Raw genomic sequence first — 55,341 nt, forward strand, 5'->3', positions numbered from 1 at the left:
GGTAGTCGGTGCGGGGCCGGCGGTCACCATCCCAGTCGAAGAAGGGATTAATGACCACGGCCTTCATCATGTGGGGTGCGGAGTCCTCGTCATTGCGGGAGTCTTCGTCACCGAAGTTGTAGCCGAACAGGGACTGGTTCCAGTCGATCTGGCCGGAGACCGCCTTGGCATATGGATCCAGGAGCAGCTTGCTCGGGTTGCAGCGGTTGCCCTGTTCGGGGTCGTTGGGTCCGTCCACCCGGTAGCCGTACTTCTGCCCGGGCACCACGTGCGGGAGGTAGCAGTGCCAGACATAGCCGTCTACTTCCGTGAGCGGAACGCACGACTCCGTGCCGTCGTCGTCGAACAGGCAGAGCGTGACCGAATCCGCCACCTCGCTGTAGAGGGCGAAATTCGTGCCGTTGCCGTCGTACGTGGCTCCCAGCGGGTATGCATCTCCGGGCCAGACTTCCATTCACAAGCTCCTGACTGCTGTAGCTGGTGCAGGCATTACTACGCCTACTTACTTTTACAGTATGTCAGCACGCTGAGCATCTGCGAGTCAGCCGTGCAGCAGGTCTGCCATGACCGATCGGACGCCCTCCGGCAGTTTGGAAACTTCCACCGGACCGCTTTCAGCGGCGAGCCTCCCGGCCTGTCCGTGGATGCTGGCGGCGGCTGCCGCCAGGCGGGCATAGTGTCCCGGACCGCGGGTCCCGGTCCGATCGGTGGACAGCAGTGCTCCGAGGATGCCGGAAAGGGTATCGCCGCTGCCGGCGGCTGCCAGCCAGGGCGTTGCCTCCGCCTGGCTGTATACGGGCCCGCCGGGAGCCGCGACCAGGGTTGCCCAGCCCTTCAGCAGGACGGTTGCCCCGGTGAGGTCCGCGGCTCTGCGCACCCAGGTCAGCGGGTCAGCTTCAACACCGGGCCGGTCGATACGCTCCCCCAGGGAGTTCAGCAACCCGGTCATCTCCCCGGCGTGCGGAGTAAGAATGACCTGCGGCCCCAGGCCTGGTTCCACGGCCTGGATCGCATCGGCGTCAATCACGGCGGGGAGCCCGGAAGCCATGGCCTCCACCGCCCTGCGCCGCTGGTCTTCATCGACTCCGGCGCCCGGACCGGCAACCCAGGCCTGCACATGGGTCAGGGGCACCGTGCTGTCCGCGCAGACAGCTTCCGGGTGCGCCGCGTGGATCAGCCCGGAGACCGGCTCCGGCCCGAGGTAGCGCACCATCCCCGTTCCCGTGGCGAGTGCCGCACCCGTCGCCAGGACGGCCGCGCCCGGATATGTTTCCGACCCAGCCGCGATGCCGAGGACTCCCCTGCTGTACTTGTGGTCTCCCGGAACCGGTTCCGTCAACAGGGCTGCTATGTCCCGGTTCTCCAGGCGCTGCACGGCCGGGGCGTCGAGATACCCTGCGATTCCGATGTCCACGAGTTCGATCTCGCCCGCAGCCTCTGCACCGGGGCCGGCCATCAGCCCGGTCTTGACGGCACCGAAAGTCACCGTGAGGTCCGCACGAAGATGGGGTCCCGCTGCTTGCCCGGTATCGGCATCTATTCCGCTGGGGAGATCGCAGGCGATGACCGCCGGTGACTCTCCCCGCCGCAGGCGTGCCGGTGCAAGCACTGCCAGCTGCGCGGCCTGGGACCGGAGTCCCCCCTTGCCGCCGGTGCCGAGAACGCCGTCAAGGACGACGTCAGACTCCCGGCACAGTGCCAGTGCGGCGGAAACGGTCTCATCGCGCAGCTGAAGAACCCTGCCGCCGTTGCTGCGGAACGCAGCGAGTGCCTCCGGATGGGCCTGCTCCGAGGTCAGTACCGCTGTGGCGCCGGCACCGCGGGCCAGCAGCCGGGAGGCAGCATAGAGGGCATCTCCGCCGTTGTTGCCTGCTCCCGCCAAGACGACGACGGCGGCTCCGTAGATCCGGCCGCGGCGTTGGGCGAGGAGCGCAGCAGCACTGCGGTACAGTCCGTAGGCGGCCTTCTGCATCAGCTCCGGACCGGCACCGGCTTCAAGGAGCGGGCGCTCCGCTGCACGGACCGCTGACCCCGGATACGCACTGATCATGCGTACCAGACTAGCCCTCTGCGACCACCATGGCAGTGGCTACATCGCCGTCGTGGCTCAGGGAGAGGTGCCAGGTCCGCACACCCTTGGCTTCGGCGGCCGCAGCCACCGTTCCATCGACGCGGATCCTCGGTGCACCGGCCGGGTCCAGTTCCACCTGGCAGTGCTGCCAGTTCATTCCCGCGGGCGCCCCCAGGGCTTTGGCTACGGCTTCCTTGGCTGCGAACCGTGCTGCCAGGGAACGCAGGCTCAGCTCCCGTTCGGCCGGAACGAAGAGCCTCGCGCGGAGGCCGGGCGTGCGTTCAAGCTGGCGTCCAAAGCGCGGGACGTCCACCACGTCCACGCCAATCCCCACGATCATGCGTTCCCCCTTGGCTGCCCGTTGCCGGGACTGTTATTCGACGGTGACGGACTTTGCGAGGTTCCGCGGCTGGTCGACGTCGTATCCCTTGGCTGTGGCCAGGGCGCAGGCGAAGATCTGGAGCGGGACAGTGGTCAGCAGCGGTGCCAGCAGGGTCGGCGTCTCCGGCACGTAGAAGACGTGCTCGGCGTAGGCCTTGACGGCGTCGTCGCCCTCTTCGGCGATGACAATGGTCTTCGCTCCGCGGGCGCGGATCTCCTGGATGTTGGAGACTACCTTGGCATGCAGCGAATCCCTGCCCCGCGGTGAGGGGACGACGACGAAGACCGGCTGGCCTTCCTCGATGAGCGCGATCGGGCCGTGCTTCAGTTCACCGGCGGCGAAGCCCTCGGCATGGATATAGGCCAGCTCTTTGAGCTTCAGGGCACCTTCCATGGCCACGGGGAATCCGACGTGCCGTCCGAGGAAGAGCACGGAAGACGTTCCGGCCATCAGGTTGCCGAGTTCCTTGATGGAATCCGAGCTGTCCAGGACCTGCTGGATCTTGGCGGGGACCTTGGCCAGGTCTGCCAGGATGTCCTTGATCTCGCCCTGGAACTTGTTTCCCCGGATCTGCGCCAGGTAGAGGCCCAGCAGGTAGGTCGCGGTGATCTGTGCCAGGAAGGCCTTCGTCGAGGCGACGGCGATTTCCGGGCCGGCGTGCGTGTACAGCACCGCGTCCGCTTCCCGCGGGATCGTGGAACCGTTGGTATTGCAGATCGCCAGGACCTTCGCGCCCTGCTCCTTGGCATACCGGACAGCCATGAGGGTGTCCATGGTTTCGCCGGACTGCGAGATGGCAACGATCAGAGTGTTCGAATCAACGATCGGATCCCGGTAGCGGAACTCATGGCTGAGTTCGACCTCTACGGGGATGCGGCACCAGTGCTCAATCGCGTACTTGGCAACCTGGCCCGCGTACGCCGAGGTACCGCAGGCGAGGACCATGATCTTGTTGACGTTCTTGAGTTCCTCCGGGCTGACACGAAGTTCATCAAGCGTCAGGCGGCCGTCAGCATCGGAGCGGCCCAGCAGGGTATCAGCCACAGCCTGGGGCTGGTCGTTGATCTCCTTTTCCATGAAGGAGTCGTACCCGCCCTTTTCGGCTGCAGCAGCGTCCCAGTTGACCTCGAACTCGGTGCCCTCAGCGGGCTGGCCGTGGAAATCGGTGATGGTGACGGCCTCCGGGGTGATGGTGACAATCTGGTCCTGGCCCAGTTCCACGGCGCGGCGGGTGAAGTCGATGAACCCGGAAACGTCGGAACCGAGGAAGTTCTCGCCGTCGCCCAGCCCCACAACCAGCGGGGAGTTCCGGCGGGCCGCGACAACGGTGTCCGGGGAATCCGCGTGGACGGCCAGCAGCGTGAAGGCACCTTCGAGCCGCTGGCAGGCGAGCTGCATGCTGCGGGCCAGGTCCTGGCCGCCTTCCGACGCGTAAATGCGGCCCAGCAGGGCAGCAGCAACTTCGGTGTCAGTCTCCGAGCGGAAAACGGCTCCGCCGGCGAGCAGTTCTGCCTTAAGCTCAGCGAAGTTCTCGATGATGCCGTTGTGGATCACGGCGAGGCGGTCATTGTCCGCCAGGTGCGGATGGGCGTTGCCGTCCGTCGGACCGCCGTGGGTGGCCCAGCGGGTGTGGCCAATGCCTGTGGTCGCCACCGGCAGCGGAGCTGCCTCGAGCTCTGCCACGAGGTTGGCGAGCTTGCCCGACTTCTTCCGTGACTCAACGCCGTTCCCGGTCAGCACAGCCACACCGGCGGAGTCGTACCCGCGGTACTCAAGGCGGCGAAGGCCTTCCATGACGACGTCCAGGGCGCTGTGCCCAATTGCAGCGGCAGCTTCGGGCCGGCCAGCGTATCCAACGATTCCACACATAGTGCTAAGAGTACCGGCAGGATAAGGCAGGCGACGAAACGCCCGGCGCAAGCGGCCTCTGCACGTTTGGATTGACCGGCGAGGCAGTGCACAATTCCTAGGGTGACCGAACCAACTCCGCGGGCCTCGTCCGGTAACGGCCAAGAGACCAACTTCACCCCATTCGTTGAGCTGGACCGGCAGACCTGGTCACGCCTGTCCCACGAAATCGAGTCCCCGCTCAACCAGGACGACATCACCCGCCTGCGCGGCCTGGGTGACCAGCTGAACCTCGATGAGGTCCGCGAGGTCTATCTGCCGCTCTCCCGCCTGCTGAACCTCTACGTCGCGGCTGCCGGCAAGCTGCACAGCGCCACCACGACCTTCCTCGGAGAGAAGACCACGCGGACACCATTCGTGATCGGGGTCGCCGGGTCGGTTGCCGTCGGAAAATCCACCACCGCCCGCGTGCTGCGCGAAATGCTGCGGCGCTGGCCGGACACCCCCAATGTGGAACTCATAACCACGGACGGTTTCCTCTATCCCAACGCCGAACTCAAGCGGCGCGGCCTGATGCAGCGCAAGGGCTTTCCGGAGAGCTATGACCGGCGCCGGCTGCTGCGCTTCGTCAGCGCAGTGAAAAGCGGCGCCGAAGAAGTGCGCGCTCCGCGCTATTCGCACCTGACCTACGACATTGTTCCCGGCTCGGAAATCGTGGTTCGGCGTCCCGATGTGCTGATCGTCGAGGGACTGAACGTCCTGGCCCCCGCCCGGACCAGGCCGGACGGCCGCTCCGGACTGGCGCTGAGCGATTTCTTCGACTTCTCGATCTATGTGGACGCCCGGACTTCCTATATCGAAGAGTGGTATGTCCAGCGCTTCCAGTCGCTCCGCAGCGGTGCCTTCGCCAATCCGGCGTCGTACTTCCACCGCTATGCGGACCTCACTGACGCCGAGGCGCGTGAAACTGCACTGGACATCTGGAAGCGGATCAACGAGCCCAACCTCGTGACCAACGTCCTGCCGACCCGCGGGCGCGCGCAGCTGGTGCTCACCAAGGACGCCGACCATTCGGTCCGGCGGATGCTCCTGCGCAAGACCTGAGCAGCAGCACGTCATCTCCGGCGCCGGACACCGGGCAGCCGATAGTCTTGGCCGATGCTTAAGGGTTTCAAAGACTTCATCATGAAGGGCAACGTGCTCGACCTTGCCGTTGCCGTCATCATCGGCACGGCGTTCACCGCAGTAGTCAACGCCATGGTTTCAGCAGTGCTGATGCCGTTCATTTCCGGTCTGGTCGGTTCACCGAATTTCGACAGTTTCGCTGTGGTGAACCTGAACGGAAACGCTATCCAGTTCGGGGTGCTGCTGACCGCAGTGGTCAATTTCCTGTTGGTAGCTGCCACGGTGTACTTCGTGATCGTACTGCCCATGAACAAGATGATTGAACGCCGCAACCGGCGCATGGGAATTACACCGGCACAGTCGGTGGATCCGCAGATTGCGCTGCTTACCGAAATCCGGGACGCGCTGGCTTCCCAGCGCCCCTCCGCCTAGACGCTGGCGCCCTCGGACGGCGTGAGGGAGAGGTTCGCTTCCACCGTGGCGGCCAGTTTCTCAGCCACTGCCTGGGCAGTTTCCATATCTTCCGCTTCGACCATCACACGCACCAGCGGCTCGGTGCCGGACGGACGCAGCAGGACGCGCCCGGTTTCGCCCAGCTTTTCCTGGGCGTCGATTACGGCCTGGCGAACCGTCTCGTGCGTGGACGCGGCTGATTTGTCCACATCTTTGACGTTGATGAGGACCTGGGGCATTTTCGTCATGATGCTGGCCAGCTGCTTCAGGCTGCGTCCGGTCTTGGCGACCTGGGCAGCGAGCTGCAGGCCGGTCAGGACGCCGTCGCCCGTCGTGGCGTACTGCGAGAAGATCACATGCCCGGACTGCTCGCCGCCGAGGCTGTAGCCGCCTTGACGCATGGCTTCGAGCACGTACCTGTCCCCCACTCCGGTCTCCCGGATGCTGATGCCTGCTTCGCGCAGTGCCAGCTTGAGGCCAAGGTTGCTCATGACCGTGGCTACGAGGGCGTCATCCTTGAGTTCTCCCGACGCCTTCATGGCAACGGCCATGATCGCCATGATCTGATCGCCGTCGACGACGTTGCCTTCCGCGTCCACTGCGAGGCATCGATCCGCGTCGCCGTCATGGGCGATACCGAGGTCGGCCGCATGCTCCAGCACGGCAGCCTGAAGCGGCTGCAGGTGGGTGGAACCGTAGCCGTCATTGATGTTGATGCCGTCCGGCTCGGCTCCGATGACGATCACTTCTGCACCGGCGTCGGCAAAGACCTGCGGTGAGCAGCCGCTGGCCGCTCCGTGGGCACAGTCAAGGACTACCTTTAGCCCGTCCAGCCGGTGCGGCAGCGTCTGCAGCAGGTGCACGATGTAGCGGTCTTCAGCGTCCGCAAAGCGTTTGATGCGGCCCACGGCGGCACCGGTGGGCCGGGGACTGGGCACATCCATCTCGGCTTCGATCGCATCTTCCAGCGCGTCGTCGAGTTTCTGCCCGCCGCGGGCCAGGAATTTGATGCCGTTGTCGGGGGCAGCGTTGTGGGAGGCGGAAATCATGACGCCGAAGTCGGCTTCGAGGTCGGCAACGAGGTACGCGGCCGCGGGGGTGGGCAGGACTCCGGCATCGAAGACGTCAATACCTGAGCTGGCGAGGCCTGCTTCAATGGCGGCCGAAATGAAGTCGCCGCTGATGCGGGGATCCCGCGCCACCACAGCTACTGGCCGCTTGCCTGCAGGAACCTGGCGGTGCCCCAGAACCACTGCTGCCGCCTGCGCGAGCCCCAGCGCCACTTCGGCCGTAATCAGGCCGTTGGCCAGCCCGCGTACCCCGTCAGTGCCAAACAGTCGTGTCATGTTCCAGAATCCTTAAAGCATGTAATAGCCACCCGTGCGGCTGCCCGGAAAAGGGCGCCGTGCTGCGACCCCGGGGCCTATTCTGCCACTTAGCGAAGTCAGCGGGCGAAATACCCGCAGGCCTTAGGAGAGAAAAAGGTGGCTTTAGGAGGTTTTCCGAGCCCAAAAGAGTGTGTTTTGCGTCCCTTTCAAGGGCCAAAAACAGAGAACCCCCGGCCGTGGCCAGGGGTTCTCTGTAGTGCCCCGTGGGGGCAGGCGCTCCAGCGCCTGGTTCCAAGCACTGGATGAGCGCTTGTGGAGCCAAGCGCTAAAAAGCGCCGAGGGCCCCCTCTTGCTGACGCTCCAGCGGCAGCAAGAGGGGAAGGCGCCTTTTTAGCGCTTGGAGTACTGAGGTGCCTTGCGGGCCTTCTTGAGACCGGCCTTCTTGCGCTCGATGACGCGGGCGTCACGAGTCAGGAAGCCAGCCTTCTTCAGGGCCGGGCGGTTGTTCTCGCGGTCGATCTCGTTCAGCGAGCGAGCCACGCCGAGACGCAGTGCGCCGGCCTGGCCGGAGGCGCCGCCGCCGTGGATGCGGGCGATGACGTCGTAGGCGCCGTCGAGGTCGAGGAGCTTGAACGGCTCGTTGACTTCCTGCTGGTGCAGCTTGTTCGGGAAGTAGTCAGCCAGCTCGCGGCCGTTGACGATCCACTTGCCGGTACCGGGAACAACGCGCACGCGGGCGATTGCTTCCTTGCGGCGGCCAACAGCGGAACCGGCGACGGTCAGCGCCGGGCGTTCCTTGACGGCTGCCTCGGCAGCGTCAGGGGATTCCGAGGTGTAGCTGGTGAGCTCCTCGGTGTTTTCATTCAGCTCTTCAGTGTTCTGAGCCACGATTCTCCTTGAATTAATTTCTTAGTTGGCGGGCCAGAACTACTGGGCGACCTGGGTGATTTCGAAGGTCTTGGGCTGCTGGGCGGCGTGGGGGTGCTCGGCACCCTTGTATACCTTGAGCTTGCCCATCTGCTGTGCAGCGAGGGAGTTCTTGGGCAGCATGCCGCGGATGGCCTTCTCAACTGCACGCACCGGGTTCTTTTCCAGCAGTTCGGCATAGTTGACGGAGGACAGGCCGCCCGGGAAACCGGAGTGGCGGTAGGCACGCTTCTGTTCGAGCTTGGCGCCGGTCAGGGCAACCTTCTCAGCGTTGATGATGATGACGAAATCGCCCATGTCCATATGGGGAGCAAAGGTCGGCTTGTGCTTTCCGCGCAGCAGTGTTGCGGTCTGGCTGGCAAGACGGCCTAGGACAACGTCGGTGGCGTCAATGACGTGCCACTGGCGGTTGATGTCGCCGGGCTTCGGGGTGTACGTACGCACGGTGTTTGCCTTCGTTTCTTCTTCTTAGGTGGCGCGCCGCGTATGGATGCCATACGCCGCGCAGCTTCTCTATGCGTTACCGGATGGTCAGGTGAGGACTGATGTAACCAGTGGTCCTGAGATCTCGGCTATCTCCCCGGGGCCAGGTGGCTCTGCAACTGAGCCGCTCCCGTGGGCATAGACCTATCGAGGTAGGACACGCACAACGACTATAAACAATAGCCTGCTTGCGGGGTCAGGTCAAAAGCCCTCATGCATGCAGTTGTTCACACCCTGAATTCTATTCCCTCCGCGCCCTGGTCGCTTCCGCCCGGGCCAGCAGCTGGCCCGGCTCGGGGTACCTGACTTCTTCCAGGACCAGCGGGTGCGGCGGTGCCAGCTTGGATTTCGAATCCCGGACACGCGCGAACATGCGCTCTGCCAGCCACTGCGGCCTGCGCTCCCCCGCCCCGACGAGCAGCGCCCCGCCGATCAGTGAACGGACCATGTTGTGGCAGAACGCATCTGCCTGCAGGTGGGCCAGCAGGATGCCGTCCGGTCCGCGGGTGAAGGAAAACTCCTGAAGCTCGCGGATGGTGGTGGCACCCTGCCGCGGCTTGCAGAAGGAAAGGAAGTCCTGGACCCCCAGGACGCCGGCTGCTGCTTCATTCATGGCATCGTCACTGACGGGGACTTTGTTCCAGAGGGTCACGCTGCGCAGGAGCGGGTCCCAGTTTTCTTCACGGTCGGCGATCCTGTAGCTGTACCTCCGCCAGAGGGCGCTAAAACGCGCATCAAACCCTTCCGGGGCGAGGGAAACGCCGCTGACCTCAATGGCACCGGCACGGGCCTCCACGGCACGCCGGGCCACGTGCTGCTCCTTCAGCGGGACCGTCAGCTCCCGGTTCAGCACTCCGCGCAGCCGCCGCTGCAGCGCGACCGCCGGCTCCTTGTCCCGGGCGATGGCAAGCCACTCGCGTTCCGTGGCATCGAAATGGACGACCTGTCCCCTGGCATGGACACCTGCATCGGTGCGGCCGGCTACGGTAACCCGGACCGGACGGCGGAACAGCACCGCAAGGGCAGCTTCCAAGGTGCCCTGCACGGTGGGCAGCCCGGGCTGCACGGCCCAGCCTGCAAAAGGGGCTCCATCGTAGGACAGGTCCAGGCGGATACGAAGAAGCCCGCCGTCCGGATACGGAACGGCGGGCCTCTCACTAGTCATAACCCCAATATTAAGGGCACAACGGGTATTTCAGAGAATTACTTCTTCTCTTCGGTTTCCTCAGCAGCTTCGTCGGCAGACTCAGCGGATTCGGCCGACTCAGCGGAATCAGCAGATTCGGCCGAGTCAGCTGATTCGCCGGACTCTGCGGAGTCAGCGGAGTCAGCGGACTCAGCAACCGGGGCCGGAGCAGCGGCGGCAGCGGCCGTGGAGGCCTCTGCAACGACGGACTGCTTAGCGGAAAGCGGCTCGAGCACCAGTTCGATGACAGCCATGGGAGCGTTGTCGCCCTTGCGGTTGCCGATCTTGGTGATGCGGGTGTAGCCGCCGTCGCGCTGGGCGACAGCCGGTGCAATCTCGGTGAAGAGCTCGTGAACGAGGCCCTTGTCAGAGATCAGGGCCAGAACGCGGCGGCGGGAAGACAGGTCTCCGCGCTTGGCGAACGTGATCAGGCGTTCTGCGTAGGGACGCAGGCGCTTGGCCTTGGTCACCGTGGTGGTGATCTGCTTGTGCTCGAACAGCTGTGCGGCAAGGTTCGCCAGCATGAGGCGCTGGTGAGCCGGGCTGCCTCCGAGGCGCTTACCCTTGGTGGGTGTAGGCATTACATTTTCTCCTCAAACGGTGCCGCGCAGTGCCAGGGGCACGGCGGCAAGATTTTGCGTGTTTAGAGCTCGTCGTCCGAGAATTCGGACTCGTCCTCTTCGATGGCTGCGGCGCGGGCGGCCAGGTCAAACCCGGGAGGGGAATCCTTCAGGGACAGACCCAGTTCAACGAGCTTCGCCTTCACCTCGTCGATGGACTTCGCACCGAAGTTGCGGATGTCCATCAGATCAGCCTCGGAGCGGGCTACGAGTTCACCCACGGTGTGGATGCCTTCGCGCTTGAGGCAGTTGTAGGAACGCACAGTCAGCTCAAGGTCTTCGATCGGCAGGGCCATGTCGGCAGCCAAAGCGGCATCCGTCGGGCTCGGGCCAATTTCAATGCCTTCTGCTGCGGTGTTCAGTTCACGGGCCAGGCCGAAAAGCTCAACCAGGGTGGTGCCTGCGGACGCGACAGCGTCGCGGGGTGCAATGGCATCCTTGGTTTCGACGTCGACGATCAGGCGGTCGAAGTCGGTGCGCTGCTCGACACGGGTGGCCTCCACGCGGAAGGTTACCTTCAGGACCGGCGAGTAGATGGAGTCAACCGGGATACGGCCGATCTCCTGGTCACCGGACTTGTTCTGGCTTGCGGAAACGTAGCCACGTCCACGCTCGATGGTCAGTTCGAGTTCGAACTTGCCCTTCGAGTTCAGGGTGGCGATGTGCAGATCCGGGTTGTGGAACTCCACGCCGGCCGGCGGAGCAATGTCCGCTGCGGTGACGACGCCGGGACCCTGCTTGCGCAGGTAGGCCACGACGGGCTCGTCATGCTCGGAGGACACCGAGAGGTTCTTGACGTTAAGGATGATCTCAGTGACATCCTCCTTGACGCCCGGAACGGTGGTGAACTCGTGCAGAACTCCGTCGATCCGGATGCTGGTTACGGCAGCACCGGGGATGGAGGACAGCAGCGTACGGCGGAGGGAGTTGCCGAGGGTGTAGCCAAAGCCCGGCTCCAGCGGTTCGATGATGAACCGGGAGCGGTTATCGGCTACGACTTCTTCAGTGAGGGTGGGGCGCTGTGCAATGAGCACTTGCATTTCCTTTCAGCGAGCGTCCGCTATATGACGCAACACAAATGGTGGAAACGACGACGACGGGGACACCCCCGCGCGCGTCTTGGACGGCTAGCAGCCTCGCACCCGGGCCGGTGCCGCTGGACTGTCTGCGAAACAAACAGTCAGCGGCGGCACCGGCACCGGCAACGAATGCGAATTAGACGCGGCGGCGCTTCGGGGGACGGCAGCCGTTGTGAGCGCTCGGGGTGACATCCTGGATGGTGCCAACTTCAAGGCCGGTGGCCTGGAGCGAACGGATCGCGGTCTCGCGGCCGGATCCCGGACCCTTCACGAAGACGTCGACCTTGCGGACGCCGTGCTCCTGTGCACGCTTGGCAGCGGCTTCAGCAGCCATCTGCGCAGCGAACGGGGTGGACTTACGGGAGCCCTTGAAGCCAACCTCACCGGCGGAAGCCCATGAGATAACAGCACCGGTCGGGTCCGTGATGGACACGATGGTGTTGTTGAAAGTGCTCTTGATATGCGCCTGGCCCAGCGCGATATTCTTCTTATCCTTGCGACGCGGCTTGCGTACCGCTCCACGAGTCTTGGGGGGCATTACTTCTCCTACAAAGAGTTTGGTTTAGGTGACCTGACTGTGCAGGTCATGGCCTGGACCGCGTTATTTAGCGGCCGGCCTTCTTCTTACCGGCAACGGTACGCTTCGGGCCCTTGCGGGTACGAGCGTTGGTCTTGGTGCGCTGGCCATGGACAGGCATGCCGCGGCGGTGGCGGATGCCCTGGTAGGAGCCGATTTCAACCTTGCGGCGGATGTCGGCTGCTACCTCGCGGCGGAGGTCACCCTCAACCTTGAAGTTGCCCTCGATGTAGTCACGCAGCTGAACGAGTTCAGCATCGCTGAGGTCCTTGACGCGAGTGTCCGGGCTGATGCCGGTCTCTGCCAGGGTCTGCTCTGCACGGGTCTTGCCCACGCCGTAGATGTAAGTAAGCGCAATGACAACCCGCTTTTCGCGGGGGATGTCTACGCCGGCGAGACGTGCCATATTGGCGGTTCTCCTTTGGTGTTACCGGAGGTCTGAAGCAGTACGTCCCTGTTACCAGGTCCCCGGCCTCCGTACCGGGGGTATGCGTCACGCGTATCAGACGCTGTACTGCCATATTCAATTACTACGCGTGGGCTTAGCGCGCCCCTGGACCCTAGGATCCCTGGACAGTAACCGCTTATTTAGCCCTGGCGCTGCTTGTGGCGCGGGTTCTCGCAGATCACCATGACTCGGCCGTTACGGCGAATCACCTTGCACTTATCGCAGATCTGCTTGACGCTCGGCTGGACCTTCATGGTTTTCCTTTGCGTGGTTGCAGGGTTGAGCTCCAGCCTTCCTGTACGGAGTGCCGGAGCCTGTGTTGTTACTTGTAGCGGTAGACGATACGGCCCCGGGTGAGGTCGTACGGGCTAAGTTCCACCACAACGCGGTCTCCGGGGAGGATGCGAATGTAGTGTTGACGCATCTTTCCCGAGATGTGTGCGAGCACAATGTGGCCGTTGGCCAGCTCAACGCGGAACATCGCATTGGGCAGGGCTTCGTTGACCGAGCCCTCAATCTCTATGACGCCGTCTTTCTTGGCCATATCCTCCGCTAACGTCTGTGCTGCCCTTGATTGCCCGGGCAGCGGTTTTTGTGTTTGGCGCCCCTCCCCGTTCCTCTTCCGTCCACTGCAAAGGGATGGAATTGGGCACGAATGTAGAGACAACCAACAGATAACTCTACGGCACGAGGCCGGATAAGTTAAATCCCGGGGCCGCCCTAGCCGCGCGCCTGAACCGCTTCCATAGTGCAGGCCCCGGCTTCGGCCCGTAAGGCCGCGGGCCTGGTTTGCTATGGTCGGGGCATGAATTCCTCACGGACTGCCCCGTTCAGGCCGCGCCGCAGGAACCTTCTTTCCGGCGTGTTCGTCGGCATTGGAATCGCGGCGTTCGTCGACGAAGTCGTGTTCCACCAGCTCCTGCAGTGGCATCACTTCTATGACAGGTCCACAACGGCGGCAGGCCTGTTCTCCGATGGCCTGTTCCACGCCTTCGGCTGGTTCGCCGTCGTCGCCGGCCTGTTCCTTTTCGCCGATCTCCGCCGGCACCGCGCCCTGATACCCGCCCGGTGGGCCGGATCCGTACTGCTGGGCGCCGGCGCCTTCCAGCTTTACGACGGAACCGTGCAGCACAAGCTGCTGACCCTCCACCAGATCCGGTACAAGGTTGACCTGCTGCCCTACGACCTCACCTGGAATATTGCCGCCGTCCTGATGCTGGCGGCAGGGGCCTTCCTGGTCTTCCGCACCCGGGATGCCGTTCCCCTCCCCCGGCCCTGATGATGCTGCACACGCATTCGACGGGCAGCATGCCGGTTGAACTGCTTTTCCTGGTCCCGGCCGGTGCCGCCGCAGCAGCGTATTGGGCCGCTGCCCTGGCCCCGCGTTCCGGGACGTGGCCGATGCTCCGGACACTGTCCTTCACCGCGGGCATCGCTGCTGTCCTGGCAACGGTTGCGGGACCGTTCGCCGAACGCGCCCATGCGGATTTCACCCTGCTCAGCTTCTCCCACGTCCTGGCAGGCATGCTGGGCCCCGCCCTGCTGGTGCTGGGCCGTCCGGCAACACTGGCCCTGCGGATCATGGATCCCGTCCCGTCGCGCCGCCTGGTCCGGCTCCTGCGCAGCCGCCCGGCGCGCTTCCTAGCCTTTCCCGTCACCGCTGCCGTCCTGAACGCCGGCGGCATGCTGGTCATGTTCCGGACCCCTGTCTTCGACACCATGCGGACGCAGGCACCGGTCCACTGGCTGGTCACGTTCCATGTGCTCGCAGCAGGCTACCTGTGGACTGCTGCCCTCATTGGCCGGGACCCCAATCCGCACCGTGCATCCCTGCCGCTGCGGGCAGGCGTCCTGATCCTGACGATCGCAGCCCACAACGTCCTCGCCAAGTCCCTGGCTGCCTCTCCTCCCCCGGGGATAACAGCCGGCGAGGCCGAATCCGGCGCGATGGCGATGTACTACGCCGGCGGTGCGGTCGAACTGCTAGTGGTGTTTATTTTCTGCCTCCAGTGGTACCGGAGCCCTGGTACGCGCAAGGCCCGCCCCGCCGAAGGCGGGACGGGCCTTGAAGCACCAGCGGGCGTCAGGGAACCGGCACGGGGGTGACCCCCAGCGGCTCGAGCCGGGAGGCTCCGCCGTCAGGTGCCGTCAGCACCCAGATCCCCTTCTCGTGGATCGCCACGGTGTGTTCCCACTGGCAGGAGCGCGCTCCGTCCGTGGTCACAACGGTCCAGTCGTCCTCGAGCGTTGCCGTCTCTATTCCGCCGCGGACCAGCATCGGTTCGATGGCCAGGCACATTCCGGCCTTCAGCTTCGGACCGCGGTGGCTGGTCCTGTAGTTCAGCACATCCGGCGCCTGGTGCATCTCCGAGCCAATGCCGTGGCCGACATAGTCTTCGAGGATACCCAGCGGCTTGCCGGGAACGCTGCTGACGTAGTCGTCTATGGCCGCGCCGATGTCCCCCACGAAGCGGCCCTTCGCGGCGGCGGCAATCCCGTGCCACATAGCGTTCTCGGTGACGTCTGAGAGCCGCTGGTCCTCCGGATCAGGCGTTCCGACAATCACGGTCCGGGCAGAATCCGAATGCCAGCCGTCAACTATCGCTCCGCCGTCGATCGAGATGATGTCGCCGTCGTTCAGCACCCGGCTTCCGGGGATGCCGTGGACGACTTCCTCATTCACCGAAGTACAGATGGTGGCCGGGAAACCGTAGTAGCCCAGGAAGTTCGACGTCGCGCCCGCCTCGGCGAGCACCCCGGCAAAGACCTTGTCGATCTCTGCCGTGGTGACGCCTGGGCGGGCCGCAGCAACGGCCTCGTCCAGCGCCTTGATAAGCACCAGGCCTGCCTCGCGCATCGTGCGCATCTGCGCATTTGTCTTGTACTGGATCCGCGGCTGTGCCAACGTCCCGCCTTCTAACTAGCTGGTTTGCTTGAGTGCCTGCATTACGCGTTCCGTGACCTCGTCGATGTCGCCGAGCCCATCCACGCGTGCAACAATTCCGCGCTTCTCGTAGCTGTCGACGACGTCTGCGGTCTGCTGCTTGTACAGCTCAAGCCGGTGCCGGATGACTTCTTCATTGTCATCGGCGCGGCCTTCGATCTCGGCACGCTTGAGCAGCCGCTGGACGAGTTCCTCGTCGTCGGCCGTCAGCAGAAGGACTGCGTCCAGGCTGTCGCCGCTGGCGGCGAGGATGTTATCCAGTTCCTCTACCTGCGCTGCGGTGCGGGGGTAGCCGTCCAGCAGGAAGCCGTCCTGGACATCGTCTTCCTGGAGACGTGAACGCACCATGTTGTTGGTGACCTCGTCAGGGACAAAGTTACCGGCGTCGATGTATTTCTTGGCTTCGATGCCCAGCGGGGTCAGGTTCTTCACGTTGGAACGGAAGATGTCTCCCGTGGAGATCGCGCTGACACCGAGGCGCTCGGAGATACGGGAGGCCTGAGTTCCCTTGCCCGCACCGGGGGGCCCAATAATGAGCAGTCGTGTCATCGCAATAACCCTTCGTAGTGACGCTGCTGGAGCTGCGCGTCAATTTGTTTGACCGTCTCGAGGCCCACACCAACCATGATGAGGATCGAGGTTCCGCCGAACGGGAAGTTCTGGTTTGCCCCGACCAGCACCAGGGCAATCAGCGGAATAAGGGCAACAAGGCCCAGGTAAAGGGCGCCGGGCAGGGTAATGCGGGAGAGCACGTACTGCAGGTATTCGGCGGTGGGGCGGCCGGCCCGGATGCCCGGGATGAAGCCGCCGTACTTCTTCATGTTCTCCGAGACTTCCTCGGGGTTGAACGTGATCGACACGTAGAAGTACGTGAAGAAGACGATCATCAGGAAGTACACGGCCATGTAGAGCGGGTGGTCGCCCGATGTCAGGTAGTTGTTGATCCAGACGACCCATTCCGGCGGAGCAGATCCGTCCGAGGGGGTGTTGAACTGTGCCAGCAGCGAGGGCAGGTAGAGCATCGACGATGCAAAGATCACGGGGATCACGCCGGCCATGTTGACCTTGATCGGGATGTACGTATTCGTGCCGCCGACAGTGCGGCGGCCGACCATCCGTTTTGCGTACTGCACGGGAATACGGCGCTGGGACTGCTCGACGAAGATAACCAGGGCGACCGTCAGGATGCCGATCCCGATGACGCCGAGGAAGACCGTCCAGCCCTGGGCGGAGAGGATCGCGCCGAGGGCGCTGGGGAAGCTGGCCACGATGGAGGTGAAGATCAGCAGGGACATGCCGTTGCCGACGCCCTTCTCCGTGACAAGCTCGCCCATCCACATGATCAGGCCGGTGCCGGCCGTCAGGGTGATGATCAGCAGCAGGATGGTGATGATGTTGTCGTCCGGGATGATCGGCACCGAGCACATGTTGTTGAACAGTGCTCCGGAGCGGGCCAGGGACACAACGGTGGTGGCGTTCAGCAGGCCAAGGGCGATCGTCAGGTAACGCGTGTACTGCGTCAGCGTCGACTGGCCCTGCTGGCCTTCCTCATAAAGCGCCTGGAAGTGCGGGATCACTACGCGCAGCAGCTGCACAATGATGCTGGCGGTGATGTACGGCATGATGCCGAGGGCGAAGACTGAGACCTGCAGCAGGGCACCGCCGCTGAAGAGGTTCACGAACTCATAAAGGCCACCAGAGGTGGCACCCAGAGCCAAGCACTGCTGCACATTGCCGTAGTCAACACCCGGGGCCGGGATAAAAGCACCCATGCGGAAGATAGTGATGATTCCCAGCGTAAACAACAGCTTGCGTCGCAGGTCTGGCGTCCGGAAAGCCCGGCCAATAGCGCTAAGCAAGCGTCCTCCTGAAGAAAGTGTGGAATGAGTCCCGGCGGGACAGGTAACAGAAACTGAGTCTATCCGCTCAGGCCGTGTGTTGCGTCACCGGCACAAACGGCTTCTTGCGGTGTTAAAACACTAAGCCCCCGGCTGGCCGGTTTCGGCCTGCCGGGAGCTTAGTGATCAGTGGCAGAGTGCACAGCCCGCCGACGGCGCCCGGAAAACCGGGCCCCGTCAGCGAAACCTGTGCGCTGGTCACGGTGCTTAGAGCGCCGTGGTCGTTCCGCCCGCTGCAGCGATCTTGTCCGCGGCACTGGCCGAGAAGGCGTTGGCCTTCACATCAACCTTGACGGTGATGTCGCCGGTGCCCAGCACCTTGACGGGCTGGTTCTTGCGAACGGCGCCCTTGGCTACGAGGGCCTCAACGGTGACCTCGCCGCCTTCGGGGAACAGTTCGGAGATCTTGTCCAGGTTAACAACCTGGAACTCGACCTTGAACGGGTTCTTGAAGCCGCGCAGCTTCGGCAGGCGCATGTGCAGCGGAAGCTGCCCGCCTGCGAAGCCGGCCTTGACCTGGTAACGGGCAGCCGTTCCCTTGGTACCGCGGCCTGCGGTCTTACCCTTGGAACCTTCACCGCGGCCAACACGGGTCTTAGCCGTCTTGGCACCCGGAGCAGGACGCAGGTGGTGGACCTTCAGAGCTTTGTTATCTTCAGCCATGTTACTTCGCCTCCTCAACCTTCACGAGGTGCGGAACCGTGTTGATCATGCCAACGGTCACGGCATCTGCACTGCGGACGACGGTGTCGCCGATGTGCTTCAGGCCGAGTGAACGCAGCGTGTCGCGCTGATTCTGCTTACCACCGATGGTGGACTTAATCTGGGTAATTTCCAGCTGTGCCGAGCTGACGGCAACGCGCTTGGGAGTACTCATCATGCACCAGCCTTCTGCATGTTGCGGATCATCGCTGCGGGAGCAACTTCGTCCAGCGGCAGGCCGCGGCGGGCAGCCACTGCCTGAGGCTCTTCGAGGCCCTTCAGCGCGGCAACCGTGGCGTGCACGATGTTGATCGCGTTGGAAGAACCCAGCGACTTGGAAAGCACGTCGTGGATACCGGCGCACTCGAGGATGGCTCGGACCGGACCGCCGGCGATAACGCCGGTACCCGGGGAAGCCGGACGCAGCAGGACAACGCCTGCAGCAGCTTCACCCTGGACCAGGTGCGGGATGGTTCCACCGATACGGGGGACGCGGAAGAAAGTCTTCTTGGCTTCTTCAACGGCCTTCGCGATTGCGGAGGGAACTTCCTTTGCCTTGCCATAGCCAACGCCGACCATGCCGTTGCCGTCGCCGACAACTACGAGGGCGGTGAAGCTGAAGCGACGACCACCCTTGACCACCTTGGCGACGCGGTTGATGGTAACGACGCGTTCAATGAACTTGTCCTTGTCATCATTGCGTCCGCCGTCGCGGCCACCGCGGCCACCGCGTTCTCCGCGGCCTCCACGGTCCGAGCGCTGCTCGCCCTTGCGGCCGCCGCGGCGGTCGTCAGTGGCGGGAGCTGCGGCGTCCTTGGTCTCAGTTGCCTCAGCAGATGTAGCTTCAGTCACCTGATTTTCCTTTTCCTTGTTTGCCTCGGTCACAGTGCCAGCCCACCTTCGCGTGCGCCGTCTGCGACAGCCGCGATGCGGCCGTGGTAGCGGTTGCCGCCGCGGTCAAAGACCACGGCTTCGACGCCGGCAGCCTTGGCACGTTCGGCAACGAGCTCGCCGACGCGCTTGGACTTGGCAGTCTTGTCGCCCTCCATGGAACGCAGGTCTGCTTCCATGGTGGACGCGGATGCAACGGTCACGCCGCGGCTGTCATCGACAACCTGGACGAACACGTGGCGCGAAGAGCGGTTGACGACCAGGCGCGGACGGGCCGCGGTGCCGGCAATGCGCTTGCGGATCCGCAGCTGACGGCGGCTCCGGGAAGCGGACTTGCTCTTGGAATTGCGCTTCTTATTGATGCTGATGGCCATGATTACTTACCAGCCTTTCCGACCTTGCGGCGGACAATCTCGCCGGCGTAACGAATGCCCTTGCCCTTGTAGGGGTCAGGCTTGCGCAGCTTGCGGATGTTGGCGGAAACCTCGCCGACCTGCTGCTTGTCAATGCCGGAAACGGTGAGCTTGGTCGGGCCCGTAACGGTGAGCGTGATGCCCTCCGGAGCCTTCACGGATACCGGGTGGCTGTAGCCCAGGGCGAACTCGAGGTCCGAGCCCTTGGCCTGCACACGGTAACCGGTGCCTACGATTTCCAGGTCCTTCTTGTAGCCTTCGGTCACACCGGTGATCATGTTGGAGATCAGGGTGCGGGTCAGGCCGTGGAGGGAACGGGATTCGCGCTCGTCATTGGGGCGGGCGACGGTGATGGTGTTCTCGTCCAGGGAAACAGTGATCGGGCTGGGCACAACGTGGCTCAGCTCGCCCTTGGAACCCTTGACCGAAACGGTGTTGCCGTCAATGGCAACGTCGACTCCGGCGGGGACAGAGATGGGCAGACGTCCAATACGTGACATTATTCTTTCCCTTCCCTGCTACCAGACGTAGGCGAGGACTTCCCCACCCACACCCTTCTTGGCGGCCTGGCGGTCGGTCAGCAGACCTGACGACGTCGACAGGATGGCGATGCCCAGCCCGCCCAGAACGCGCGGCAGGTTGGTGGACTTTGCGTAAACACGCAGGCCCGGCTTGGAGATGCGGCGGATGCCGGCGATGGAACGCTCGCGGTTCGGACCGAACTTGAGGTCCAGGGTCAGCGTCTTGCCGACCGTAGCCTCTTCTTCCTTCCAGCCCGAGATGTAACCCTCGGCCTTCAGGATGTCGGCAACGCGTGCCTTGAGCTTGCTGTACGGCATGGACACGGAATCGTGGTAAGCCGAGTTTGCGTTGCGCAGACGCGTAAGCATGTCTGCGACAGGATCTGTCATTGTCATGTGGGCTCTAGCCCTCCCTCGTAACGGTTTCTGCTGCTCTCACGGCTGGGCCGGAGGTGAGCAACAGACCTTTTACGTAGTAATTAATCTTCGGATTTGAACGGGAAGCCGAGCGCCTTCAGCAGCGCGCGTCCCTCGTCATCGGTCTTTGCGGTGGTAACCACGGTGATGTCCATGCCGCGTACGCGGTCGATCTTGTCCTGATCGATTTCGTGGAACATCGACTGCTCGGTCAGACCGAACGTGTAGTTGCCGTTGCCGTCGAACTGCTTGCCGCTCAGGCCGCGGAAGTCGCGGATACGCGGAAGCGCCAGGGTGACCAGGCGGTCCACGAATTCCCACATGCGGTCGCCGCGCAGCGTAGCGTGCGCGCCAATCGGCATGCCTTCGCGCAGCTTGAACTGTGCGATCGACTTGCGGGCCTTGGTGATCTGCGGCTTCTGGCCGGTGATCGCGGTCAGGTCGCGTACGGCGCCGTCAATGAGCTTGGAGTCCTTGGCGGCATCTCCAACACCCATGTTCACGACGACCTTGACGAGGCGCGGAACCTGGTTGACGTTTGAGTAGTTGAACTCGTCCTGGAGAGTCTGCTTGATTTCCGCTGCGTAGCGGTTCTTCAGACGGGGGACGATCTTGGTGACAGTCTCAGTCATTAGAGGTCCTTCCCAGATCCCTTGGCGACGCGGATGCGCACGTTGCGGGTCCGGCCGTCCTTCGTGACGGTTTCGGTGCGGTAGCCAACGCGGGTGGGCTTCTTCGTCTCGGGGTCCACGACGGCCACGTTGGAAACGTGGATCGGGGCTTCAACAACCTCGATGCCGCCGGTCTTGGAACCACGGGAGGACTGGCCAACCTTGGTGTGCTTGGTGACGCGGTTGATGCCCTCAACGAGGACACGGTTGGTCTCCGGGAAAACCTTCAGAACCTTGCCCTGCTTGCCGCGGTCTCCGCCGCGCTCAGCCTTGGCACCGGTGATGACCTGAACCAGGTCACCCTTCTTGATCTTTGCCATGATCTACAGCACCTCCGGAGCCAGCGAAATGATCTTCATGAACTTCTTGTCGCGAAGTTCGCGGCCAACAGGGCCGAAGATACGGGTACCGCGGGGGTCGCCGTCGTTCTTCAAGATCACTGCAGCGTTCTCATCGAACTTGATGTAGGAACCGTCCTGGCGGCGGCGTTCCTTCTTGGTACGGACGATGACGGCCTTGACCACATCGCCCTTCTTGACGTTGCCGCCGGGAATTGCGTCCTTGACGGTGGCAACAATGGTGTCGCCAATGCCTGCGTAGCGACGGCCGGATCCACCGAGAACGCGGATGGTCAAGATTTCCTTGGCACCCGTGTTGTCGGCGACCTTCAGTCGCGACTCCTGCTGAATCACTTATTACTCCTGTCGTCGCGCCGGTTCTCAGTACTCTGAGCCTTGCGGAACGGATATGGGTGGACCCCGTAATACTGGTACTCAGCACCGGTCCCTTACGGACCGCTCTGCAGCGCAAGCCACAGCACCATGCTGAACAAGATTATCGGGCTTTTGTCTCATTCGGCGGTGAGGAAGAGCGTCCTGAAAGAGGACATGCTTCCGCACCACACAGACAAGATTTCAAGTTTATCGCGAAAGGGCCCCGGAAGCGAAATCGAATGATAACGCGGCCGGGGCCCTGACGCTTGGACGGCGTCTGCGTGCCGGATCCCAGCAGCTGGTGCTGCTGGGATCCGGCACGCTACCGGCCTGTTTTGCCTTGCAGCCTGGGGCTACTTGGCCTTTTCGATGACCTCGACCAGGCGCCACCGCTTGGTAGCGGAGAGCGGCCGGGTCTCGGTGATCAGCACGAGGTCGCCAATGCCGGCCTCGTTCTTCTCATCGTGGGCCTTGCGCTTGGACGTGCGGCGAAGAACCTTGCCGTACAGTGCGTGCTTCACGCGGTCTTCGACCTCGACAACGATGGTCTTATCCATCTTGTCCGAGACCACGTAGCCGCGAGCGGTCTTCCGGTACCCGCGGGCATCGGCTCCGTTAGCGTCAGTTGTCACTGCTGCCTCATTCTTGTTTTCACTCATTTGGCATCATCCTCGGCAACCTCGGCCGGAGCTTCGGACTCGGCAGCCTTCTTCTTGGACTTCTTCTTCTCCGGGGCAGCTTCCTCGACGGGAGCTACCGGCTCGGGACGAATTCCCAGCTCGCGCTCACGCAGCACCGTGTAGATGCGGGCGATGTCGCGCTTGACAGCGCGGAGGCGACCATGGTTTTCCAGCTGCCCGGTGGCGGACTGGAAACGGAGGTTGAACAGCTCCTCCTTAGCCTTGCGAAGTTCTTCAACGAGACGCTCGTTGTCGAACCCGTCCAGCTGATCAGTTGCAAGTTCCTTTGAACCGATAGCCATTGCTATTCACCACCCTCGCGACGCACAATGCGTGCCTTCAACGGCAGCTTATGGATCGCCAGGCGCAGGGCCTCGCGAGCTACCTCTTCGGAAACACCGGAGAGTTCGAAGAGAACCCGCCCCGGCTTGACGTTTGCAACCCACCACTCCGGCGAACCCTTACCGGAACCCATGCGGGTTTCGGCAGGCTTCTTGGTCAGCGGACGGTCAGGATAGATGTTGATCCAGACCTTGCCGCCGCGCTTGATGTGGCGCGTCATGGCAATACGGGCAGCTTCAATCTGGCGGTTGGTGACGTACGCAGGCGTCAGAGCCTGGATACCCCATTCACCAAAGCTGACTGCAGTGCCACCGGTTGCAGCGCCGGAACGACCCGGGTGGTGCTGCTTACGGTATTTGACTCGACGTGGGATAAGCATTTAAGCCTGTCCTCCTTCTGCTGCGGGGGCAGCTGCCTCAGCGGCCGGAGCCTCTGCAGCAGGCGCGGCGGCCTTGTCGGCACGCTCGGGACGACGACGACGGTCGCCGCCACGGTCCCCACGGTCGGCCGGGCCGCGGCCCGGACGGTCGTTGGAACGTCCGCGGGACGGTGCAGCAGCCTGCTGTGCAGCCAGTTCCTTGGAGGTGACGTCGCCCTTGTAGATCCAGACCTTCACGCCGATGCGGCCGAAGGTGGTCTTTGCTTCGAAGAAGCCGTAGTCGATGTTCGCGCGGAGGGTGTGCAGGGGCACACGGCCTTCGCGGTAGAACTCGGAACGGCTCATTTCAGCGCCGCCCAGACGGCCGGAGCACTGGATACGGATACCCTTTGCACCTGCACGCTGTGCGGACTGGATGGCCTTCTTCATCGCACGGCGGAAAGCCACGCGGGAAGAAAGCTGCTCTGCAACACCCTGGGCAACAAGCTGGGCTTCCATCTCGGGGTTCTTGACCTCGAGGATGTTCAGCTGAACCTGCTTGCCGGTGAGCTTTTCGAGCTCGCCGCGGATGCGGTCTGCTTCGGCGCCGCGGCGGCCGATCACGATGCCCGGACGTGCAGTGTGGATATCCACACGGACACGGTCGCGGGTGCGCTCGATCTCAACCTTGGCGATGCCGGCGCGGTCCATGCCCGTGGACATGAGCTGACGGATCTTGATGTCCTCGCGGACAAAGTCCTTGTAACGCTGGCCCGGCTTGTTGCTGTCAGCAAACCAGTGCGAAACGTGATCAGTGGTGATGCCGAGTCGGAACCCGTGCGGGTTTACCTTCTGTCCCACTTAACGGTCCTCCTCGTTCTTCGGGGTTGCGACAACCACGGTGACGTGGCTGGTGCGCTTGTTGATGCGGTAGGCGCGGCCCTGGGCACGCGGCTGGAACCGCTTCATGGTGGGTCCTTCGTCAACGAATGCTTCGCTGATGTAGAGGTCACCTTCGTCGAAGGCCACGCCGTCGCGGTCCGCGAGGACACGTGCGTTGGCCATTGCCGACTGAACTACCTTGAATACCGGCTCCGAAGCTGCCTGGGGGGCAAACTTCAGAATTGCCAGAGCCTCATTCGCTTGCTTGCCACGAACAAGGTTGACGACGCGCCGGGCCTTCATAGGCGTTACGCGGATATGACGCGCAATTGCCTTGGCTTCCATTGCTTTCCTTCTCTCGTCTTCTGCCGAAAGAGCAGCGCCTAGCGGCGCTTGCCCTTGCGGTCGTCCTTCACATGGCCGCGGAATGTCCGCGTCAGAGCGAATTCGCCGAGCTTGTGCCCGACCATCGACTCGGTGACAAACACCGGAATGTGCTTGCGTCCGTCGTGCACGGCGATCGTGTGCCCGAGCATGTCGGGGATGATCATCGAACGGCGGGACCACGTCTTGATGACGTTCTTGGTGCCCTTTTCGTTTTCGGCCGCTACCTTAAGGAACAGGTGCTGGTCGACGAAGGGGCCTTTCTTCAGGCTGCGTGGCATGTTTCCAGGCTCCTATCGCTTGTTCTTGCCGGAACGACGGCGACGCACAATAAGCTTGTCGCTCTCTTTATTGGGGCGGCGGGTGCGGCCTTCGCGCTTACCGTTCGGGTTGACCGGGTGGCGTCCACCGGAGGTCTTGCCTTCACCACCACCGTGCGGGTGGTCAACCGGGTTCATGGCGACACCGCGGACGGTCGGGCGAACGCCCTTCCAGCGCATACGGCCGGCCTTGCCCCAGTTGATGTTGGACTGCTCGGCGTTGCCGACCTCGCCGACGGTTGCGCGGCAGCGCACGTCAACGTTGCGGATTTCACCGGAGGGCAGACGCAGCTGTGCGAAGCGGCCTTCCTTGGCAACGAGCTGAACAGAAGCACCGGCGGAGCGGGCCATCTTGGCACCGCCGCCCGGACGCAGTTCAACTGCGTGGATGGTGGTACCCACGGGGATGTTGCGCAGCGGCAGGTTGTTGCCGGGCTTGATGTCAGCCCCGGCGCCGGCCTCTACGAAGTCGCCCTGCTTGAGCTTGTTCGGCGCAATGATGTAACGCTTGGTGCCATCAACGTAGTGCAGCAGCGCGATACGAGCGGTACGGTTCGGATCGTATTCGATCTCGGCAACGCGAGCGTTGACGCCGTCCTTGTCGTGCCGGCGGAAGTCGATCAGGCGGTACTGGCGCTTGTGTCCGCCACCCTTGTGCCTGGTCGTGATCTTGCCGGTGTTGTTACGGCCGCCCTTTTTGGGCAGCGGGCGAACCAGAGACTTTTCCGGCGTCGACCGCGTGATTTCGGTGAAGTCGGCTACGCTCGAGCCGCGACGGCCCGGGGTAGTCGGCTTGTATTTACGGATTCCCATTATTTATTCCTCGTTAAAGTGGTCTCCGCCCTAGCTGAGCGGACCGCCGAAGATGTCGATTGTGCCTTCCTTCAGGGTGACAATCGCGCGCTTGGTGCTCTTGCGCTGTCCCCATCCGAACTTGGTCCGCTTGCGCTTACCGGCACGGTTGATGGTGTTGATCGAGTCGACCTTGACGGAGAAAATCTTCTCCACGGCCAGCTTGATCTCGGTCTTGTTCGAGCGGGGGTCGACCAGGAAGGTGTACTTACCTTCGTCGATCAGGCCGTAGCTCTTTTCCGAGACGACGGGTGCAAGCACGACGTCGCGCGGATCCTTAGCGGTGGTCGCGCTCACTTGGCGTCCTCCTTGACAGTGTTCTTGCCAACGAACTCGTCGTAGGCAGCCTTGGTGAAGACCACGTCATCGGCAACAAGCACGTCGTAGGTGTTCAGCTGATCTACATAGATCACGTGAACAGCGGTGAGGTTACGCACGGAAAGTGCAGCAACATCGTTGGCGCGCTCGATGACAACGAGCATGTTCTTGCGGTCGGAAAGTGAACGCAGCGCTTCGCGTGCTGCCTTGGTCGACGGCGTTTCGCCGGCTACCAGGGATTCCAGCACGTGGATGCGGCCGTTGCGTGCCCGGTCCGAGAGTGCTCCGCGAAGTGCGGCAGCAATCATCTTCTTGGGGGTGCGCTGGCTGTAGTCGCGGGGCGTCGGTCCGTGGACAACGCCGCCACCGGTCATGTGAGGAGCACGGATTGAACCCTGACGGGCGCGGCCGGTGCCCTTCTGCTTGAACGGCTTGCGGCCTGCACCGCTAACCTCTGCGCGGGTCTTCGTCTTGTGCGTGCCCTGGCGGGCAGCGGCAAGCTGTGCCACTACTACCTGGTGCAGCAGCGGTACGTTCGTCTGAACGTCGAAGATCGCTGCGGGGAATTCAACAGTGGTTTTGTTAGCCATGAGACTAAGCTCCCTTCACGGCGGTGCGTACGAGGACGACCTGGCCGCGGGCGCCGGGGACGGCACCCTTGATCAGCAGCAGCGACTTCTCAACATCCACGGCGTGGACGGTGAGGTTCATCGTGGTGTGACGGACGGCGCCCATGCGGCCGGCCATCCGAAGACCCTTGAAGACGCGGCCGGGGGTGGATGCGCCACCAATCGAGCCGGGCTTGCGGTGGTTCTTGTGAGCACCGTGGGAAGCGCCAACACCGTGGAAGCCGTGACGCTTCATAACACCGGCGAAGCCCTTGCCCTTGGAGGTGCCAACGACGTCGACCTTCTGGCCGGCTTCGAACATCTCAACGGAGAGTTCCTGGCCGAGCTCGTAGGTGTCGGCGTCAGCGGTGCGCAGCTCAACAACGTGGCGGCGAGGCGTAACGCCTGCCTTTTCGAAGTGGCCTGCCAGCGGCTTGGTGACCTTGCGGGGATCGATCTGGCCGTAGCCGATCTGAACGGCGGTGTAGCCGTCCTTGTCCGCATTGCGCAGCTGGGTGATGACGTTGGAATCAGCCTGGACCACGGTGACGGGGATGAGCTTGTTGTTCTCGTCCCAGACCTGGGTCATGCCCAGCTTGGTGCCCAGGAGGCCCTTAACCTGGCGGGTAAGTGAAGAAGACATAAGTATCTGCTCCCCCCTACAGCTTGATTTCGATGTTCACGTCTGCAGGCAGGTCGAGACGCATCAGCGAGTCAACGGCCTTAGGCGTGGGGTCAATGATGTCGATCAGACGCTTGTGCGTGCGCATTTCAAAGTGCTCGCGGCTGTCCTTGTACTTGTGCGGCGAACGGATAACGCAGTACACGTTCTTTTCCGTGGGCAGCGGCACGGGGCCTACTACCGTTGCGCCTGCACGCGTGACCGTCTCAACGATCTTCCGTGCTGATACGTCAATGACCTCGTGGTCATACGACTTCAGCCGGATGCGGATTTTTTGTCCCGCCATGGCGTCGTGCCTCTTTCTTCGAGTATTGCTCTCTGTACAGTTTTTGCCCCTGGCGGCCATGTTGGCCCCGGTGCTCCTCCAACAAGCTGAATCCGGAAGCTCCGGGTTCCTCAACCTGCCGAGGCTCCGACCCCCGCGCTCGGGCGTGTCGCAGATTCGAAACTGGCAACACCCGTTCAAGAATGGGGGCGGGTTATATATGGGCTTTTCCCCTGAAGGATTCGACCCTGCGCCAGGCATTATCCTGACCGGGACGCAATCTCATCACGCACACAGAGCCGATTTTCGCGGCCTGCTCAGCGCGTGCGGGCACAAAAGCGCTTGAACAACTTCTCTAGTTTGCCAGATCGAACGGCAGAACGCGAATCAGCGGCTGCCGGCAGGGACTGGCTTCTAGCATATGGACGCATCACCGTCCCGGAATTACCCGGCGCATGGCGCGTCATTTTCCTTCAGTCTAGCCCAGCGGGGCTGGGCCGCCGAAATCCTGCGGCTAGGGCCTGTCCTGCCTGTTGGCACGGCGGATCCGCTTCGCCCGGTTGATCTCCGAAGAAAAATGGCGGCGCCCCCAGCCCACACCGACGACGATGGCTGCTGCAATGACCAGCAAGATCAGAAGTTCCATTCCCTGAGCCTAGCGGAGCCGGCACCGGGGCGTCAGGCCCTGCTGTCTTCCTTTTCCCGGCTTTCCTCAGGGTCTGCACGCACCCTCGTCAGGCGCCAGACCGCAAGCCCGATCAGCCCCGCAGCGAGCAGCGCCAGCAGCAGGAATGTGTAACCGCGCAGGTACCAGAGCACTGCAAGGGCCACTCCGGCTGCGCCCCAGATCGTGAACAGCTTCCGGCTGGCCAGCAGGCCGAAGGCGAGCAGCGCGGCGTGGGCAAGAAGTGCCCACAGCTGCTCTCCGGCATCCCCCGAGCTGACGGTGCCCAGGCCGCTCCCGGAGACGATGACCGCGGCGGCTCCCAGCACCGCGGTGCCCCTGGTCCCCCGGCGGCGGATGAACTCCCAGGCCGCAACCCCGGCCAGGACAGCTGCCCAGTACTGCAGGGACCAAAAGAGGTCCGCCGGGCCCAGGACAAACCAAATCAGGCGCTGCACGGCGAACGCGGCAGGCAGGACTGCAGCCTCCGTGGCCGCTTCGCGAAGGCCGCCGGGCACTTCCCGAACCGCCAGAGCCAGGGCTGCGAGCAGGGTCAGTGAACCCGCTGCGGCAGAACTGTTGAACTCGGCCATGGCAGGAACCGCGCCCAAAACCAGCAGCCACGAGGAGCCGCTGCCCATGATCCGCAGCCGCAGTACCGTCCTGGGAACCTGCTCCGCGAGGGACATGATGAGCCGGGCAGCCTGCAGTGCCAAGGCCGCACCCCAGGCCGGCCAGAGTTCCCCGTAGCCCGGCGCAAACGGCGCACGAAGGACAGTCCGTTCGAATTCTCCGGCACACAGAAGGGCAGAGGCAAAGACGAGCGCAGCCGTCCCTGCGCTGAGCCAGGGCATGTTCCGCGTGTAGGACGCCGTCAGCAGACCCGCTGCTGCCGCCGCTGCAGCAAGGCCGCCAAGAGCGAGGCTCTCATCCGCTGCTGCGGCCAGCCCCGTGAGGAGGATGAATCCACCGGCGGAAGCAAGCAGGACGGTCCGGACCGGCAGGGGCAGGGCCGGCCGGGCTTCACCGGCAAGGGCGGCGGCGGCGAATGCTGCCAGCACCAGGCCGGCAGCCATGATGGACAAGGGTGCCTCCGGCAGCACTCCCCCGCCGCTGAAAGGCACGAGTTCGGTCAGGGCCAGCGGCAGGGCGCCTAGGGCAGCTGCTGCCGGATACAGCATTGCTGCCCTGCGGCAGCGGAGGAATCCCGAGACGCTTACGACGAGCAGCAGGAGCAGGAATGCGGAGACCACGTCCCGCTGCATCCGGTCCGCCAGCAGCGCCGCGTATCCCACGGGTGCCATGGAGAGAAGGGCGAGGCTCGTCCACAGGGCGGCAGCGCTCAAGCCAACACCTGCCAGCCGCGGTTCCAGGACCGTCCGAAGAATTTGGGCTGTGGCAACGGCGGCCGCACCCGAGGCGAAGAGGCCGTGGATGTTTGCGCCGGCGTCGGCAGCCACCAGAACCGCCAGAACCGCGGTGAGCAACTGAACTGCCAGAAGATACCGGCCCCTGTTCGGATGTCCCTTTCGGGCAGCCAGATAGGACGAGTAGCCAAGGGCAGCGAGGACCAAAAGCTCGTAGCCGCGAAGTCCCAGCAGGCCTGCGCCCGTGATGCCGGCTCCTGCGAACCCGGCCACGGCCAGGGCCTCCCAACGGCCCGGCCGCAGCAGCAGTGAGGACGCTGCATTAATGCCGAGCGCGGTCCAGAGCACGGCAACGCCCCAGACGGCCTCCTGCTCGCCGGCCAGCCGGATCGCGGGGACAGCGAGCAGTGCGCCCGCTGCAGCCGCTATGACCAGTTCGGCGCAGTACGGCAGCGCCCGGCCGTTCCGGATCCTTACGGCAGCGTCCAGCTGGGTCAGCAGGAACACGGCAGCGGCGGCAAGGATCATGATGAGCAGTGTCACCGGTTCCGTGCGCCCGGACAGAAGGTAGGTGAACGGAAGGACCGTCTGTACAGCCAGCCCGCTCCACCGGACAGGTTCCGCAAGGCCCAGGTCCCGTACCCGCGAGTGGAACAGCGTCCTGAGAAGGTGGCCGGCCGCCACCCCGATGGACATCACGGCGAAGAATGCGCCGCGGGAATCCGCTGCCGCATCGGCTGCAATGAGCGCGGCGAGGAGCGGGGCAAGTGCCTGCGCGGCGGCGAGGTACGCGCCGCGGAAACCGCCGGCCCGGTCGAGCACCATCACGACGCAGTAGGCGAGCGCGGCGGCGCAGAGGAACTCATATCCCCGCAGCCCCAGGACACCGGCTCCCACTGCCCCCGCTGCGAGGAATCCGCCCGGGGCCAGGAGGGCGAGCAGCGTGTGCCGGTGCCGTGCCGCCGTTGCGAGGTTGGCAGCAAGGGCGACCCACAGCGCGGCTGCGGCCCAAGGCCCCGCCGGGGACTCTGCGGCGCGAACTCCGGCACACAGCAGCAGGACCAGCGCAGCGGCTGCCACCGGCGCACGGTTCCATGCCGGATCGGTTTTCGGGAGCAGGGATGCGGCGACCTGCGTCACCACCGCGCTGGCCCCCGCTATCAGGAGCAGGACACTGCCGGTTTCCGCCTGAGCCTGGGATGCCAGCAGCAGATAGTAGGCCGGGGCCACGGCGGCCAGGGCGAGCAGGCTCCCCCAGGTGAGCACCTGCGCCATTCCGAAGAAGTCCAGCCGCTTGCCGAGCAGGGTCCTGGCCAGGTGCTGGAGGGCCAGGGATACCGCAACCGTCACAAAGACGCCGTGCACCGTAAGCCGAAGGTCCGCTGCCACGAGCGCGGCCAGAACGCTGACGAGCGCCTGCCCTGCGGCCAGGTAGTACCCGCGGAGCGGACGCGGGGCGGCCCACAGTGCCTGGACGGCACTGTAGACCACTGCCGCAGCGGCAAGTACTTCATATCCGCGCAGGCCAAGCTGGCCGGCACCAAGCAGGGCACCGGCGAGGAAGCCCGCAGGAGCATAGAGTGCGGCCAATGCACGCCCCGTCCGCTCAAGCAGCAGCGACGAGGCGGTATTCAGGAGCACGGTGACCCAGATGACCGCAAGCATCAGGCCCTCCGCCGGAGCCTCAACGGCGAGCGCAGCGGCGAACGCGAGTGCAGCGGCCGCGGAGAGGCCGTGGACCGTCTGCGGGTAGTTTTCCGGCCTGCCGGTGACACCGAGCAGGACGGACCACGCCTGGTTCAGCGCTGCGGCCAGGAAGGCCGCGGCGAGGGTCCAGGTCCAGGCACTTCCGGGTGCGCTGGATTGCAGCAGGATGAAGACTGCCAGCGGCACGGCCGGGAGGGCAGCAGTCCGTGCTGCCAGCGTGAAGGCTGCACGGGTCCCGGCTTGGGCTCGTACCGCACGAAGGACAAAGTAGCCGGTCAGCGTAACGAGCAGCAGCAGGACCGGCCACAGCGGCGCCCCGCTGGTCAGCAGGCAGGCCAGGACAGGAAGCAGCAGCGCTGCTGAGGCCAGCGGCTCAGCAGCGTTCCGGAGCTTCCATGCTGCCGTGAATAGCGTGAGCTGGGCCAGGACCGCTGAGGCCACAAAGAGCCACAGGTTCCCGGAGCCTTCGTGCGCTTCCACCGCGTAGGCCACGGCCGCTGCCGTGGCAGCGGCGAATTGAAGGGCAAGCACGGCCAGGAGGTCGGTGTGGAAGACCCGCACGGCCCCGGGTGCGGTTTCTGAAAGGCCTGGCGAGCGCGGCTCCTCCTTCGGCGTGGCCTGGGCCGGTGCAAGGCTCAGGGCCGCAACTGCGAGGTAACGGCCGGTTCCGGCGCAAAGCGCGGCGGCCTGCACCCCCAGCAGGAAGACAGCCGCCAGCAGGGTCGCCGGCAGACTGTCCAGGACGGTGTCTGCGAGCGCAGTGAGTCCAACCGTCGCTGACACACGCGCTCCAAGACTGTGCGCCAGTGCCTGGGACCGGGGTGCCTGCCGGAACATCACCAGGTAGTACGCACCAAAGGCCAGGAACAGGGCCGCAATGGCTGCCGTGCCGAGCTCTGCCCAGACAAGTACCGCGGCCGCTGCCGTCGCGGGCACCAGATAGCGGTGCGCCTGCACGAAGGCATCCAGGTAGATGTTCCGCAGCCAGGCCGGACGGCGGATCGCAGCCAGGCTGATCAGCGTTGCCAGCAGCACGGTGAAGAGGAAAGCCCAGACGATGCCGGCGCGCAGGGACGCCCCCGAGGCCAGCGCCGTCGAGATCAGGAAGGTCAGCGCCAGATAGGTCACCACGCGGCTTTCCAGCCGCGCTGCGGCGTAGGCGAACGCCGCGCTTCCCACCACTGAAGTGACCAGCCAGGCCAGGGCCGCGTCCGGCAGGAGGAAGTTATAGAGGGCGAGCCCCACCACGGGTATCAGCGCCAGACCAGTGCCCGTAAACGCGACAGCGGCAGGGCGCAGGGCCTTCCGCCGTGAGTGGACCACCAGCCCGGAAGCGTAGAAGAGCACCGTCAGGGCCACCACGCCCGCGAACCGTGCCTGCTCCGGAACCGAAATACCGATAAACAGGGACGCTGCGGCGACAAGCAGCAGGCTGCCCGCATAGAGGGTGATGTTGATGTTGCGCAGGTCCCTGCGGCGCTTCTCGCGGGCAAGTTCCGCTTCCGACTTCACCGGCTGCGGAGGATGCGCCGGCGGGCGGACAGCGCCTGCTGCCGCGGGGGCGTTTCCCCACGGGCGCGGCGTCCCCGCGGCTTCAGGCTGGAGCGGCCGCTGCGCCTCCGCCTGCGGTACCTCCGGCCGCGGTACGGTCACCGGCGGCAGCGGCATGACAGGTTGGGACGGCAGGGGCTGCTGCCGGGGAGATGGAGGGTGGAAAGCTGCAGGGTTCGGCGCGGGAACCTGGGGAGCAGGAGGGCCGAAGGCTGGCCCGGAACCAGGTTCCGGCTGCGTACGGTATTCCCGGGCAGGTGCGGCACCCGCAGTACCGGCGGCAGCAGCAGCGGCCGCAGCACCTCCACCGGCAGCAGCAGGGACAGCAGCAGCGCCGGCCGGAACGCCGGCGGCCTGACCCGCCAGCCCGGCATCCCGGCGTCCAGCCTGGTAGCCCTCCTCGAAGATGTGTGCAGGATGAGGCAGAACTTCTCCGTATCCGTAGGCATTACCGGATGTGCTGCCCGCGGACCGCCGCGCACTCAGGCGGCCCACTGCAAATCCGCCTGCCGCAACGGCAAGAAAAAAGAAGAACTCCCCCATGACCTGCTGCTTTCCAAAGACGTCAAAGACCTGCCCATCCTAAATGGCCTTCTGACTCCCGCGGCGCACGTGTCGCGGGTTGTGGAGAAACACCGGATCCCTGAGACGGATGGGCGCTCCCCCGGGCTGCGCTGCCCGCGCCCCTGTTCCGGCCCCGCTGCGCAACTGGTAGCGTCACCTTCCGGGGTGGCCGCCTGAACGAGGACAGCCGTTTGAAGGGCTCTGACGCCATGTACCTTTCGGTCCTGGGAACTGCGCAGCGCATCTGTGGCGAAGCCCTGGTGCCCAACTCGAAATACCACGCACACAGGGCACTGATCCTGGCTTCCCTGGCGCCGGGCACCAGCAGGATCACGGGTCTGACCGACGCCCGGCACGTGCACTACACGGTGGAAATGCTCCGGCGCCTGGGCACCCGGATCGAGATCGACGGCGGCACCTACGTGGTCCACGGCGGACCGTACCGTCCGGCGCGCCAGGACATCTCCGCCGGAAGTTCCGGCACCACCCTTTACTTCATGGTGGGACTGGCTGCCCTGGGCTCGAAGGATGTCACCGTCACGGGGCAGAAATACTTCCAGCGGCGCCCTATCGGTCCGCTGCTTGCGGCGCTGCGCCAGATGGGGCTCGACGTCGACTCCCCCACGGACTGCCCGCCCATCAAGGTGCGGGCCAAAGCGCCTACCGGCGGCGAGGTCCACATTGCCGGAACTCTCTCCCAGTGGATCTCGGGCCTGCTGCTCCTGGCTCCGTTCGCTTCCCACCCGACCGCAGTGGTGGTGGACGGAACGCTGAACGAACGCACCTACCTGCACCTGACGGTGCAGATGATGCGCCGGTTCGGACTGCGGATCGACGTGTCCGAGGACTGGCACCGCTTCGAAATCCCGCCCGGCCAGCAGGCTGTTCCCACCGATATGCGGATACCACCGGACATTGGGTCGGCGGCCTTCGGACTCGCCGCAGCGGCCCTGCATCCGGCAGACCTGCTCCTGCACGGGCTGCAGACAGTCACGTCCGCAGGCGCTGACCACCCGGAAGCGGACTTCCTGGACGTCGCCGCTTCCATGGGGCTGCCCATGAAGTACGACGCCGCACATGACGCGGTCCGGGTCCGGCACGACGGGGTGTCCCTGCAACCTGCAGAAATCGACTGCCGCACCGTCCCGGACATGCTTCCCATCCTCTCCGTCATGGCTGCCGGCGCCGACGGCGAGAGCATCTTCCGCAATGTCGCACACGTGCGCCTGAAGGAATCGGACCGGGTTGCCGCCATGCTGCAGCTGAATTCCATGGGGGCCGAGGTCCGCATCAGCGGCAGTGACCTCCGGGTCCGCGGATCAGCCCGGCTGACCGGTGCGGACCTTTCCTCGTTCAACGACCACCGGGTGCTGATGTCCCTGGCCGTCGCGGCCTCGGCCGCCGAGGGACTGTCCACCCTGACCTACCCGAATGCCTACCGGATTTCCTACCCGGAGTTCCTTAAGGCAATGAACTCTTTCGGCCTGTCCATGCAGGTCCAGGACGGGAAGGCAGCGAGGCGGCCCGCATCCCGCGGTACCCGTCCCCGCCAGGGCAGGACACCGGCCCTGGACATCGAGGCAGCTGCCCGGGTCACGGCCCCGGACTGGGTCCGCCGCTGGGCGGCCGAACGCCCTGCACGCACTGCCGTGGTGGATGGCCGCCCGCAGGACACCGGACACCTGACCTGGGCAGAGCTCGACGCCGGAGCAGACCGGATCGCGGCAATGCTGCTGGACCTGGGGGTGCGTGCCGGAGACCGGGTGGCGTTCCAGCTGCCGAACTGGAGCGAGTTCGTCCTCTTGACCGTGGCTGCGCTGCGGATCGGTGCGGTGGCAGCTCCCATCATGCCGATTTTCCGCGAACGGGAAGTCGCGTTCGCGCTGCACCGTTCCGGCGCCGCCGTCGTTGTTGTTCCCGAGGAGTTCCGCGGACGGCACTACGCCGCCGAGCTTTCCGGGATCCTTGCTGCCGGCAGCGATCCCGACTATGAGCTGGCGGTTCGGCACGTCCTGGTCATCGGAGCAGCCGCCCCTCCCCTGCCGGTGCGGGACCGGGGCGTGAGGTGGCACGGCTGGGAACAGGAGCTGGCCGAAACCCCGGTGGACCGCGAACGAATAGACGCGGCCGCACCGGATGCCCAGGTGCCGGCCCAGCTCCTGTTTACCTCGGGAACCACCGGAGAGCCCAAAGGCGTCCTGCACCGGCATTCGACCCTCTCCCGGGCCGCGGCAATGCAAGCTCGCCAGCTGGGACTCGGTGGCGGCGACGCCATCTTCGTTCCCTCTCCCCTGGCCCACCAGACCGGTTTCCTTTACGGCATGTGGCTCTCCTTTGTCCTCGGAACTCCCCAAATCCTGCAGTCCGTCTGGGATCCGGTCCGGGCCCTGAACATGCTGCGCGCCTGGCAGGGCACGTTCGTGCAGGCCGCCACCCCGTTCCTGGATGACCTGGTCAAAGCCGTAGAAGCCGGTTCCCCCGCGCCCCGGAGCCTGCGGATCTTCGTCAACACAGGTGCCGCCGTTCCCCGCCACCTTTCCGAGCGGGCCACCAGGGTGCTGGACGCCGCGGTTTGCGGGGCTTTCGGGACCACCGAGACGTGCCTGGGTGCCGTTTCCACCCCGGGAGACGATCCGGCGCTCGTCTGGGGAACTGACGGGCAGCTGCTGCCCGGGGTCCAGGCACGGATCGTCAGCGACGACGGCCACCCGCTGCCCGCAGGAACGGAAGGGAACTTTGAACTCCTCAGCCCCACACTGTTCGAGGGTTACCTTGACCGCCCGGACCTCACCAAGGAGGCGTTCACGGACGATGGCTGGTACCGCACCGGTGACCTGGCAACACTGGACGACGCCGGTTACCTCCGGATCACCGGACGCGTACGGGACGTGATTAACCGGGGCGGGGAGAAAATCCCGGTGGCCGAGATCGAACAGCTGCTGTACCGGCACCCGAAGGTCGACGACGTCGCGCTGGCCGCCATGCCGGATCCCCGGTTGGGCGAACGGGCGTGCGCCTTCGTGGTTCCTGCCGGAACCCCGCCCACGCTGCGCGAACTCACTGATTACCTGGACCGGTGCCGGGTTGCAAAGCATTATTGGCCGGAACGGCTTGAACTGCTCAGCGAGATTCCCCGCAACCCCGTGGGAAAGGTACAAAAATTCCTGCTGCGGGATCAGGCGCGGCAACTGGCCGGGAAAGCCCGTGCCGCCGAAGACAGGAGTCCTTCGTGAACACCAGCGCCACCAAGACCAGCACCGTCACCGCCGACGGGCGCGGCAGTTCGGTCCCGGAACCCGATTATCTGGCACTGCTTGACCGGGTTACCAGCTGGGTCCAGGGCCCGGGCGAGGAGTGGTCCGGAAGAATCGAAGCCACGGGCACCGTCCCGGACGACCTCTGGAAACAGCTGCGCGAAGAAGGCTTCCTCTCCCTCGCTGCCCCGCGGGATCTGGGCGGCACGGGCCTGAGTTTCGTGCAGTGGATGGGCCTCATGGAAGTCTTCTCCCGTTCCCATGCTTCCGTGCGGATGATCGTCCACGTCCTGAACGGGACCTGGCGGGCCATGAATCCTTTCGCCGATGAGGCCCAGCGGCAGCGGTTCGTTCTCCCCGCAGTCGCGGGCGAGACCGTCGTCGCCTTTACCCTGACAGAACCCGCGAACGGCAGCGGAGCGGACATCACCTCCTCCGTCCGCAGGGACGGGGACACCTATTACCTCAGCGGACGCAAGCACCTGATTACCTTTGGCGTCCGCTGCGACTACTGGCTTCTTTTTGCCCGGCTGGAAGGCAGCACCGGAAGGGACGGGACGGTGGCGCTCCTGGTGGACCGCAATACACCGGGCGTCCAGGTGGAGGACACTTCGGCGACCATGGGAGTCCGCGGCACCGACCACGCCTCCCTCACCTTCACCGATGCACCGGTGCCGGTCGGGAACCGGCTCGGCGCTGAAGGAGACGGACTGGCCGTCGCCCTGGGCGGGTTCCTGACGCCGAGCCGGATTTCGGTGGCGATGAGCTGTGTGGGCCTGGCGCAGCGTGCACAGCAGCTGGCCGTGGACTATGCGCGGCAGCGTACCACCTTCGGCAAGCCGCTGGCGTCCAGGCAGGCCATCGCCTTTTCACTGGCTGAAAACGCCGCAGACATCGCAGCGGCGAAGGCCCTGACACTAACCGCCGCAGCGGCCTGGCAGGCGGCTGAACCCACCGCCGCTGCCCTCTCCTCCATGGCGAAGCTGACCGCAGTGGACATGCTGGGACGGGTCACGGACAAGGCCCTGCAGGTCCACGGCGGCATCGGCTACTGGCAGACCCAGCCGATTGAACGTGTGTACCGCGACGCCCGGGCGCAGCGGTTCGAAGAGGGCACGAATGAGATCCAGAAGGCCGTTATCGCCCGGGAGATCCTCGGCGGAGCGGCCGGGTAGGCGACTGCCATGCCGGATGACCCGCGCCCAGGATTCCGGCAGTTCCCGCATGTCTTTGCGCCCGGCAGGATCGGAACGCTGGAGGTGCCGCACCGGATCATCATGGGCTCCATGCACCTGAACTTTGAGCAGGATCCGCCCGCACTCGCCTCCTTCTACGCCGAGCGGGCAGCGGGCGGCGCCGGGCTGATCGTCACCGGAGGCGCCGCCGTCAACAGGGAAGGCTCGGGCGGCCCGACCTATCTGGTGGCGGGTGAGGTACCTTTCCGGGAAGCTGCCGCCGCAGCACTGGAAGCGGTGCACAACGCCGGAGCGAAGCTGGCGCTCCAGCTTTTCCACGCCGGCCGCTATGCCTTCGAAAGCACCTACGGACTGCAGCCGGCAGCCCCGTCCGCGGTCTGGTCCGCCTATTCCAAGGCCATGCCGGCGGCTATGGACGAGGAGCACGTCCGCCGCACGCTTGCCGCTTTCGCTGCTGCTGCGGCCCAGGCCCGGGAATTGGGCTTCGACGCTGTGGAGATCATGGGGTCCGAGGGGTACTTGGTGAACCAGTTCGCGTCGGCCGCAACGAACCGGCGCGATGATTCCTGGGGCGGGGACGCCCTGCGCCGGCAGGCCTTTCCGCTGGCAGTCCTCTCGGCAGTCCGCGGGGCCGTGGGCACCGGCTTCCCGGTCATCTTCCGCCTGTCCGGGGACGACCTGGTCGACGGCGCCGGTCCTCCCGAGGAGTACGTGTCACTGGCCGGAGCCCTGGCCGCAGGAGGTGCAGATGCCCTGAACATCGGCATTGGATGGCACGAATCCCGGATCCCCACCGTGCAGGCCATGGTCCCCCACGGCACCTGGCTTCCAGTGGCAGCCCGTATCCGACAGCACCTGGCGGGTGCCGGGCATACCGTACCGGTGATCGGTTCCAACCGGATTAACTCGGTGGCGCAGGCGGAGGCGGCCCTGGCCGACCGCATGGTCGATTTCGTGTCGATGGCCCGCCCGTTGCTGGCTGATCCCCGCATCATAGCCAAGTCAGCCGCTGGAAGGCCTGACCTGGTAAACACCTGCATCGCCTGCAACGAGGCCTGCATCGACCGATCGCTCGGAACAGAGCCGGTCTCCTGCCTGGTCAACCCGCGCGCCGGACGTGAACGTGCCTTCCCGGTGTCTTTTCCACCGCGGACCAGGAGTGCCGGCACGCCGCGTGCCGCAGTTGCCGGCGCCGGTCCGGCCGGCCTGCAGGCAGCGGCCGCCCTAGCGGAAGCCGGTATCCACGTGGACCTCTTCGAATCCGCACCCGGAATCGGCGGGCAGTTCCGGCTGGCATGCGTGGTCCCGGGCAAAGCGGATTTCGCCGAGACCATTCGCTACTTTTCCCGGGAACTGCCCCGTCTGGGGGTTGAGATCCACACCGGTGTCCTTGCCGGCGCGGAGGTGCTCTCCGGTTTCAGCCATGTCATCGACGCCACGGGGGTGCTCCCGCGGACCGTCCGCCTGCCGGGAGCCGAGTACCTGCCGGTTTACGACTACCACGAGGCCTTCGCTGTGGCCGCCGCCCTCCCCCGCAGGCTGGCCATTGTCGGGGCCGGCGGCATCGCCGTCGACCTCGCCCACCTGCTCGCGGAACACCGCTTCCGGCAGATCACCCTGCTGCGCCGGGGCAGCCGCATCGGAGAAGGCATTGGGCCCTCCACCCGATGGGCTGTGCTGCAGGCACTGCGCAGTGCCGGAGTCGCGATGCTGACCGGAGTCAGCTGCAAGGAGGTGACGCCACGGGGACTGATCCTTGCGGGGTCCGGCGGGCAGGATGAACTCGTCCCGGCGGACGCCGTCATTGTCGCCGCGGGACAGGTGGAAAACAGCTCCCTGTCGCGCGAACTGGCTGCAGCCGGCATAGCGCACACGAGCGTCGGCGGGGCGGCGTCGGCTGCAGGACTCAACGCCGTGCGGGCCTTTGCCGAAGGACTGGCCTCCGGCAGGGCACTGGCAGGGGAACTGACCGGGGAACGCAAAAGGGCCCCGCTGCCGTAGCAGCGGGGCCCTTTCAAGCTGAACCAAACGGTCCGAGCGTCAGTAGATCAAATTACTTGATGATCTTGGTGACGCGGCCGGATCCAACGGTGCGGCCGCCTTCGCGGATAGCGAAGCCGAGGCCCTCTTCCATTGCGATCGGCTGGATCAGTTCAACGGTCATTTCGGTGTTGTCACCGGGCATAACCATTTCCGTACCCTCGGGCAGGGTGATGACACCCGTGACGTCGGTGGTGCGGAAGTAGAACTGCGGGCGGTAGTTCGAGTAGAACGGGTTGTGGCGGCCGCCTTCATCCTTGGACAGGATGTAGACGTTAGCCTCGAAGTCGGTGTGCGGGGTGATGGAACCCGGCTTCACGACAACCTGGCCACGCTCTACGTCTTCGCGCTTGATGCCGCGGAGCAGCAGGCCACAGTTCTCGCCGGCCCATGCTTCGTCAAGCTGCTTGTGGAACATCTCGATACCGGTAACCGTGGTCTTCTGGACCGGGCGGATGCCGACGATCTCGACCTCGGAGTTGATGGCGAGGGTTCCACGCTCGGCGCGGCCCGTAACAACGGTTCCACGACCGGTGATCGTGAAGACGTCCTCGATCGGCATCAGGAACGGCTTGTCCTTGTCGCGGATCGGGTCCGGAACGTTGTTGTCAACGGCTTCCATCAGCTCTTCAACGGAAGCAACCCACTTCGGATCGCCTTCCAGAGCCTTCAGGCCCGAAACGCGGACGACGGGAGCGTTGTCGCCGTCGAATTCCTGGGAGCTCAGCAGTTCGCGAACTTCCATTTCCACGAGGTCGAGCAGTTCTTCGTCATCAACCATGTCGGACTTGTTCAGTGCGACCAGCAGGTAGGGAACACCAACCTGGCGGGCGAGCAGAACGTGCTCGCGGGTCTGAGCCATCGGGCCGTCAGTAGCGGCAACCACGAGGATTGCGCCGTCCATCTGAGCTGCGCCGGTGATCATGTTCTTGATGTAGTCAGCGTGGCCGGGGGCGTCAACGTGTGCGTAGTGACGCTTCTCGGTCTGGTACTCGATGTGCGAGATGTTGATGGTGATACCGCGCTGGCGCTCTTCAGGTGCAGAGTCGATAGCAGCGAAATCGCGCTTTTCGTTCAGATCAGGGTACTTGTCAGCAAGCACCTTCGAAATGGCAGCGGTCAACGTCGTCTTTCCATGGTCAACGTGACCAATGGTGCCGATGTTGACGTGCGGCTTAGTCCGCTCGAACTTTGCCTTCGCCACGGGTTCCTCCTAGAAAGGTTAGAAGACTTCAATCACCAGCCGCGCTTCTCGCAACTGATCCGATCCAAGTCTACTTGGGGCTGTTTATTTGATGAAATTGCCTTGTGCCGCGGTCCTTGGCAGGTTCCGCTCAGTCTGGCCGCGCAGCCTGGGTCTTCAGGACAAATATCCTTCAGACCCGGGCCGCGCACAGCCGGTGTTCCGGTAAAGCCGGAACACCGGCCAGGGTCTTACTCGCCGCGCGTCTTCTGGATGATCTCGTCGGCTACTGCCTTCGGGACCTCTGCGTAGCTGTTGAACTGCATCGAGTAAACGGCGCGGCCCTGGGTCTTGGACCGCAGGTCACCGATGTACCCGAACATGCCGGACAGCGGAACGAGGGCACGAATTACCTTCACGCCGCTGGCGTCTTCCATCGACTGCATCTGCCCGCGGCGCGAGTTGATGTCACCGATGACTTCACCCATGTATTCCTCAGGGGTGCGGACTTCGACATCCATGATCGGTTCCAGAAGAACCGGGCTGGCCATCCGTGCAGCTTCCTTGAAAGCCTGGCGGCCGGCGATCTTGAACGCCATTTCGGAGGAGTCAACATCGTGGTAAGCGCCGTCAATAAGCGTTGCCTTGATGCCAACCACCGGGTAGCCGGCGAGGATACCGTCGGTAAGGGCGCTCTGGATGCCCTGGTCGACGGAGGGGATGTACTCGCGCGGAACACGGCCACCGGTGACCTTGTTGTCGAACTCGTACATCGCACCTTCAGCAGTATCCAGCGGCTCGATGGCAATCTGGATCTTTGCGAACTGGCCGGAGCCGCCCGTCTGCTTCTTGTGCGTGTAGTCGTAGCGCTCGACCGTACGGCGGATGGTCTCGCGGTAGGCAACCTGGGGCTTGCCCACGTTGGCCTCAACCTTGAATTCGCGGCGCATGCGGTCCACCAGGATGTCCAGGTGGAGCTCGCCCATGCCGGCGATGATCGTCTGGCCGGTATCTTCGTCGAGGGAGACCTGGAAGGTCGGATCCTCTTCGGAGAGCTTCTGGATGGCCGTGGAGAGCTTCTCCTGGTCACCCTTGGTCTTCGGCTCGATGGCCACGGAGATAACGGGCTCCGGGAAGCTCATCGATTCCAGGACGATCGGGTTCTGGAGGTCGCACAGGGTGTCGCCCGTGGTCGTATCCTTCAGGCCGATAGCGGCGTAGATGTGACCGGTGGTGATTTCATCCACCGGGTTCTCCTTGTTGGCGTGCATCTGGAAGAGCTTTCCGATGCGCTCCTTCTTCTGCTTGGTCGAGTTCATGACCTGGGCGCCGGAAGCAGCCTTGCCGGAGTAAACGCGGATGTAGGTCAGACGGCCGAAGAACGGGTGCGTCACAACCTTGAACGCCAGTGCGGAGAACGGTGCATCGGCATCAGCGGCGCGCTCGAGGACAACCTCTTCGTCGCGGATGTCGTGGCCCTGGATGTTCGGAACATCCAGCGGGCTCGGCAGGAAGGCGACAACAGCGTCAAGCATCGGCTGGACGCCGCGGTTCTTGAACGCGGAGCCGCACAGCACCGGGTAGATTTCGGAGTTGACGGTCATCTTGCGGATGCCGGCCTTCAATTCCTCAACGGTGAGCTCTTCACCTTCGAGGTACTTGTCCATCAGCTCATCGCTGGCTTCTGCCACAGTCTCCACGAGCTTCGCGCGGTACTCTTCGGCCTTTTCCTGCAGGTCTGCGGGGATCGGCTCAACTTCGTACTTTGCACCCATGGTGACGTCACCCTTGGCGTCGCCGCGCCAGGTGAGGGCACGCATTTCGATGAGGTCAACGACGCCTTCGAATTCGCTTTCGGAGCCGATCGGCAGCTGGAGGACCAGCGGCTTGGCGCCGAGGCGGTTGATGATCGTGTCTACGGTGAAGTAGAAGTCAGCGCCCAGCTTGTCCATCTTGTTGACGAAGCAGATACGCGGAACGTTGTACTTGTCGGCCTGGCGCCAAACAGTCTCGGACTGCGGCTCCACGCCTTCCTTGCCGTCGAAGACAGCAACGGCGCCGTCGAGCACGCGCAGGGAACGCTCAACTTCGACAGTGAAGTCAACGTGACCCGGCGTGTCGATGATGTTGATCTGGTTGTTGTCCCAGTAGCACGTGGTAGCTGCGGAGGTAATGGTGATACCCCGCTCCTGCTCCTGTGCCATCCAGTCCATGGTCGAGGCGCCGTCGTGCGTCTCGCCAATCTTGTGGTTGACACCGGTGTAGAACAGGATGCGCTCGGTAGTAGTGGTCTTGCCGGCATCAATGTGAGCCATGATGCCGATGTTGCGGACCTTGTTGAGGTCGGTAAGCACGTCCAGTGCCACAGTTACTCCCTAGTTTTGGTTCTGGCCCCGCCGGTCATCAATTCGGCCTGCGGCCCTGAGGCCCGCCGGAGCGGGCCGCAGGGCCTGGGCTGAAAAGATATGGGTGGTGCTAATTACCAGCGGTAGTGGGCGAAGGCCTTGTTGGACTCGGCCATCTTGTGGGTGTCTTCGCGACGCTTCACAGCAGCACCAAGACCATTGGAGGCGTCCAGGATTTCGTTGCGCAGGCGCTCCGTCATCGTCTTCTCGCGGCGGGCCTTGGAGTAGCCAACCAGCCAGCGCAGCGCCAGGGCGGTTGCGCGGCCCGGCTTGACCTCAACCGGCACCTGGTAGGTTGCGCCGCCGACACGGCGGGACTTGACCTCGAGGCTCGGCTTGATGTTGTCCATAGCCTTCTTCAGGGCTGCAACCGGATCCTGTCCGGTCTTTTCCTGGGCTCCGGCGAGTGCACCGTAAACAATGCGCTCGGCGGTGGACTTCTTGCCGTCAACGAGGACCTTGTTGATCAGCTGCGTGACGAGCGGGGAGCCGTAAACGGGATCGACTGCGAGCGGCCGCTTGGGGGCCGGACCCTTGCGGGGCATATTACTTCTTCTCCATCTTCGCGCCGTAGCGGCTGCGAGCCTGCTTGCGGTTCTTGACACCCTGGGTGTCCAGTGCGCCGCGAACGATCTTGTAACGGACACCGGGCAGGTCCTTAACACGACCACCGCGAACGAGCACGATGGAGTGTTCCTGCAGGTTGTGGCCTACACCGGGGATGTAAGCGGTAACTTCCACGCCGCCGTTGAGGCGGACACGGGCTACCTTGCGCAGAGCCGAGTTCGGCTTCTTCGGGGTGGTGGTGTAAACACGGGTGCAGACACCACGGCGCATCGGGCTGCCCTTAAGGGCAGGAGCCTTGGTCTTGGAGACCTTGGGTGAGCGGCCCTTGCGGACCAGCTGCTGAATCGTAGGCACTTATCAGTTCTCCGTTTATCTCGAGAAAAATTCTCTGGTTGCTGTCGCCCGGCCGCCGCTGTCAGGCAGCCCGCGGGCGAGGCTTTTCAAAGTTGTTGCCGCAGCACCCCCGAGACGTTCCGTTGATCCGAAGCGACCGTAGGCGTGCAAAAGTGTGGCATTCGTTGCACAAGAACCCTGCAACCCGGAAACAGGCCCCCACCCGCACTTCGGAATAAATCCGGAGAACATGCGAGCGGCCTTCATCCACTGCCACACAAACAATTGTTAATAGTCTAGCAGACTTCCCCGTCTGCTATGACCGCGCGCATCCGGCCGGCGAAACCGCCTGCCCTGGAAGGGATCCGAGGTCAGCTCCTGGCCGCGAGGGCCTGGGTGATCTTGCGGGATGCCTCCTGCAGATGCGGCAGCACTGAAGCCGCTGCTTCCTCCAGTGTAGGCCCGTCCAGCCCCAGCGTCGCCTGCATTGAGGTATTCAGTGCAGCGGCAACTTCGCCGGCCGGGCTGAAGATCGGCACCGCCACTGAGCGCAGGCCCCGCTCCAATTCCTGGTCGACTACGGCCCATCCCTGCTCCCTAACCCGCTGCACTTCGGCGCGGAGGGCGGCTTCGGTGGTCAGGGTCCGTTCAGTCAGCGGCCGGAGTTCGACCTCTGCCAAATACGCGTCGAGCCGTTCCGGCGGCAGGCCGGCCAGCAGCACCCGCCCCATCGATGTCGCGTAGGCGGGGAACCGGGTCCCGACTGCAATGCCCACGGTCATCAGGCGGCGGGTATGGATCCGAGCCACGTACACGATTTCGTTGCCGTCCAGGATGGAGGCCGACGTCGATTCGTGGATTTCGCGTGACAGGTCTTCCAGCAGCGGCTGGGCCAGCTGCGGCAGGGTCTGCCCGGAGAGGTAGGAATACCCCAGCTGCAGCACCAGCGCCGTGAGTTCGAAGTTGCGTCCGTCGGTGCGGACGTAGCCAAGCTCCACCAGGGTCAGCAGGAACCTGCGGGCGGTAGCCCGGGTGAGGCCGGTGCGGCGGGAGACATCACTGAGCGTCATCTGTACGTTCTCGGCGTCGAACGCCCGGATCACGGACAGGCCGCGGGCCAGTGACTGGACGTACTGGTCACTGGCCGCGATCGTTTCGCTCATGGGTCCCCCGTTGCTGTTTTAGGCTGCGCCGGCAGACGGCGCGATAAGCGGTACGTCCACCTTGGCGGCCAGCTCCTCGAAGCTGATCCCGTAGGTCTCGCGAACGTGGACGCCGTCCTCCTTCAGGAGGAATACCGCTTCATTAGTGTAGACGCGTGTGACGCATCCAACACCGGTTAGCGGGTAGGAGCACTCGGCAACCAGCTTGCTGACCCCTTCGCGGGTGAACAGGGACATCATGACGTACACGTCCTTGGCACCCGTGGCCAGGTCCATGGCACCGCCCACAGCGGGAATCGCATCCGGCGCGCCGGTGTGCCAGTTCGCAAGGTCGCCCGTGGCGGAAACCTGGAACGCACCCAGAACGCACACGTCCAGGTGTCCGCCGCGCATGATGGCGAAGGAGTCGGCGTGGTGGAAGTAGGAAGCACCGGGCAGCTCGGTCACGGGGATCTTGCCGGCGTTGATCAGGTCGCCGTCGATCTCATCTCCCTGTGCTTCCGGGCCCATGCCGAGCATGCCGTTCTCGGTGTGCAGCGTGACGGACTGTTCCGGCTTGAGGTAATTCGAAACCAGTGTCGGCTGCCCAATCCCCAGGTTCACGAAGGAACCGGGCGCAATGTCCCCGGCAACCAGTTCAGCCAGTGAGTAGCGGTCCAGTTTTTCGCTCACGGTGGTGTTCACTGCCTTTTCGCTCATGCTGCTGCCGGTGCTTTCTCGCGGGATACCTGGACCAGGGAGTTGACGTAGATCCCGGGGGTCACGACGGTCTCGGGATCTATCTGGCCGATGTCCACGATCTCGCGGACCTGGACAATGGCGTTCTTCGCTGCCGCGGCCATGATCGGACCGAAGTTCCGGGCAGTCTTGCGGTAGACCAGGTTGCCGGCACGGTCGGCCTTCAGCGCCTTCACAAGCGCGAAGTCCGCGTGCAGCGGCGTCTCGAAGACATAGCCGCGGCCGTCAATCATGCGGGTTTCCTTGCCTTCGGCCAGCGGGGTGCCGTAGGCGGTGGGGGTGAAGAACCCGCCGATGCCGGCACCTGCGGCGCGGATGCGCTCGGCGAGGTTGCCCTGCGGCACCAGTTCGAGTTCGATTTCCCCGGCGCGGTACTTGGCGTCGAAGATCTGCGAATCGGACTGGCGGGGGAACGAGCAGATGATCTTCCTGACCCGCCCGGCTCCGATCAGGGCGGCAAGTCCCTCTTCGCCGTTGCCGGCGTTGTTGTTCACCACGGTGAGGTTTCCGGCACCCTGGCGCAGCAGTGCCTCGATGAGTTCCACGGGCTGGCCGGCCTTGCCGAAACCGCCAATCATGACAGTTGCTCCGTCATGGATCGGCGCGACGGCTGCGTCGGCGTCCTGCAGTATGTTCAGCACGGTTCTCCCTGGTTAGGCTTTGGTGTTTTCGAGTACGACGGCGAGGCCCTGGCCGACCCCGATGCAGATGGCGGCGACGCCCCAGCGTTCGCCGGAAGCCTCCAGGCGGCGGGCCAGGGTGCCCAGGATCCGGGTGCCGGACGCGCCCAGCGGATGCCCGATCGAAACGGCACCGCCCCACGCGTTGACGATCGCCGGATCGATGTCCCAGGCATCCATGCACGCCAGGGACTGGGCGGCGAAGGCTTCGTTGAGTTCGACGGCGGCCACGTCGCCCCAGGTGATGCCGGCACGCTTCAGCGCGGTGTTGGCGGCTTCAACCGGCGCATAGCCGAAGAACTGGGGTTCGTTAGCTGCCGCGCCGCGGCCTGCGATCCTGGCCAGGGGCTCCAGGCCCAGGATTTCCGAAGCCGCTTCGCTGCCGATCCAGGCGGCGGAGGCGCCGTCGTTCAGCGGTGAAGCGTTGCCCGCGGTCACCGTGCCGCCGGAGGGTGAGTCCGACGCCGGGCGGAAGACAGTCTTCAAGGTCGCCAGTTTTTCCACGGTGGAGCCGGCGCGGATGCTTTCATCCCGGGCCAGGTCCACGCCGTCGACCCGGACGGTGAGGTTGTCGTAGCGTCCTTCGTCCCAGGCCTGGGCGGCGCGCTCGTGGGAAGCTGCGGCGAAGGCATCCTGGCGTTCGCGGGTGATGCCGTACTTTTCCCGGAGCTGCTCCGTGGCTTCCCCAAGCGAAACAGTCCATTCCTTGGGCATGTCCGGGTTCACCAGGCGCCAGCCGAGAGTGGTCGAAGCCAGGGTCTGGTCACCTGCGGGGTACGGCTTTTCGTTCTTCGGCAGGACCCAGGGCGCGCGGCTCATGGACTCTACGCCGCCCACCAGCATCAGATCGGCTTCTCCGGTGTTGATCTGGCGGGATGCGATCATCGCTGCATCCAGGGATGAGCCGCACAGGCGGTTCACCGTGGTTCCGGGAATCGAGACGGGCAGGCCGGAGAGCAGCGTGGCCATGCGTGCGACGTTGCGGTTCTCTTCACCGGCTCCGTTCGCGTTGCCGAAGACGACTTCATCAATTCGTTCCGGGTCGAGCCCGGGTGCCCTGGAGACGGCTGCGCGGATCACCTGTGCCGCAAGGTTGTCGGGGCGCACGGAAGCGAGAGCTCCGCCGAAGCGGCCGAACGGGGTCCGGACGGCGTCGTAAATGTAGGCCTGGTTCACCATGGCTCCTTTGACTGGCTGCACCGCTGCGCGGCGATAAGCGCGTGTTCGTTCACCGAACATACGTACAAGATGCGAATTTATCCGAGATTTGTGGTTTTTACCAGAGGTCCTAGGACGCCGCAGGCCCGTCCAGCTCTGCAAAGACGCCCTGGGCCACCTTGAAGGCGGAGTTCGCCGACGGCACGCTGCAGTAGATGGCCGCCTGCAGGATGATCTCCTTGATCTCGTCCTTGGACAGGCCGTTCCGCAGGGCCGCACGGATGTGCATGGCGAACTCTTCCATGTGCCCGTGCGCGATCAGCGCCGTCAGCGTGATGGCGCTGCGCATGGTTCGGGGCAGACCCGGACGGGTCCAGATGGTCCCCCACGCGTAGCGCGTGATCATGTCCTGGAAATCGCCGGTGAAATCGTCCTTGGCAGCGTTGGCACGGTCGACGTGGGCATCCCCGAGGACCTGGCGGCGGACGGCCATGCCCTCGTCGTAGATCTCCTGCTGGGTCTTCTCGCTGAACTCGTTCACGGTGATGTTATTCCTTGGTTAGTTGGCCGGGCGGAAGAAACCGCCCAGCAGTTCGGCTGTAGCGGCCGGCTGTTCGGCCGGCACCAGGTGCGCAGCACCGGATACGACGGCGGCCCGTCCCTGCGGCACGCCGGCTGCGATCAGTTCCGCGAAGGCAGCGGGTGTCACGACGTCGTCGGAACCGGCTACGGCCAGTACGGGGACAGCGATCTCGGCCAGGCGTTCCCGGACATCGAAGCCTGCCAGTGCCTGGCAGCAGAACGCATAGGAGAACCGGTCTGCATCCTGCAGGGAGTGGAGCAGAGCTGCCGATGCGCCTTTTTCACGTTCAATGAAGCCCTCCGCGAACCAGCGCTGGGCGGAAGAAATGAGCACTGCCGGAGTCCCCTGGGTCCGGACCGTTTCGGCACGGGTTTCCCAGCTTTCGGCGTCTCCGATCTTGGCACCGGAACACAGGATCGCCAGGGAGGTGAACAGTTTGGGGAAGTCCAGGCCCAACTGCAGGCCGACGGCCCCGCCGAGCGAAACACCGGCGTAGTACAGGTCCTGGGTTTCGGAGATGTCCCCGGCAGCTGTCGCCGCCTTTACCAGGCCTGCCACTGCTTCGGCCAGGTCGGGCAGGGAGAAGCCCTCAGCTGCGGCCGGGCTGTTGCCGTGCCCGGGCAGGTCCCAGGCGATCACGGTGAATCCGTCCAGCAGGGCAGCCGTACTGCTCCACAGCGCCGTGCCGGATGTCCCCAGCGACGGTCCGGCGATGAGTACGGGTGCATCGGGACCAGCGTTGGAGAGCTGGGTTGCTTTGATCTGCGGGACGCTCACGGGCGTTTCCTTCCGGGGTAGGCCGAGACAATTCGTTCAATCAGGGCGTCGGACTGGCCGAGGTAGTTGGCCGGGTCCAGCAGCTGCGCAATGTCCTGGTCGCTGAGATCGCTTTCCGGCACCTCCGCGCGCAGCAGCGCCGCGAAGTCCTCACCGGCCAGCGAGAGCGACACCAGGTGCTGGACGCGCTTTTTGCCCTGGCCGGGAACACCGTCCTCCAGCAGGGGCGCGACGCGTGCCATCACCTTTTCGCTGACGACCAGCGGACCGGCAAGGGCGAGGTTGCGGGCAACGGCGTCGCCGTTGACGCTCAGCCCTGCTGCAAGCTCCGCGAGCTTGGCAGCCGCTCCCCCGGCCAGGCGCAGGAGCTGGCGCAGCGCCTGCCACTCGACGTGCCAGGATCCGCCCGGGCGTTCGTCGTCGGCCGCACCTGCTGCGGCGTGCAGCATGGCTGCGTAGCCGGGTGCGGCAAGGGCGGCGCTGCGGATCAGCACGGAAAGAACTGGATTCTGTTTCTGCGGCATGGCGGACGAGCCGCCGCGGCCGGCCTCGCGCGGTTCGCTGACCTCGCCGATTTCGGGCCGGCTAAGCAGCAGGACATCGTTGGAGATCTTGCCCGCCGCCGCCAGCAGATCGGCGAGCCCGGAGCCCAGCGCCGTGACGGGCAGCCGGTTGGTCTGCCAGGGTGCCAGCGGATCTGCCAGGCCCAGGCGTGCGGCCAGGTCTGCCGCCAGCTCCAGGGGCTTGGCCTGCCCCTGCTGCACTGCGGTTGTCAGCGCAGCCATGGTTCCGGAGGCACCGCCCCACTGCAGTGGGAGAGCGGCCGCCACTGCCTCGAGTGCTGCTCCGGCCTGCCCCACGCCGTGCAGCCACTGCGCGGCTTTGAGACCGAACGTAGAAGGCAGCGAATGCTGGGTCAGGGTCCTCGCAACGCTGACGGTTCCGGCATGCTTCCGGGCCAGACCGCCCAGGGCCGCTTCGGCGCTGTGGACGTCGTCGAGGACTGTCTTCAGGGCGCGCGAGGACATCAGCATCAGGGCCGTGTCCAGGATGTCCTGGCTGGTGGCCGCCTTATGGATCGGGCCCACAGCCCAGGGCGCTTCCTCGCGCACAATCGCCCGGAGGTCCGCAAGGAGCGGAATCACTGGATTGCCGCCGCCCTGCGCACGCGCCGCCAGGTCCGCGGCGTCGTACCGCGAAGCCTGGCAGGCGGGAGCGACGGCGTCGGGCACCCGGGAATCGATCAGGCCCGCGGAAGCAAGCACCCGCAGCCACTCGAGTTCGACGTCGAGCATGGCCTGCAGCAGCGCCTCGTCAGAAGTCAGTGCTGCGGCGCGGGTGCCTGCCCATGCCGGAGACAGCAGGCCGTAGTCGGCAGTTTCCGCGGAGCCCAATGGATTACGCCCCCGGGAAGGCGAGGAAGACGGTCTCGTTCTCGCCCTGCAGCGTGATGTCCCAGCGCAGTCCGCCGTCGGCTTCGCGCGTGGCGATCAGGGTCCGGCGCCTGTCCTCGGGCAGTGAAGACAGCAGCGGATCCTTGGCCAGTGCTGCTTCGTCCTCCGGCAGGTACATCCGGGTGTGGAGCTTGTTCAGCAGGCCGCGGGCGAAGACGACGAAGGAGATGAACGGCGCTGCGCCCTCCTCGGTCGGCCCCGGGTTCACCGTGGTGAAGGTGTAATTGCCGGTGTTGTCCACGGGTACGCGGCCCCACCCGGTGAAGGTGTAGCCGTCGCGGACCAGCGAACCGGTCTTCTGCGGAATGCTGCCGTCCGCGTCGGCCTGCCAGATTTCCAGCAGTGCGTCGGGAATGGTTTCACCGGCTCCGTCACGGACCGTTCCCTGCAGCCGGATGGCGCCGGGCAGTCCGGGGGCCAGCAGTTCGCCGCCCTTTTCGAAGGGAAGGGCGTAGCCGTAGAACGGGCCAATGGTCTGGCCGGGGGTGGCGACGAGTTTTTCACTCATTACTCTGCGTCCTCTTCTTCCATCCAGGTGCGGTTGCTGCCGGTGAGCACGATGTCCCAGTTGTAGCCCGTGGCCCACTCGTGCGAGGTGATGTTGTGATCATACGAAGCCACCAGGCGGTCCCGGGCCTTCTGGTCGGTGATCGACTGGTAGATCGGGTCCAGGGCGAAGAGCGGATCACCCGGGAAGTACATCTGGGTGATCATCCGCTGGGTGAAATCCGTCCCGAACAGGGAGAAGTGGATGTGCGCCGGGCGCCAGGCGTTGAAGTGGTTCTTCCACGGGTAGGGGCCGGGCTTGATCGTGATGAACTCGTAGGAGCCGTCGTCGCCGGTGATGGCCCGTCCGACGCCCGTGAAGTTCGGGTCGATCGGAGCCGGGTGCTGGTCGCGCTTGTGGATGTAGCGGCCAGCCGAGTTGGCCTGCCAGACCTCGATGAGCTGGTTGCGGACCGGACGTCCGTCGCCGTCGAGCACCCGGCCGCGGACGATGATGCGTTCGCCCAGGGGTTCGCCGTTGTGCTGGATGGTCAGGTTCGACTCCAGGGCATGCACGTCCTGGTGGCCGAATGCCGGGGACCACAGTTCAATCGTCTCGGGATCGGTGTGGTGCAGGTTCTTGGTCGGGTGGCGCAGGAGCGAGCTGCGGTAGGGGCGGAAATCGATCCGCGGCTGCGTCTCTTCGGCAGCGCCGTTGTCCACGCCCTTCCGGTACGCTTCGTGGATTGTCCGGATCTCGCCGGAAATCTGGTCCTGGGATGCCTCGGCTGCATCCAGCCGTTCGACTATCTGGTCTGCGAACAGGTCATCCGCGGGGGCGGAGCTGTGGTTCACATCCATGGTGTTCTCGTCCATGGTCCTTCTTCCTGTCAGGGCAGAACGCTTCCTCGCGTCCCGCAGGGGGCCGGCATCCCGTGGCTGGAAACCACGATACACCTAAATGTTCACTATCTGTACAGATGTTCACCTAGTGAACATCTGCTGTTGTGCGGTCTTGTGGACTGCTGCTACTGGCCGGGCCAGCCGGTGTAGGCCTCGGCAAGGTAGGCCTGTCCGTGGCGGGAGGAGACAACACCATTCAGCTCTCCCAGTGCACGCTTGCGTTCGAACGGCGTGGCGTCCGGACGCGTGTGCAGCATGGACGTCATCCAATAGGAGAAGTTCTGCGCGCGCCACACCCGCTTCAGGGCCTTTTCGCTGTAACCGTCCAAAAGCCCGGAGTTCTTCGTGGCGTAGTACGAGTCGATGGCCTCGAAGAGCACTGCAACGTCTGCCAGGGCCAGGTTCAGGCCCTTGGCGCCGGTTGGCGGAACAGTATGCCCGGCGTCGCCGGCAAGGAACATGTTCCCGTAGCGCAGCGGCTCGCAGACGTAGCTCCGGAACTTCAGGACCGTCTTCTCGAAAATCGGACCGCGCTTGAGTTCGAAGCCGTCCGGGCCGTCAACACGCCGCTGCAGCTCATTCCAGATCTGCTCCTCGCTCCAGGCTTCGGGATCCTCATTGGGGTCGGACTGGAAGTACATGCGCTGGACGTTGTCGTTGCGCTGGCTGATCAGTGCAAATCCATGGTCGGAGTTGGCATAGATCAGCTCCGGGGCACTCGGCGGCGCTTCGGTGAGGATGCCGAACCAGGCGAACGGGTACTCAATGAAGTTATCCGTCCGCAGCTCCTTGGGGATGGAACGCTTGCAGATACCCTGTGAGCCGTCGGCACCGACCAGGATGTCGCAGTGGATTTCGAAGTCTGCACCCTCCTGGTCCGTGAAGCGGATCTTGGGCACGGACGTTGTCTGGTCCAGCACCTCGGTGTTGGACACGGCGTAGCGGACGTCGCCGCCGTCGCGCTCCCGGGCGGCGGCAAGGTCGACGAAGACTTCATTCTGCGGATAGAGCCACACAGACTCCCCCACCAGGTCCTCAAAATCGATGCGGTGGCTTTCCCCGCCGAAGCGCAGGTCGATCCCGTCATGCTTGTAACCGTCAACCAGGACCCGGTCGCTGACTCCGCCTTCGGTCAGCATGCGGACACTGCCGTGCTCCAGGATGCCGGCGCGGTGCGTCGTGCGGATGGTTTCATGGTCGCGCTTTTCCACGACGATGTTCTCGATGCCCGACTTGGCGAGCATATGGGAGAGCATGAGCCCGGCCGGACCACCTCCAACAATGCCTACTTTGGTCTTGAGGACGGTGCGCGCTGCAGTCAATGCAGTACTCCTTTGGGGACAGGCTGGACGTACGCGGGCGGGAACGCCCTAGAGTCCAGTGTGAGTACCGGCACAGCCTCGGCGCGACTGCTTTCCCATTCAATGAGAATCTTCCCCATCGAGATGGCAGAAAGTGCCCGTGTGAGCGCCCATAAGAGCCTTTTCTGCCATCTCGGTGAGCGAGGTCAGTCCCCGGCTGCTGCCCCGCTGCCGTGGCGGGGGCCGGCTTCGGCCGAGTGTGTGCCCAGTCCGCGGGAAATACCCCGCGCGGCTGTCATGAGCGCCGGCACCGTGGCAGAGGTGTTCTCGCTGCCCCGCGGAACAACCACGCCAAGCGCAGCTACAGCCGGGCCCTGCGGCCCGAAGATGGGGACGGCAATGCCGGTGGTCTCGGGGTCGACGACGCCGGGAAGCGTCGCGCATCCTTCCCTGCGGATCCCGGCCCACTGCCTGCGCAGTTCATCCGCGGCGGGGAACGGCGCAGGATCATCGCGGTGCCGGGCGAGGAATTCCTCCTGCACGTGCCGGGGCGCATGGGCCATCATGACCATCCCGGAGGACGAGATATGCAGCGGCAGCCGACCCGCCACCCTGGCAAAGTTCGCCACCGACCCCCTGCTGGAGAGCCGTTCAATAAAGAGCACCTCATCGTCCTGCAGGACGGAAAGCTGGGTGTGCTGGCGGATGACAGCCTGGATGTCTTCCATAAAGGGCATCGCCACCTGGCGCAGGTCCAGCGCCGATGAACTCCGGCTGGCCAACTCCCAGAGACGCATGCCCAGACGCAGCTCACCCGTTCCCGACTTCTGCAGGACTTTGAGGGACGCGAGTTCCGCGGCCAGCCGATGCGCGGTGGAGAGCGGGAGCCCCGCCCGCCGGGCGAGGGTGGCAACGGGCATGGACGGGTTCTCGGAGTCGAACGCCGAGATGACCCGCACGATTCGCTCCGCCATCGAATCACCGGAGGGGGAATTGGCCATACCAGTACTTTGGCACACGAAGACGGCTCGTCCGGTTAAACGGGGAAGGACCCCGCCTTTCGGCGGGGTCCTTCCTTAGCGGTTTATGCGCTGCGTTCCGGCTTTAGCGGAATTCGCTGCCCATGTCGTAGTCATCCAGCGGGATGGCGTGGAACTCGGGGCTCAGGCCGCCGTCAACTCCGGCGTAGTCGAAGTCGCTGAAGGCGCTCGGGCCGGTGAAGAGGTTGGCCTTTGCTTCTTCGGTCGGCTCGACAGTGACCTCGGTGTAACGGGGCAGGCCCGTTCCGGCCGGGATCAGCTTACCGATGATGACGTTCTCCTTGAGGCCGAGCAACGGGTCGCTCTTGCCTTCCATGGCCGCCTGCGTCAGGACGCGGGTGGTTTCCTGGAAGGAAGCAGCGGACAGCCAGGACTCGGTCGCCAGGGATGCCTTGGTGATGCCCATCAGTTCCGGACGGCCAGCGGCCGGACGGCGTCCTTCGGAGACCACGCGGCGGTTCTCGCTCTCGAACCGGCGGCGTTCTGCCAGCTCACCCGGGAGCAGGTCGGAATCGCCGGATTCGATCACGGTCACGCGGCGCAGCATCTGGCGGACGATGACTTCCACGTGCTTGTCGTGGATGCCTACACCCTGGCTGCGGTACACGCGCTGGACTTCGTCCACCAGGAACTCCTGTGCCTTGCGCGGGCCGAGGATGCGGAGGATCTGCTTGGGATCCACTGCACCTGCAACCAGCTGCTGGCCAACCTCGACGTGGTCGCCGTCGGCAACCAGGAGGCGGGCACGGCGCAGGACCGGGTAGGCGATTTCCTCGGTGCCGTCATCGGGAGTGACAACCAGACGCATCTGGCGGTCGGCCTCTTCGATGGTGACCCGG

Annotated in this window: 63 protein-coding genes (2 of these 63 only partly in view); 7 read left to right on the top strand and 56 right to left on the bottom strand. The window is 64.5% G+C overall.

Translation table 11 applies throughout. The features are described from left to right. From glgX to glmS, 4 genes are all read right to left on the bottom strand, one after another. Positions 1 to 454 carry the start of a glycogen debranching protein GlgX gene (glgX, locus tag NF551_RS12575; protein ID WP_227894325.1) on the bottom strand. 1,733 nt of this gene lie to the left of the window's left edge, so 454 of the gene's 2,187 nt are visible here — the first part of the coding sequence; it begins with the start codon at positions 452 to 454; its stop codon lies off the left edge, out of view. A gap of 87 nt (positions 455 to 541) precedes the next feature. Beyond that, positions 542 to 2,050 carry an NAD(P)H-hydrate epimerase gene (locus tag NF551_RS12580; protein WP_227894323.1) on the bottom strand — a complete coding sequence of 503 codons (1,509 nt, stop codon included), beginning with the start codon at positions 2,048 to 2,050 and terminating at the stop codon, positions 542 to 544. Between the two features lie 10 nt (positions 2,051 to 2,060). Continuing rightward, complete coding sequence (locus NF551_RS12585; protein WP_227894321.1) at positions 2,061 to 2,411, bottom strand: holo-ACP synthase; 351 nt, start codon at positions 2,409 to 2,411, stop codon at positions 2,061 to 2,063. A gap of 33 nt (positions 2,412 to 2,444) precedes the next feature. Further along, positions 2,445 to 4,322 carry a glutamine--fructose-6-phosphate transaminase (isomerizing) gene (gene glmS, locus NF551_RS12590; protein WP_227894319.1) on the bottom strand — a complete coding sequence of 626 codons (1,878 nt, stop codon included), beginning with the start codon at positions 4,320 to 4,322 and terminating at the stop codon, positions 2,445 to 2,447. Positions 4,323 to 4,424: 102 nt separating this feature from the next. Between glmS and coaA the strand changes: the two genes are divergently transcribed. After that, positions 4,425 to 5,405 carry a type I pantothenate kinase gene (coaA, locus tag NF551_RS12595; protein ID WP_227894318.1) on the top strand — a complete coding sequence of 327 codons (981 nt, stop codon included), beginning with the start codon at positions 4,425 to 4,427 and terminating at the stop codon, positions 5,403 to 5,405. Positions 5,406 to 5,459: 54 nt separating this feature from the next. Continuing rightward, on the top strand, positions 5,460 to 5,858 hold the full coding sequence (gene mscL / locus NF551_RS12600) for a large conductance mechanosensitive channel protein MscL (RefSeq protein WP_227894316.1): 399 nt from the start codon (positions 5,460 to 5,462) through the stop codon (positions 5,856 to 5,858). Here the strand turns inward: mscL and glmM are convergent. The 10 genes from glmM to infA form a co-directional block, all read right to left on the bottom strand. After that, entirely contained in the window at positions 5,855 to 7,225 is a 1,371-nt protein-coding gene (glmM, locus tag NF551_RS12605; RefSeq protein WP_227894313.1) for a phosphoglucosamine mutase, read from the bottom strand. The genes mscL and glmM overlap by 4 nt on opposite strands. A 372-nt stretch (positions 7,226 to 7,597) precedes the next feature. Then, the gene (gene rpsI / locus NF551_RS12610) at positions 7,598 to 8,095 is read right to left on the bottom strand and encodes a 30S ribosomal protein S9 (RefSeq protein ID WP_227894312.1); all 498 of its coding nucleotides are present in this window, start codon (positions 8,093 to 8,095) and stop codon (positions 7,598 to 7,600) included. Between the two features lie 39 nt (positions 8,096 to 8,134). Beyond that, positions 8,135 to 8,578 carry a 50S ribosomal protein L13 gene (gene rplM, locus NF551_RS12615; protein WP_055239378.1) on the bottom strand — a complete coding sequence of 148 codons (444 nt, stop codon included), beginning with the start codon at positions 8,576 to 8,578 and terminating at the stop codon, positions 8,135 to 8,137. Between the two features lie 280 nt (positions 8,579 to 8,858). Continuing rightward, positions 8,859 to 9,782 (bottom strand): tRNA pseudouridine synthase A, encoded by a 924-nt coding sequence (locus NF551_RS12620; RefSeq protein ID WP_227894309.1) that lies wholly within the window; start codon positions 9,780 to 9,782, stop codon positions 8,859 to 8,861. A 38-nt stretch (positions 9,783 to 9,820) separates the two neighbouring features. Then, positions 9,821 to 10,384 (bottom strand): 50S ribosomal protein L17, encoded by a 564-nt coding sequence (rplQ, locus tag NF551_RS12625; RefSeq protein WP_227894307.1) that lies wholly within the window; start codon positions 10,382 to 10,384, stop codon positions 9,821 to 9,823. Between the two features lie 62 nt (positions 10,385 to 10,446). Next, entirely contained in the window at positions 10,447 to 11,457 is a 1,011-nt protein-coding gene (locus NF551_RS12630) for a DNA-directed RNA polymerase subunit alpha (protein WP_055239375.1), read from the bottom strand. Between the two features lie 181 nt (positions 11,458 to 11,638). Further along, positions 11,639 to 12,040, bottom strand: a complete 402-nt coding sequence (gene rpsK / locus NF551_RS12635) for a 30S ribosomal protein S11 (protein WP_055239374.1) — start codon at positions 12,038 to 12,040, stop codon at positions 11,639 to 11,641. Positions 12,041 to 12,107: 67 nt separating this feature from the next. Next, entirely contained in the window at positions 12,108 to 12,485 is a 378-nt protein-coding gene (rpsM, locus tag NF551_RS12640) for a 30S ribosomal protein S13 (protein WP_227894305.1), read from the bottom strand. A 182-nt stretch (positions 12,486 to 12,667) separates the two neighbouring features. Beyond that, complete coding sequence (gene rpmJ / locus NF551_RS12645; RefSeq protein WP_012397712.1) at positions 12,668 to 12,781, bottom strand: 50S ribosomal protein L36; 114 nt, start codon at positions 12,779 to 12,781, stop codon at positions 12,668 to 12,670. 68 nt (positions 12,782 to 12,849) lie between these two features. Further along, positions 12,850 to 13,071 (bottom strand): translation initiation factor IF-1, encoded by a 222-nt coding sequence (infA, locus tag NF551_RS12650; protein WP_055239372.1) that lies wholly within the window; start codon positions 13,069 to 13,071, stop codon positions 12,850 to 12,852. 261 nt (positions 13,072 to 13,332) lie between these two features. Between infA and NF551_RS12655 the strand changes: the two genes are divergently transcribed. Both NF551_RS12655 and NF551_RS12660 read left to right on the top strand, forming a co-directional pair. Beyond that, positions 13,333 to 13,806 (top strand): DUF2243 domain-containing protein, encoded by a 474-nt coding sequence (locus NF551_RS12655; RefSeq protein WP_227894303.1) that lies wholly within the window; start codon positions 13,333 to 13,335, stop codon positions 13,804 to 13,806. A gap of 29 nt (positions 13,807 to 13,835) precedes the next feature. Then, complete coding sequence (locus NF551_RS12660; protein WP_227894301.1) at positions 13,836 to 14,633, top strand: cytochrome c oxidase assembly protein; 798 nt, start codon at positions 13,836 to 13,838, stop codon at positions 14,631 to 14,633. Here the strand turns inward: NF551_RS12660 and map are convergent. From map to NF551_RS12785, 26 genes are all read right to left on the bottom strand, one after another. Then, positions 14,611 to 15,432 (bottom strand): type I methionyl aminopeptidase, encoded by an 822-nt coding sequence (gene map, locus NF551_RS12665; protein WP_227894299.1) that lies wholly within the window; start codon positions 15,430 to 15,432, stop codon positions 14,611 to 14,613. The genes NF551_RS12660 and map overlap by 23 nt on opposite strands. 15 nt (positions 15,433 to 15,447) lie before the next feature. After that, positions 15,448 to 16,020 (bottom strand): adenylate kinase, encoded by a 573-nt coding sequence (locus tag NF551_RS12670; protein WP_227894297.1) that lies wholly within the window; start codon positions 16,018 to 16,020, stop codon positions 15,448 to 15,450. Next, positions 16,017 to 17,330 carry a preprotein translocase subunit SecY gene (gene secY / locus NF551_RS12675; RefSeq protein WP_227894295.1) on the bottom strand — a complete coding sequence of 438 codons (1,314 nt, stop codon included), beginning with the start codon at positions 17,328 to 17,330 and terminating at the stop codon, positions 16,017 to 16,019. The genes NF551_RS12670 and secY overlap by 4 nt, the downstream gene beginning before the upstream one ends. Positions 17,331 to 17,576: 246 nt before the next feature. After that, the gene (rplO, locus tag NF551_RS12680; RefSeq protein WP_227894292.1) at positions 17,577 to 18,032 is read right to left on the bottom strand and encodes a 50S ribosomal protein L15; all 456 of its coding nucleotides are present in this window, start codon (positions 18,030 to 18,032) and stop codon (positions 17,577 to 17,579) included. A 1-nt stretch (position 18,033) separates the two neighbouring features. Then, positions 18,034 to 18,246 (bottom strand): 50S ribosomal protein L30, encoded by a 213-nt coding sequence (gene rpmD, locus NF551_RS12685; protein WP_227894583.1) that lies wholly within the window; start codon positions 18,244 to 18,246, stop codon positions 18,034 to 18,036. Further along, on the bottom strand, positions 18,246 to 18,923 hold the full coding sequence (rpsE, locus tag NF551_RS12690; protein WP_227894289.1) for a 30S ribosomal protein S5: 678 nt from the start codon (positions 18,921 to 18,923) through the stop codon (positions 18,246 to 18,248). The genes rpmD and rpsE overlap by 1 nt, the downstream gene beginning before the upstream one ends. 29 nt (positions 18,924 to 18,952) lie before the next feature. Beyond that, entirely contained in the window at positions 18,953 to 19,336 is a 384-nt protein-coding gene (gene rplR / locus NF551_RS12695) for a 50S ribosomal protein L18 (protein WP_227894286.1), read from the bottom strand. Positions 19,337 to 19,338: 2 nt separating this feature from the next. Then, on the bottom strand, positions 19,339 to 19,875 hold the full coding sequence (gene rplF, locus NF551_RS12700) for a 50S ribosomal protein L6 (protein WP_227894285.1): 537 nt from the start codon (positions 19,873 to 19,875) through the stop codon (positions 19,339 to 19,341). 18 nt (positions 19,876 to 19,893) lie between these two features. Beyond that, entirely contained in the window at positions 19,894 to 20,292 is a 399-nt protein-coding gene (gene rpsH, locus NF551_RS12705; RefSeq protein WP_227894284.1) for a 30S ribosomal protein S8, read from the bottom strand. A gap of 83 nt (positions 20,293 to 20,375) precedes the next feature. Continuing rightward, the gene (gene rplE, locus NF551_RS12710) at positions 20,376 to 20,945 is read right to left on the bottom strand and encodes a 50S ribosomal protein L5 (protein WP_227894283.1); all 570 of its coding nucleotides are present in this window, start codon (positions 20,943 to 20,945) and stop codon (positions 20,376 to 20,378) included. Next, positions 20,945 to 21,304, bottom strand: a complete 360-nt coding sequence (gene rplX / locus NF551_RS12715) for a 50S ribosomal protein L24 (protein ID WP_227894282.1) — start codon at positions 21,302 to 21,304, stop codon at positions 20,945 to 20,947. Before rplX ends, rplE begins: the two co-directional genes overlap by 1 nt. Positions 21,305 to 21,307: 3 nt before the next feature. Continuing rightward, a complete protein-coding gene (gene rplN / locus NF551_RS12720; RefSeq protein WP_055239356.1) occupies positions 21,308 to 21,676 on the bottom strand; it encodes a 50S ribosomal protein L14 in 369 nt (122 codons plus the stop codon). Between the two features lie 374 nt (positions 21,677 to 22,050). Then, the gene (gene rpsQ, locus NF551_RS12725) at positions 22,051 to 22,356 is read right to left on the bottom strand and encodes a 30S ribosomal protein S17 (protein ID WP_227894281.1); all 306 of its coding nucleotides are present in this window, start codon (positions 22,354 to 22,356) and stop codon (positions 22,051 to 22,053) included. Continuing rightward, on the bottom strand, positions 22,353 to 22,679 hold the full coding sequence (gene rpmC, locus NF551_RS18965) for a 50S ribosomal protein L29 (RefSeq protein WP_269437185.1): 327 nt from the start codon (positions 22,677 to 22,679) through the stop codon (positions 22,353 to 22,355). The genes rpsQ and rpmC overlap by 4 nt, the downstream gene beginning before the upstream one ends. 2 nt (positions 22,680 to 22,681) lie before the next feature. After that, positions 22,682 to 23,098 (bottom strand): 50S ribosomal protein L16, encoded by a 417-nt coding sequence (gene rplP / locus NF551_RS12735; protein ID WP_055239353.1) that lies wholly within the window; start codon positions 23,096 to 23,098, stop codon positions 22,682 to 22,684. Continuing rightward, positions 23,099 to 23,938, bottom strand: coding sequence for a 30S ribosomal protein S3 (gene rpsC / locus NF551_RS12740; protein WP_227894280.1), 840 nt, complete (start codon positions 23,936 to 23,938; stop codon positions 23,099 to 23,101). Then, positions 23,939 to 24,304: a 50S ribosomal protein L22 gene (gene rplV, locus NF551_RS12745; RefSeq protein WP_066295929.1), complete on the bottom strand. Its 366-nt coding sequence runs from the start codon at positions 24,302 to 24,304 to the stop codon at positions 23,939 to 23,941. Positions 24,305 to 24,342: 38 nt separating this feature from the next. Further along, the gene (gene rpsS / locus NF551_RS12750; protein WP_104052734.1) at positions 24,343 to 24,624 is read right to left on the bottom strand and encodes a 30S ribosomal protein S19; all 282 of its coding nucleotides are present in this window, start codon (positions 24,622 to 24,624) and stop codon (positions 24,343 to 24,345) included. Positions 24,625 to 24,636: 12 nt separating this feature from the next. Next, on the bottom strand, positions 24,637 to 25,476 hold the full coding sequence (gene rplB / locus NF551_RS12755; RefSeq protein WP_227894279.1) for a 50S ribosomal protein L2: 840 nt from the start codon (positions 25,474 to 25,476) through the stop codon (positions 24,637 to 24,639). A gap of 30 nt (positions 25,477 to 25,506) precedes the next feature. After that, positions 25,507 to 25,812 carry a 50S ribosomal protein L23 gene (gene rplW, locus NF551_RS12760; protein WP_055239348.1) on the bottom strand — a complete coding sequence of 102 codons (306 nt, stop codon included), beginning with the start codon at positions 25,810 to 25,812 and terminating at the stop codon, positions 25,507 to 25,509. Then, the gene (rplD, locus tag NF551_RS12765) at positions 25,809 to 26,423 is read right to left on the bottom strand and encodes a 50S ribosomal protein L4 (RefSeq protein WP_227894278.1); all 615 of its coding nucleotides are present in this window, start codon (positions 26,421 to 26,423) and stop codon (positions 25,809 to 25,811) included. The genes rplW and rplD overlap by 4 nt, the downstream gene beginning before the upstream one ends. A gap of 4 nt (positions 26,424 to 26,427) precedes the next feature. Beyond that, entirely contained in the window at positions 26,428 to 27,084 is a 657-nt protein-coding gene (gene rplC, locus NF551_RS12770; RefSeq protein ID WP_227894277.1) for a 50S ribosomal protein L3, read from the bottom strand. A 16-nt stretch (positions 27,085 to 27,100) separates the two neighbouring features. Next, complete coding sequence (gene rpsJ, locus NF551_RS12775) at positions 27,101 to 27,409, bottom strand: 30S ribosomal protein S10 (protein ID WP_003803825.1); 309 nt, start codon at positions 27,407 to 27,409, stop codon at positions 27,101 to 27,103. Between the two features lie 493 nt (positions 27,410 to 27,902). Beyond that, positions 27,903 to 28,034: a hypothetical protein gene (locus tag NF551_RS18970; RefSeq protein WP_269437186.1), complete on the bottom strand. Its 132-nt coding sequence runs from the start codon at positions 28,032 to 28,034 to the stop codon at positions 27,903 to 27,905. 32 nt (positions 28,035 to 28,066) lie between these two features. Further along, positions 28,067 to 32,794: a hypothetical protein gene (locus tag NF551_RS12780; protein ID WP_227894276.1), complete on the bottom strand. Its 4,728-nt coding sequence runs from the start codon at positions 32,792 to 32,794 to the stop codon at positions 28,067 to 28,069. Then, the gene (locus NF551_RS12785) at positions 32,776 to 33,126 is read right to left on the bottom strand and encodes a hypothetical protein (protein WP_227894275.1); all 351 of its coding nucleotides are present in this window, start codon (positions 33,124 to 33,126) and stop codon (positions 32,776 to 32,778) included. The genes NF551_RS12780 and NF551_RS12785 overlap by 19 nt, the downstream gene beginning before the upstream one ends. A 306-nt stretch (positions 33,127 to 33,432) precedes the next feature. Here NF551_RS12785 and aroA point away from each other — a divergent pair, with 306 nt between their 5' ends. From aroA to NF551_RS12800, 3 genes are read left to right on the top strand one after another with little or no spacing between them, the layout of a single operon-like run. Further along, complete coding sequence (gene aroA / locus NF551_RS12790) at positions 33,433 to 36,474, top strand: 3-phosphoshikimate 1-carboxyvinyltransferase (RefSeq protein ID WP_227894274.1); 3,042 nt, start codon at positions 33,433 to 33,435, stop codon at positions 36,472 to 36,474. Next, on the top strand, positions 36,471 to 37,670 hold the full coding sequence (locus NF551_RS12795) for an acyl-CoA dehydrogenase family protein (RefSeq protein WP_227894273.1): 1,200 nt from the start codon (positions 36,471 to 36,473) through the stop codon (positions 37,668 to 37,670). Before aroA ends, NF551_RS12795 begins: the two co-directional genes overlap by 4 nt. A 9-nt stretch (positions 37,671 to 37,679) precedes the next feature. Then, the gene (locus tag NF551_RS12800; protein ID WP_227894272.1) at positions 37,680 to 39,692 is read left to right on the top strand and encodes an oxidoreductase; all 2,013 of its coding nucleotides are present in this window, start codon (positions 37,680 to 37,682) and stop codon (positions 39,690 to 39,692) included. Positions 39,693 to 39,744: 52 nt separating this feature from the next. Here the strand turns inward: NF551_RS12800 and tuf are convergent, their stop codons facing one another. The 16 genes from tuf to NF551_RS12880 form a co-directional block, all read right to left on the bottom strand. Next, entirely contained in the window at positions 39,745 to 40,935 is a 1,191-nt protein-coding gene (tuf, locus tag NF551_RS12805) for an elongation factor Tu (RefSeq protein ID WP_104052739.1), read from the bottom strand. Positions 40,936 to 41,165: 230 nt separating this feature from the next. Beyond that, the gene (gene fusA / locus NF551_RS12810; protein ID WP_227894271.1) at positions 41,166 to 43,280 is read right to left on the bottom strand and encodes an elongation factor G; all 2,115 of its coding nucleotides are present in this window, start codon (positions 43,278 to 43,280) and stop codon (positions 41,166 to 41,168) included. Positions 43,281 to 43,393: 113 nt separating this feature from the next. Further along, a complete protein-coding gene (gene rpsG, locus NF551_RS12815; protein ID WP_055239342.1) occupies positions 43,394 to 43,864 on the bottom strand; it encodes a 30S ribosomal protein S7 in 471 nt (156 codons plus the stop codon). 1 nt (position 43,865) lies between these two features. Next, positions 43,866 to 44,240: a 30S ribosomal protein S12 gene (gene rpsL / locus NF551_RS12820; protein ID WP_055239341.1), complete on the bottom strand. Its 375-nt coding sequence runs from the start codon at positions 44,238 to 44,240 to the stop codon at positions 43,866 to 43,868. A gap of 350 nt (positions 44,241 to 44,590) precedes the next feature. Beyond that, positions 44,591 to 45,382 carry an IclR family transcriptional regulator domain-containing protein gene (locus NF551_RS12825; protein ID WP_227894270.1) on the bottom strand — a complete coding sequence of 264 codons (792 nt, stop codon included), beginning with the start codon at positions 45,380 to 45,382 and terminating at the stop codon, positions 44,591 to 44,593. Positions 45,383 to 45,400: 18 nt separating this feature from the next. Next, entirely contained in the window at positions 45,401 to 46,081 is a 681-nt protein-coding gene (locus tag NF551_RS12830) for a 3-oxoacid CoA-transferase subunit B (protein WP_227894269.1), read from the bottom strand. After that, the gene (locus tag NF551_RS12835) at positions 46,078 to 46,761 is read right to left on the bottom strand and encodes a 3-oxoacid CoA-transferase subunit A (protein ID WP_227894268.1); all 684 of its coding nucleotides are present in this window, start codon (positions 46,759 to 46,761) and stop codon (positions 46,078 to 46,080) included. Before NF551_RS12835 ends, NF551_RS12830 begins: the two co-directional genes overlap by 4 nt. Positions 46,762 to 46,773: 12 nt before the next feature. Next, positions 46,774 to 47,976, bottom strand: a complete 1,203-nt coding sequence (locus NF551_RS12840) for a thiolase family protein (protein ID WP_227894582.1) — start codon at positions 47,974 to 47,976, stop codon at positions 46,774 to 46,776. A gap of 112 nt (positions 47,977 to 48,088) precedes the next feature. Beyond that, the gene (gene pcaC / locus NF551_RS12845; RefSeq protein WP_227894267.1) at positions 48,089 to 48,499 is read right to left on the bottom strand and encodes a 4-carboxymuconolactone decarboxylase; all 411 of its coding nucleotides are present in this window, start codon (positions 48,497 to 48,499) and stop codon (positions 48,089 to 48,091) included. A gap of 18 nt (positions 48,500 to 48,517) precedes the next feature. After that, the gene (locus tag NF551_RS12850) at positions 48,518 to 49,318 is read right to left on the bottom strand and encodes an alpha/beta fold hydrolase (protein ID WP_227894266.1); all 801 of its coding nucleotides are present in this window, start codon (positions 49,316 to 49,318) and stop codon (positions 48,518 to 48,520) included. Beyond that, positions 49,315 to 50,712 (bottom strand): lyase family protein, encoded by a 1,398-nt coding sequence (locus tag NF551_RS12855; protein ID WP_227894265.1) that lies wholly within the window; start codon positions 50,710 to 50,712, stop codon positions 49,315 to 49,317. Before NF551_RS12855 ends, NF551_RS12850 begins: the two co-directional genes overlap by 4 nt. Positions 50,713 to 50,716: 4 nt before the next feature. Then, a complete protein-coding gene (gene pcaG / locus NF551_RS12860) occupies positions 50,717 to 51,280 on the bottom strand; it encodes a protocatechuate 3,4-dioxygenase subunit alpha (RefSeq protein ID WP_227894264.1) in 564 nt (187 codons plus the stop codon). Then, positions 51,280 to 52,134, bottom strand: a complete 855-nt coding sequence (gene pcaH / locus NF551_RS12865; RefSeq protein ID WP_227894263.1) for a protocatechuate 3,4-dioxygenase subunit beta — start codon at positions 52,132 to 52,134, stop codon at positions 51,280 to 51,282. Before pcaH ends, pcaG begins: the two co-directional genes overlap by 1 nt. Before the next feature lie 152 nt (positions 52,135 to 52,286). Continuing rightward, on the bottom strand, positions 52,287 to 53,483 hold the full coding sequence (locus NF551_RS12870) for a 4-hydroxybenzoate 3-monooxygenase (protein ID WP_227894262.1): 1,197 nt from the start codon (positions 53,481 to 53,483) through the stop codon (positions 52,287 to 52,289). A gap of 185 nt (positions 53,484 to 53,668) precedes the next feature. Beyond that, on the bottom strand, positions 53,669 to 54,463 hold the full coding sequence (locus tag NF551_RS12875) for an IclR family transcriptional regulator (protein ID WP_227894261.1): 795 nt from the start codon (positions 54,461 to 54,463) through the stop codon (positions 53,669 to 53,671). A gap of 103 nt (positions 54,464 to 54,566) precedes the next feature. Continuing rightward, positions 54,567 to 55,341, bottom strand: partial view of a DNA-directed RNA polymerase subunit beta' gene (locus tag NF551_RS12880; RefSeq protein WP_227894260.1) — the 3' portion only. 3,116 nt of this gene lie beyond the right edge of the window; only the last 775 of its 3,891 coding nucleotides appear in the window; the start codon falls outside the window, past its right edge; it ends in the stop codon at positions 54,567 to 54,569.

It is taken from the genome of Arthrobacter caoxuetaonis (assembly GCF_023921125.1).
GTDB lineage: Bacteria > Actinomycetota > Actinomycetes > Actinomycetales > Micrococcaceae > Arthrobacter_B > Arthrobacter_B caoxuetaonis.

What these genes read in the sequence shown, in the direction of transcription:
- NF551_RS12580 (WP_227894323.1), bottom strand. Translation starts at nt 2,050, where the DNA reads ATGATCAGTGCGTATCCGGGGTCAGCGGTCCGTGCAGCGGAGCGCCCG.
- NF551_RS12585 (WP_227894321.1), bottom strand. Translation starts at nt 2,411, where the DNA reads ATGATCGTGGGGATTGGCGTGGACGTGGTGGACGTCCCGCGCTTTGGA.
- glmS (WP_227894319.1), bottom strand. Translation starts at nt 4,322, where the DNA reads ATGTGTGGAATCGTTGGATACGCTGGCCGGCCCGAAGCTGCCGCTGCA.
- mscL (WP_227894316.1), top strand. Translation starts at nt 5,460, where the DNA reads ATGCTTAAGGGTTTCAAAGACTTCATCATGAAGGGCAACGTGCTCGAC.
- glmM (WP_227894313.1), bottom strand. Translation starts at nt 7,225, where the DNA reads ATGACACGACTGTTTGGCACTGACGGGGTACGCGGGCTGGCCAACGGC.
- NF551_RS12620 (WP_227894309.1), bottom strand. Translation starts at nt 9,782, where the DNA reads ATGACTAGTGAGAGGCCCGCCGTTCCGTATCCGGACGGCGGGCTTCTT.
- rplQ (WP_227894307.1), bottom strand. Translation starts at nt 10,384, where the DNA reads ATGCCTACACCCACCAAGGGTAAGCGCCTCGGAGGCAGCCCGGCTCAC.
- rpsK (WP_055239374.1), bottom strand. Translation starts at nt 12,040, where the DNA reads ATGCCCCCCAAGACTCGTGGAGCGGTACGCAAGCCGCGTCGCAAGGAT.
- rpsM (WP_227894305.1), bottom strand. Translation starts at nt 12,485, where the DNA reads ATGGCACGTCTCGCCGGCGTAGACATCCCCCGCGAAAAGCGGGTTGTC.
- rpmJ (WP_012397712.1), bottom strand. Translation starts at nt 12,781, where the DNA reads ATGAAGGTCCAGCCGAGCGTCAAGCAGATCTGCGATAAGTGCAAGGTG.
- infA (WP_055239372.1), bottom strand. Translation starts at nt 13,071, where the DNA reads ATGGCCAAGAAAGACGGCGTCATAGAGATTGAGGGCTCGGTCAACGAA.
- NF551_RS12655 (WP_227894303.1), top strand. Translation starts at nt 13,333, where the DNA reads ATGAATTCCTCACGGACTGCCCCGTTCAGGCCGCGCCGCAGGAACCTT.
- NF551_RS12660 (WP_227894301.1), top strand. Translation starts at nt 13,836, where the DNA reads ATGCCGGTTGAACTGCTTTTCCTGGTCCCGGCCGGTGCCGCCGCAGCA.
- NF551_RS12670 (WP_227894297.1), bottom strand. Translation starts at nt 16,020, where the DNA reads ATGACACGACTGCTCATTATTGGGCCCCCCGGTGCGGGCAAGGGAACT.
- rplO (WP_227894292.1), bottom strand. Translation starts at nt 18,032, where the DNA reads ATGGCTGAAGATAACAAAGCTCTGAAGGTCCACCACCTGCGTCCTGCT.
- rpmD (WP_227894583.1), bottom strand. Translation starts at nt 18,246, where the DNA reads ATGAGTACTCCCAAGCGCGTTGCCGTCAGCTCGGCACAGCTGGAAATT.
- rplR (WP_227894286.1), bottom strand. Translation starts at nt 19,336, where the DNA reads ATGGCCATCAGCATCAATAAGAAGCGCAATTCCAAGAGCAAGTCCGCT.
- rplF (WP_227894285.1), bottom strand. Translation starts at nt 19,875, where the DNA reads ATGTCACGTATTGGACGTCTGCCCATCTCTGTCCCCGCCGGAGTCGAC.
- rpsH (WP_227894284.1), bottom strand. Translation starts at nt 20,292, where the DNA reads ATGACAATGACAGATCCTGTCGCAGACATGCTTACGCGTCTGCGCAAC.
- rplE (WP_227894283.1), bottom strand. Translation starts at nt 20,945, where the DNA reads ATGACTGAGACTGTCACCAAGATCGTCCCCCGTCTGAAGAACCGCTAC.
- rplX (WP_227894282.1), bottom strand. Translation starts at nt 21,304, where the DNA reads ATGGCAAAGATCAAGAAGGGTGACCTGGTTCAGGTCATCACCGGTGCC.
- rpsQ (WP_227894281.1), bottom strand. Translation starts at nt 22,356, where the DNA reads ATGAGTGAAAACAAGAATGAGGCAGCAGTGACAACTGACGCTAACGGA.
- rpmC (WP_269437185.1), bottom strand. Translation starts at nt 22,679, where the DNA reads ATGGCTATCGGTTCAAAGGAACTTGCAACTGATCAGCTGGACGGGTTC.
- rplP (WP_055239353.1), bottom strand. Translation starts at nt 23,098, where the DNA reads ATGCTTATCCCACGTCGAGTCAAATACCGTAAGCAGCACCACCCGGGT.
- rplV (WP_066295929.1), bottom strand. Translation starts at nt 24,304, where the DNA reads ATGGAAGCCAAGGCAATTGCGCGTCATATCCGCGTAACGCCTATGAAG.
- rpsS (WP_104052734.1), bottom strand. Translation starts at nt 24,624, where the DNA reads ATGCCACGCAGCCTGAAGAAAGGCCCCTTCGTCGACCAGCACCTGTTC.
- rplB (WP_227894279.1), bottom strand. Translation starts at nt 25,476, where the DNA reads ATGGGAATCCGTAAATACAAGCCGACTACCCCGGGCCGTCGCGGCTCG.
- rplD (WP_227894278.1), bottom strand. Translation starts at nt 26,423, where the DNA reads ATGGCTAACAAAACCACTGTTGAATTCCCCGCAGCGATCTTCGACGTT.
- rplC (WP_227894277.1), bottom strand. Translation starts at nt 27,084, where the DNA reads ATGTCTTCTTCACTTACCCGCCAGGTTAAGGGCCTCCTGGGCACCAAG.
- rpsJ (WP_003803825.1), bottom strand. Translation starts at nt 27,409, where the DNA reads ATGGCGGGACAAAAAATCCGCATCCGGCTGAAGTCGTATGACCACGAG.
- NF551_RS18970 (WP_269437186.1), bottom strand. Translation starts at nt 28,034, where the DNA reads ATGGAACTTCTGATCTTGCTGGTCATTGCAGCAGCCATCGTCGTCGGT.
- NF551_RS12780 (WP_227894276.1), bottom strand. Translation starts at nt 32,794, where the DNA reads ATGCCGCTGCCGCCGGTGACCGTACCGCGGCCGGAGGTACCGCAGGCG.
- NF551_RS12785 (WP_227894275.1), bottom strand. Translation starts at nt 33,126, where the DNA reads ATGCCTACGGATACGGAGAAGTTCTGCCTCATCCTGCACACATCTTCG.
- NF551_RS12800 (WP_227894272.1), top strand. Translation starts at nt 37,680, where the DNA reads ATGCCGGATGACCCGCGCCCAGGATTCCGGCAGTTCCCGCATGTCTTT.
- rpsG (WP_055239342.1), bottom strand. Translation starts at nt 43,864, where the DNA reads ATGCCCCGCAAGGGTCCGGCCCCCAAGCGGCCGCTCGCAGTCGATCCC.
- NF551_RS12825 (WP_227894270.1), bottom strand. Translation starts at nt 45,382, where the DNA reads ATGAGCGAAACGATCGCGGCCAGTGACCAGTACGTCCAGTCACTGGCC.
- NF551_RS12830 (WP_227894269.1), bottom strand. Translation starts at nt 46,081, where the DNA reads ATGAGCGAAAAGGCAGTGAACACCACCGTGAGCGAAAAACTGGACCGC.
- pcaG (WP_227894264.1), bottom strand. Translation starts at nt 51,280, where the DNA reads ATGAGTGAAAAACTCGTCGCCACCCCCGGCCAGACCATTGGCCCGTTC.
- pcaH (WP_227894263.1), bottom strand. Translation starts at nt 52,134, where the DNA reads ATGGACGAGAACACCATGGATGTGAACCACAGCTCCGCCCCCGCGGAT.
- NF551_RS12875 (WP_227894261.1), bottom strand. Translation starts at nt 54,463, where the DNA reads ATGGCCAATTCCCCCTCCGGTGATTCGATGGCGGAGCGAATCGTGCGG.